The following is a 52356-nucleotide window of genomic DNA, read 5'->3' on the forward strand; positions in this document are numbered from 1 at the left end:
CGTGTAAGATATGTAAAGCCGGAGCGGCTAAGCACTCTGCATGCCGCTATAGCCGAGATCGCAGCGCCGCTTGTTGGTCGCAAGGATGATTTCATAGAATTGATAGGACCAGTGACCGCTTTGTTAAGCTTGGTAACGGCAACGAAGGACGATACTTGGGGACATGAGGATGAAGTCCGACTAATCTTCTCAAGCATGTCTCGCCCATCGTTGGATGGCAAAGTGAATATCCCCGTAGCTATGCTACGCGACGGCACCGAGATTTCCGCAAAAGATCCTTTGTTTCGTATTCGAAATGATATTCAAGTGCCATACTTTAATATGAAGTTTGGACGGTACCGATCTGAGCAATGGCATCCCAGCGGTGCGATTGCGAGTGTGCTTATCGGACCAACAACCCTCGATCAGTTGACGATGTTTCTGACGAATTGTGCTCAAAGGGATATCGGGATGTGACCGTCACGCGGTCTCGCTGCTCGTTTAGACCGTGACCCCAAGCATTCCGGTCAAGCTCTGACTCGCCCTCGGCGGGCTACCAAAAGTGCTAAAAAGCCGAACTAGATTGATAAGGCGAATGCGTGGGCCAAAATTAGGAATGATAGCCCACGGCAAGGGATACGCTAATGCAACGTTTACGCGGCCGAGCGAAATATTTGCTGCCACGGATGTGTTCTGGACCTTTGGTGAACTGATCAGGAAAACTGGTGCTGCTAGAGAGATTTGAACTCTCGGCCTCTCCCTTACCAAGGGAGTGCTCTACCCCTGAGCTATAGCAGCAAACCGTGGCGCGTTGGGTGCGCCGTATTGGGCGAGGCGGCTATTGCCATAGCTGAGAGGTAAGTGCAAGCCGCAAATTTCAAGTTCGGTGAAAGATCGCTGGAAAAATTAGGTCGGTCTTTTGAAGGCTGGGGATTTCGGCTATGGGAAGGGGATGTGTGCGGATAAGACGAAAACTGGTGATGAGCAGCGCTTGCAAGGCGGTTTGACGGCCGGCGAGGCGGGGGAAGGTGCGGGCGCGAAGGTGAATATCGAGGCGGAGCGGCGCCGCGAGCGGGCGGCTCAGAAGCTGCGGGAAAATCTTGCCCGCCGCAAACAGCAGGTTCGGGCGCGCCGCGCAGGCCAGGCGGACGAGACGGATGGGCTTCCCGCTGCAAATTCCACCGATGCGAAAGATACCGCCGCAAAAATGGACGAATCGTCATGATTTGATGTTGGCCATCATCAAACAGCATCAAACGAATTGAAGCCTTAAACTATTTCGTCTAAACAGCGCTTTCTCCCCATACGCGTAGAATTTCGCGCACGGAACTTCAGGAAAGGCGGGCCTCGCCCGTAGTCATATATGGATCGTATCAGGATTGTCGGCGGCAACGAGCTCAACGGTATCATTCCGATCTCCGGCGCCAAGAATGCAGCTCTGCCTCTGATGATCGCCTCGCTGCTCACCAGCGATACGCTGACGCTCGAAAACGTGCCGCATCTCGCCGATGTCGAGCTTCTGATGCGCATCCTCGGCAATCATGGCGTCGATGTCGCCGTCAACGGCCGGCGCGAGCGCCAGGAAGACGGCTATTCCCGCACCATCCATTTCACCTGCCGCACCATTGCCGACACCACCGCGCCCTATGAGCTGGTCGCCAAGATGCGCGCCAGCTTCTGGGTCATCGGGCCGCTGCTTGCCCGCGAAGGCCAGGCGCGCGTGTCGCTGCCGGGCGGCTGCGCGATCGGCACGCGTCCGGTCGATCTTTTCATCGATGGCCTGACGGCGCTCGGCGCCACCATGGAAATCGATGGCGGCTATATCAACGCGACCGCGCCGAAGGGCGGCTTGATCGGTGCGCGCTATGTCTTCCCGAAGGTTTCGGTCGGCGCGACGCATGTGATGATGATGGCGGCAACGCTCGCCCGCGGCACGACGGTCATCGGCAATGCGGCCCGCGAGCCGGAAGTCGTCGATCTTGCCAATTGCCTCATTGCCATGGGCGCCAAGATTTCCGGCGCCGGCACCAGCACGATCACAATCGAAGGCGTCACCTCGCTTTCCGGCGCGCGCCATCGCGTCCTGCCGGATCGTATCGAGACCGGCACCTATGCCATGGCCGTCGCCATGGCCGGCGGCGATGTCCGTCTGGAAAACACCGACATGGCGCTGCTCGACACGGCGCTGGAAAGCCTGCGCCGCGCCGGCGCCGATATTTCGGCGACCGACACCGGCATCCGCGTCCGGCGCAACGGCGTCGGCATCAAGCCGGTCGATATCGTCACCGATCCCTTCCCGGGTTTCCCGACCGATCTGCAGGCGCAGTTCATGGCGCTGATGACCCGCTCGACGGGCACCTCGCACATTACCGAGACGATCTTCGAAAACCGCTTCATGCATGTGCAGGAGCTCGCCCGCCTCGGCGCGAAGATCTCGCTCTCCGGCCAGACCGCCAAGATCGAAGGCGTCGAGCGGCTGAAGGGTGCGCCGGTCATGGCGACCGATCTGCGCGCCTCCGTCTCGCTGGTCATCGCCGGCCTTGCCGCCGAAGGCGAAACGCTGGTCTCGCGCATCTATCATCTCGATCGCGGCTTCGAGCGTCTCGAAGACAAGCTGACGCGCTGCGGCGCCGTCGTCGAGCGCATCAGCGACTAATTCCGGTCGTTCATGAGAAGACACGGGAGAAGCCCGCTTTCTCCGGTTGCGTCTTGCCCGCCCGCATCCTATTTCCATCACGGGGGAAATGCCGGTATCGGCATTTCCGTGGCGATCGGGGATATCAGCGAATGACCAATCTCAAGCTAATGGCACTCGACAACGAAGACCTAGGCGTGATCTCCGCGCATATGCAGGACAGTGTCTTCAAGATTGGCGACACGTCCTATGCGCCGCGGCTCGGGCAGTTTTCCATTGCCGCCAACCGTTTCGTCTGGGAATTGTCGGATCAAAAGGACAAACCGTTCGAGCGGCATCGCTCGGCGCTGGTGTTCAAGCGTGTGCTGGCGGTGCGCTCCAATGGCGTCGATCGGCGCCAGCGCGATGAGGTTCTGTCGCTGCTCGCCATCCGCTTCGATCCGAAGGGCGAAGGGCCGGACGGCACGATCGAGCTGACGCTCGCCGGCAAGGCGACGATCGCGCTCGATGTCGAATGTATCGAAGTTCAGCTTGCAGATATTGGCGGCGCGTGGGAAACGGCTAGCAAGCCCAGTCATCCGGACGAGGCCTAGCAGCCGGACGACGAATGAGTTTCGGTCGCTTGCGACCGCCCGAGTAAAAGGATTATCAGCGTTGGCTATCTGGCTGGATCAGGCGTCGAAAGGTTTCGAGCAGCAGTTTGCCGCTTTTCTGACGACCAAGCGGGAAGTGTCCGAGGATGTGAACGCCGTCGTCCGTGCGATCATCGATGATGTGCGGGCGCGCGGCGACGCGGCTCTCGCCGATTATTCCAGGAAATTCGAGGGCATCGATTTCGCCACGACGCCGATGCGCGTCAGCGAAGCGGAGATCGATGCGGCTGTTGCCGCCGTCCCTGCCGAAGTGCTGGGTGCGCTCAAGGTCGCCGCCACCCGCATCGAATTGCATCATCGCCGGCAATTGCCGAAGGACGATATCTATGAGGACGATCTCGGGGTCGGTCTCGGCTCGCGCTGGACGGCGATCGAAGCCGTCGGTCTCTATGTGCCCGGCGGCACGGCGAGCTATCCGAGCTCGGTGCTGATGAATGCCGTGCCGGCGAAGGTCGCCGGTGTCGATCGTGTCGTCATTGCCGTTCCGACCATGAAGGGTGCAGTCAATCCGGCAGTTCTGGCCGCGGCCCGCATGGCCGGCGTCGAGGAGATCTACCGTGTCGGCGGGGCGCAGGCGATCGCCGCGCTTGCCTACGGCACCGAGACGATTGCGCCGGTTGCCAAGATCACCGGTCCCGGCAACGCCTATGTCGCCGCCGCCAAGCGGCAGGTTTTCGGCACTGTCGGCATCGACATGATCGCGGGTCCTTCGGAAGTGCTCGTCATCGCCGACAAGCACAATGATCCGGACTGGCTCGCCGCCGATCTCCTGGCGCAAGCGGAGCATGACGAGGGCGCCCAGTCGATCCTGATTACGGACGATGCCGCATTCGGTAAGGCCGTGGAAGGCGCCGTCGAGCGTCAGCTCAAGCAACTCAGCCGATCACAGACGGCGACGGCAAGCTGGCGGGATTTCGGGGCCATCATCCTGGTTCCCGACCTGAAGCAGGCCATTCCGCTCGCCAATCGCATCGCCGCCGAACATGTCGAGCTCGCCGTCGACGATCCGGACGCGCTGCTTGCCGGCATTCGCAATGCCGGCGCGATCTTCGTCGGCCGTCATACGCCGGAAGTGATCGGCGATTATGTTGGCGGCTCCAACCATGTGCTGCCGACGGCCCGCTCCGCGCGCTTCTCGTCCGGGCTCTCGGTGCTGGATTTCGTCAAGCGCACCTCGATCCTGAGGCTCGGTCCCGAGCAGTTGCGCACGCTTGGACCGGCGGCAATCGCGCTCGCCAATTCCGAAGGGCTCGATGCCCATGCGCGGTCCGTTGCGATCCGCCTCAATCTCGAAGGGTAGGGCATGACTGACAGCGTCTTCCGGCTGAGCGACGTGGTCCTGGACGACACGATCGGCCGTTCGACGCCTGACGTCGAACACGAGCGCGCCGTCGCCATTTTCGATCTGATCGAGGAAAACAGCTTCGAGCCCGTCGGCCATGGCGGCGGCCCTTACAGGCTGAACCTGTCTCTGGTCGACCAGAAGCTGGTCTTCGATATTCGCATGGAAACGGGGGGCGTCGTCGCCACCCATATCCTGTCGCTGACGCCGTTCCGCCGGATCGTGAAGGACTATTTCATGATCTGCGAAAGCTATTATGAGGCCATCCGCTCGGCCACCCCCAGCCGCATCGAGGCGATCGACATGGGCCGCCGCGGCATTCACAATGAAGGCTCGCGGACGCTGATGGACCGGCTGAAGGGCAAGATCATCGTGGATTTCGACACGGCCCGGCGGCTTTTCACACTCGTCTGCGTGCTCTACTGGCGCGGGTAACGGCGATGGAACAGCCGAAGGCTATCGAACATAACGGAAAGCCGCCGGGCGCCATTCTCTTCATGTGCGGGCTCAACACCATCCGCTCCCCCATGGCCGAGGCGATCGCGCGCGGAATGCTGCCGCAGGGCACCTATGTCGCCTCGGCGGGTGTCCGCGCCGGTGAGCGCAATCCGTTTGTGGATGTCGTCCTCGACGAAATCGGCCTCTCGCTCGGGCGGCGGCAGCCGCAGACGCTGGAAGAGCTGGAGGATGATTTTTTTGATATCATCATCACGCTTTCTCCCGAAGCGCATCATGCGGCGCTGGAACTGACGCGCTCCAATGCCATCGACGTCATCTATTGGCCGACCATCGATCCCTCGGTCGCGGGCGGCACGCGCGAGCAGATTCTCAATGCCTATCGCGAGGTGAGAGACCATCTTCTCGGCCTGATCGAAAGCCGGCTGGTCGAGCACCGCGGCTCTCTTTAGAGTACCGCGTTAAACAAATGCAGAAAGCCTTATCAACGAGGTTCACAAAACCGCGGCGATTGTGTAGTTTCCGCGCAAATTTCCGGCGGCCTTACTTTTTGTCATGGGCGCCGGCATCAACCCTACAGGAAAAGAAGCTTTAATGCCGAAAGAAGAAGTCCTTGAATTTCCCGGTGTCGTCACCGAATTGCTGCCGAATGCGACCTTCCGCGTGAAGCTGGAAAACGAGCATGAGATCATTGCTCACACCGCCGGCCGCATGCGCAAGAACCGCATCCGCGTTCTCGCCGGCGATAAGGTGCTCGTGGAAATGACACCCTACGACCTGACCAAGGGCCGCATCACCTATCGTTTCAAGTAGTCCGCAGCTCGCATCCGAGCCGGCCCTCCGTTTGTCGCCTGTCACGGTCGAGGTTTTATGGCGCTGAAACACAAGCTGATACTGGCCTCCGGATCGCCGCGCCGCGTCGACCTCCTGCATCAGGCGGGAATTGAACCGGCGCGTCTGATGCCCATGGATATCGACGAGGCTCCGAAGAAGTCGGAGCACCCGCGCTCGCTGGCGCGCCGGTTGTCGGCGGAAAAAAGCGAGGCGGCCTTTGCTGCGGTGAAGGGTGACGTCGCCTGGCAGGGAAGCTATATCCTTGCCGCCGATACGGTCGTCGCCGTCGGCCGGCGGATTCTGCCGAAAGCGGAATTCGTCGACGAGGCGTCTTCGGCGCTGCATCTGCTCTCTGGCCGCAGCCATGTCGTCTATACTGGCATCTCCTTGATCACACCGGACCGCAAACTGCGTCAGAAGGTGGTCGAGACCAAAGTCCGCTTCAAGCGCCTGTCGAGCAAGGATATCGACATGTATCTCGCCTCCGGCCAGTGGCGCGGCAAGGCCGGTGCCTACGGGATACAGGGGCTTGCGGGCTCCTTCGTGCAGAAGCTGATCGGCTCCTATACGAATGTCGTTGGATTGCCACTTTATGAAACCATGCTGCTTCTCGCTGGCGAAGGATTCGACGTCTACGCAGAATGGCAGGAAGGGTGATCGTCATGGCGGACGATGGCAAAATCAGAGTGGGCGCAAAGATCGAGCCGCTGCGCAAGACACGAGCTTGCGCGGAATGCGGCCGGTCCTCGGTGCGCGAGCATTATCCCTTCTGCTCGGATCGCTGCCGCTCACTCGATCTGTCGCGCTGGCTGAACGGCTCCTATGCCATTCCCGTCGCCGACGACGAGACCAAGGCGTCCAACGAGGAATAGGCGCTCGCCATTTCGTCGAAGCCATTCATTTCATTCGCGAATTGTCAAAAATCCATTTCCTGTCAAAAAAGAGTCATTTGCGGCTGGACATGGGCGAACAAGATGCTATAACCCCGCTCGCTTCCGGGGCGAACCAACCGCCCGGGGTCTTCCAAGACCTTTCGATCAGCGTGAAGCAGAGATGCCCAGGTAGCTCAGTTGGTAGAGCAGCGGATTGAAAATCCGCGTGTCACTGGTTCGATTCCGGTCCTGGGCACCAGAATAAGCACTTGATTTCATTGTTATATCAGCGAAATTTCCAAAATAGCCCATAAAGTGTCTAGACACTTTGTTTTTCTTTTCTAGACACCTTCGTTCGCCGCCTGTTCACTTCGGCACTGAACGCGTCAACCGTTTCCGTCATGTTTTTGCTCATGTCGGCACGGCGTGAATAGTGTTTCGCCATGGCCTCAGTCTTCTGACCAAGCATGTTTGCGATAGTAGCAGGATCTTTGCCCATCTCACGAAGGATGGTTGCAACGGTATGGCGCAGACCCTTAAGGGTTAATCCTGGCTGGATGGTGCCGGCCTTCTCCATCTTTACCTTGAGGCGATGCCAGTTCGTGCTGAAGCCGTTATAGGTCCACGGCTTGCCGTAGCTGTTTGCGCACAGCGTCATAGCAATGTGTTTAGGTGATGCGGCAAGAACGGCCTTCACAGGCTCGGGCATTGGCATCCAGACGGGAACGCCAGTCTTGCCGCGCTTGGTATCGATCATGCCATCAGAAACGGCCGTACGGGGCAGCCTGAGCGCGTCTTGGGGATCTAAGCCGCAATACATCATCAGGGCGATGGGCAGGCGCATATGGTCCGGCAGGGACGCCTCTACGGCCTCGCGCTCCTCATCCGTCCAAGGGCGGTTAGCTTCATCGTCGCCCTTTCCTTTGCGTACTCGCTTTACCTTCGTCACCGGATTGACCGTTGCCATTTCCATCTCAATGGCGTGCTCGAAGAGAATGCTGAGGACGGTCAGGGTGTAATTCGCAAACTTCCGCTTCTTCTCAGCAAACACCTTGTCGCGAAGCCTCGAAAGCCAAGCGTGCCCGATGTCGGCAAGAGGAGCTCCCGCTAACTTCTGCAGATGATCCATGACCTTCTGATAGTCGGATCGTGTCCGACCGGCCAGCGACAGAAACCCTGCAGAGCGCCGGTAGGAGACGATGAGCGCGCCAAGCGTGCCTGGCTTTTCCTTTTTCTCCTCTGAAGCGGAGTTGAGCGCAGCCAGTTCAACGAAGAATTCTGGCGTGCCGAACTCTGCCTCAATGCGCTTCTTTGTTTTTCGGTGGTATGCGTACCACTTGCCGCTTTTCGGCTCGAAATATCGCTTAACGCCTTTAACTCGGACAATTGTCATAGTGCATCCAATAGTTCGTCCGCGAGCGATCGGCTCGCCGTTCCAGCCTTGAAGCTGTCTATCCATTTGTCAATGTCGCGCACGTCGTAACGCTGCATGCGCACTCCGACGCCTAGCGAGATCGGCCGAACCGGGCACGTCCCGCCGAACGTGGCAGCGCTCAGGCCGCAATATTGCGCGGCCTGGCTCTTGGTTAAGAGGCGGGGCGGGAAGTTATCATTTGCCGCTACGCGCATTTTGCCTCCGCCTCCTCGCCGCTGTGCTGCTGTATAGAAAAGCGCGCCAAGGTGACCGGACGCCACGCCATCGTTTCAAGGCGCTTGACCAAAGCCTTTTCCATACGGCTTTGGTGGTCATCGTTGCGAGATGACCACCAATTTTGAATACCTGACGTTGGCATCATTGAGTGCGGGGTTCTTGCCGTCATCACGCCGCCCTCCCATAACGATATCCCAACAATTCCAAACGATCGGCAATCATAAACAGATTGTCGGCCTGCCGCTCGCGGCGATAGCCGCAATTGGTATTCGCGGCGGCAACCTGCCTCAGGCTGGCGGGTTGGAGGCCATCGGCAATCGCGCGCTCGATCGTGAGCAGGGGGACGTTGCTGTTGGCGGCTGGCGGGCGCGTCGTGGCGGGCTGATGTCTTCTTGGTGTGGCCATGGTGGTCTCCTTCTTGTGGTGGTTAAAAGAAACGCGGCCCGCAACGGTAGTTGCAGCCAGCCATCAACGGGCCGCGTTCTATTGGGCTAGCGGCTAGTGCACTAGATAACTAGCCCAAACGGTGATTGCGCAGACGAACGCGCCAGCCGATAGGGCGGCGCAGATGTCTTGGATTAGGTCTCGGAATGTCATTCCGCACCGCCATGCTTCGCAAGGAGGTCTGCGGCGAGGAGCGTAATTTTTGCCTGCCTCTTGTGCTCAATTTCCAAATCGTGCTGACGCTCTGCGAGCCGCAGTGCTCGCTCTTGGATGTGCGGCACAAGCAAACCATAAAGACCTTCCGACACTTCCATGTCGCGCAGGCGCTCGCCCCGGCCTCCCCACACGCTGTCAAACATGCCGTAGACATGGAACGTTGCGCGCGTCGTCGAGTGAATGGTTACATCCACCTCAAACCAAAGACCGCGATTGTGCTGAAGGAACACCTTACGAAGGTTCGCGGGCATTCCGATTTTGAAGGGAAAGAATTCCTCCACCATCACTCACCCCCTTCCAGCGATGCCAGCAAGCGCCCCGGCTTGGCACGCCGCGCCAACGCAAAACGACCGCGGCAATCTACATTGCGCGGGCGGGGATGTTTCTTGGCTTTGTAATCAGCGCGGCGCATCGGCTCGTCGCTGCCGGCGGCGCAGGATGTAGGTCTGTAATCGTCTTCTACTAATTCTCTGAGCATTGTCGTCTCCTCGGTGGTGACCGCCATGGTTAGATGCGGCAGTTAGGAGACAATAGGACGGAAAGTAGCGACGAGTCAAGAGGAAAGTTGCAAAGAAAGTAGCGGCAAAATTTAGCTCTCGCCGCTACCTACGATTCGATGAACCCTAGCGACCATCTTTAGCGGGATCGAAACGGGTTGTGCTGGATTGAATTGGAATAGCTCCAAACTATCATCGTGCCAGGCGATAAATTGCTTTATATATGCGCCCTCAGGATTGTTCTCGTCCTCGCCGATCTGGACGACGCAAAAATCCTTTTCCTTCAGCGGCTTGTATGGATGAACATAAACAAGCTCGCCCGGGTAATACCTCGGAATCATCGATGTGCCGTGGACATAGACGGCGTAGCTTCCCTCAATTGATCCCAAGTCCGGATGGGCCGGCACCCAATCAGTTGTTTCGTTTACCATTATCAATCGATCAGGATCACCTGCTGCCGCCCACCCGTGCACAGGCACCATCCCCGCCCGTTCGGCATTTTTTTGACGCACCATAATATTAACTCCACTAGCTGCTTTCGACGCTGTGGAAGAAGATAGGGCGCGCATCTTGATGCGTCCCTTAATTTTGCTCGGTTTCTTCTCGTCGATGGCGTCCAGATCCATCATTGCGTCAGCTTCATTCAAGGGAATGCCAAATCCGTTGGCGTATACCTCCCAATCATTCGGACGAGTCGTTTCGCCGCGTTCGACCTTGCCGAATGCCGCCCTCTCGACGCCAATGTAATCAGCGGCCGCCTCTTGCGACATTTGACGCGCCTGACGCTCAACTTTCAACCGCTCACCAAATCGGGACATCTTCATTCAACCCTTAATGAAATCAATGCGCTACTATATACCATAAAAAAATAGTTGCGTGTTGCTACTTTTTTGGTTGACTAAAAAGTAGCGAAAGGCGTATACAAAAGTTGCAAGAGTGAACCGACGCACTACAAAAGGCGTAGGCGATTTAGAACCAAAGATTTTTCATTCACGCAATATTAGAACTGCGATTTTTTCAGCGACATTTTATCGAGGCAACCATTTGAGGAGTTCAAGCATGCGGCGAAATAAAAGGAAAAACCCTCCCAGAAGAGTTTATGCGCCGAAAGGCGCAGGACCGCCTAGAAGAAGAACAGGCCGCCATGAGGGCGGCCTTTCCTTTTAGTAGGAGCACCTCGCTTCTAAAACGCCCGTCAGCAGCGTCGGAATGGCTGACACACCACGCAAGAGGAGACTACGAAATGACGACTGCAACAAAGAGAGAAGTTGGCATCGAGCTTCCGCCGCTGAACATCAATCTTATGGAGGTTACGCTTATCGGCGACTCCCCGTTGATTGTTCATTCATGGTCGAGCAAGGCGAAGAAAGAAATGCTCGACAAGCAGATGAAAGTCGCGAAGGGCGCCAAAGAGGCCAAAGACCCGCGCGCCGACTACGAGGCCAGCATGTACAGAATGGCCGATGGCGGATACGGATTCCCATCAGTTGGCTTCAAGGCTGCTGCGGTAACCGCCGGCACGTCGGTAGCCGGACTTACGAAGATCGCTGCCAGACAGGCGTTCGCAGTCCTCGGCGAGGACGCTGACATCAAGGGCGCGTTCGCAGGCTCAGTCTCGCGCGTCAACCTGGCCCGCATCGAGGGCTGCCTGCCGCAAATGCGCGAAGATATGGTGCGCGTCGGCATGGGTACAGCAGACCTACGGTATCGCGCCGAATTCCCCAACTGGCGAACGAAAATCCTCCTGAAATACAACGCCAACGTCTTGAGCGAGTCTCAAATCCTTAACCTCCTCAACGTTGCAGGCTTCGCGGTCGGTGTCGGCGAATGGCGGCCTGAAAAAGACGGCCAGTATGGTTGCTTCCATGTCGCCACACAGGCGGAACTTGAGGCGATCGAAGCCGAAGCTGCGAAGGTAGCGGCATGAAAATCGCCGGTTTCGAATTCGCAGATGGCGCCAGATTCCAATCTGGCGCCAACACCAACGCCAAGGCGGTCGGGGAGCATCTCGACCTTCTTCGCCAAAAACTACACGGCGAGCTAACTCCAAAGGATGTTCTTGACGACGCTCGTCACGACAATTCCCCGCTCCATTCATTCTTTGAGTGGGATGACAGCGAGGCAGCCGAGCAATACAGGCTGCAGCAGGCGCGCGGACTAATCCGCAGTGTTGTGGCTATTTATACACAGCCAGACAAGCCCGCTATCCGCACGAAGATGTTTGTGCATATCCCAGAACCAGGCGCTCAGCATTACCGAGAAGCAAGCCACGCCATGTCGCAAACTGCGACACGCAAGGCAGTTCTGCAAACAGCGTGGCGCGAATTGCAGGCGTGGCGCAAGCGCTATTCTGACCTGAAGGAATTCAGCGATCTCTTCCAAGTTATCGACGACGCCGCGAAAGATATAAAGCGCGCCGCTTAGTTGCGCTAGGCATGGCAGGTAAGGTGAGTCAAGGTGAGGCCCGGTCCGGCCAGTCGGGTTGGGGCAGGCATGGCGGGGTTAGGCGCGTCACGTTGCGGTGAGTCGCGGAATGGCAGGCGAGGCGAGGTTTGTTGGGGACAGGCAAGGTGAGCTGCGGCAGGCGAGGTTAGGTCGGTTATGGCCAGGATAGGCACGGCGGGGCAGGCATGGTGAGGTGGGGTTAGGCGCGGCAAGGCTAGTTCTGGTTGGGCACGTCAAGGCAGGCAAGGCGAGTCGGGTTAAGGCTAGGAAAGTTTTTGTCTACGTCCGGCAGGCACGGCTAATTCATCGCGGTGGGGCGAGTTAAGCCCCGGCAGGTATAAAACAGTTGCGAGTGACTAGTTGTGTCACCCGCAATCCACCACCACAAGAAGGAGACCGAAATGAGATTCAATAAAATAGAACGCGAGAAATACGGCATCAGTATCGAACTGATGTCGAGAATGTGCGGCCTGAGCACGGCCCGCATCAAGACCATTGAGGACGGTTATCTCGATCTTATCGGTCGCGGCGTCCCTGCCGATCGTCTCAAAGCCACAGCTGACAGTGACCGCATGTTAGCGGTAGTAGACGAAATCAAAGCGGAACAGGATGGCCAGGTTGAGGCGCTGATGGGACGCCTCGTTGCGAGCGGAATTGATGTTTCCCTGAAGACGATGCACCAGCCTGGGCGCACCACAGTATACCAAGCGGAATTGTCGTGCAGCGACCATGTGGGCAAAAGCTTATCGTCAATCGGACGCGCGCGAGCGCCGCTTTCGGCGCTGATGTCTTCTATTGACGTAATGCGAGGAGTTGTCGGCATGGTTGCCCCGCTCTTCCCCGCCGTTGAGCCGAACATGGATCCGAAGACGGCAAAAGAGCGACCGATCGCCTAAATAAAGCACCACCCCTCCGAGCCGACCCTAAGGTCAGCACCACCTGCTTAGCGGCTCGGAGAGATGGACCCTACTATCTCGGGGGAGGAGACTGGCCAGAAGCGAGCCTTGGAACCCCGGATTTCGATACTGACACCACATCAGCGCCAAATGTATACCAAACATTTAGCAAATTTGTCAAGCCCTATGTGTGGGCCGCCTACGCCAACACTACAACGCAACTCTCTCGGCAAGGACGATCACATGCACTGCACGAACATCACGAATCGTCATCGTCTTGCCGCCGCGCTCGATCTCGGCATTGCTATCGGCAACGGCAACCAGCCGGCCGATCCACGCCATGCCGTTCTTTGCGTGAACCAAAACTTCGTTGCCAGGCTGCGGCCAGACGGTCGTATCAAGCCAAGCTTTGGTGCCAGCCAGCAAGGCAGGCTCCATGATTTTCGTGTCGATCAGGATGGCGTACCGCCCATGCGGAATGTTCTTTCCGGCGAACGTCGGAGGCGGGAACCGGTATTTGCCCTCTTTGCGGTCTGCGATCATGCCGTGCACGCTGGTAGCAGTGAGCGACTTTGGGGTTGTTTTGGTGTTGTCGCGCGCTTCGTCGACCGCATCGCGTACGGTATCGACTTCCACGCCAAGAAAGCTCGCAATGGACTCGTACATATGCGGGCGCGGCAAGCTCCCCATTTTCCACCGGCTGAATGTCTGTTGCAGCCAGCCGTATTGCTCCGCGACTTCGCGGTCGGTCATAGCGGCTTGCTTGTCGACAAGCATTTTGGCGAAACGTGAACGGGAGGGCGCCATAATCTTTTAATCCAGCCTTTGACAAATTTGTAAATTGATACCACTGTAGCCGATAGTTGGCAAGCGCACCGGTTTTGCCACTACTGCGTCGTAAGGCGCTACACCACAAGAGGAGATTGAGATGGGTGATCACAAGGGCGACCCGGCCAAGCAGCCTGATATCTGTCGCAACCCGGTCTTTACGCGGTACTCCGAAGACTTTCCGCGTCCACCTGGCGGGTGGGGAGACGGTGTTTGGTCGAAGTGCCCGAACATCAAAGAACAGACAGACTACATCGACTTCGACGGAGAGCAATACGATTGCGACGTATGCGGCAAGTCATATTACCTCGACTATGAGGACATGAAGTAACCACCACCACACCACCACCACAAGAGGAGACACAATGACCCAGATTACCAGTGGAATGCTGGCAGATATGCACGCCCGCAGATTGAGCGGCGAGACTGTCGCGTCAATCGCGGCCGACTACAAGATCAAGCCGATGACGGCATATCAGCGCATGAGACGCACCTACGGTCTCGAGAACTATTCGGCGCACCCGCTCGTAGCGGCGAACGACAATCACCCCGACCGCATTACTCGCATGATTCCCCACAACGGCGGCTGCTCGACGACCTCCGGCCTGATGCCTGTTTCGCTGGCGCGGTCTGCTGAAGCGGGCGACGCAGGTGAAGAAGAGCGGGTGGCGGCATGACCACAACACCGGAAACCACTTGCGACTGCACCTTCTTCGACGAGGGCGATTGGGTTGAATCCCGCCTCAACACCGACGTGTTCGGGATCGTGGTCGGCGAAGCAGACTTCGGACGATTCTACAACGTGCAGCTTGCCGGCTCCATGGAGATCAAACAGTTCTTCGCCGTCACGCTCCGCCACATGGACGTACAGGAAGATGAGCCGCCGATGCCTGCCAAGGCCAAGGAAGACGGCGAAAACGTAGTGCGTGTTGATTTCACCAAGGGCGCGCGCTTGCGTCCGGATAGCAAAACGGAAGGAGCAGCGTGATGGGGAAGTTTAAAGTGGGGGATCGGGTAAGACGCGTTAAGGCGAGCGATTGGCCAGACCAGTTTGGTAAGGTCGGCAAGGAATACACGGTTCTTGAAGTTCCATCAGACTATTTGGTTGTCGTGATTGCTGGTCAATCTGGCGCCAGCGCCAGCGCATTCGAACTCGTCGCGCCGGAGGCATGGCAGCCGAAGGTTGGCGATCGGGTTGTCGCGACTGAAGGCTGCAACGTCGATATCGAAAACCACTGGAATACGTATTTTCGCAAAGACAACGGTGACATCATTGATGGCGCTCTAGTCGTCGCAAGCGTGTATGAGCATAAAATTGGCCTGAGCAACAAGGTCGGTCGCAGCTTCTTCTATATGAAACACGAAAGCCTGAAGTTAGCGCTGGCACCCGCACCCCTCACCATCACTGCCGGCAAGTTCTACAAGACGCGCGACGGTCGCAAGGTCGGGCCAATGGAAGCTGGCGCTTTTGGCGGAATCTACGATATCAGCCGAGCCGTTACCGGACAGCCTTGGTATAGCGACGGCGCCTTTATCAAGGGCGAAACCAGCAAGCTAGACCTCATCGCCGAATGGGTCGACGAGCCGGCCGTTGTTGCCAACGACAACGCGTCGAAGTTCAAGGTTGGTGACAAGATCCGTCACAAGGGCCTCGGTTACGAAGGTTACATCAAGGAGATTCGCGACGGCGATATCGCGATTACGCACTGGCCGAAGACTGGCTGGGGCGGATGCGACCCCTTCGAAGATCTAGAACTCATCTCACCGTCCACCACTCCCCAGCCCACCGCCATCGTCGCCCTCATCGAGAACGGCCAGCCAAAGCCGGCCTTTGAGCCGAAGGTTCACGCCAGCGAAGCCGACGCAACCAAGGAAGCGGAACGGCTGGCCGGCCTGTATCGCGGGCAGCGTTTCGGCGTCTTCGTTCTTTCCGACACTCGCGAAACGGACAAGCCGGACTATGGGCACGAATGGAAGAACCTTGCGGCGGTAGGCCAGAAGATCCACGCAATCAAGGAACTGCGCAGCCTTACCGGCATGAAGCTGAAGCCTGCCAAGGATGTTGTCGAGAACTTCCTCGACGAGATCGCCGCCTAACTCTAACCACACCAGCCACCACAGCAACACCAACGCCGTGCGCCCACCGAGCGCACGGCAAGAGGAGACTATTGACCATGAGAACGAAGACTGAAATCATCATTCTGCACGAAACCGTGCTGCAGTCATACCTCGTAGACAGCAGCACATTCCTACTATTTGCCGCCCTGATCGGCCTTGGAATTTACCTCGACAGCGCTGCCATGCAGTGGATCGGCGGCATACTCGGTATGCTTACGGTCTGCGATCGGTCAATGCGACACAGCCGCATGACGGTCGAACAGGCCCGCAAGCGCCTCGACGAGATCGCGGCCGCGGCATGACCAACCGCACCCTCCCACCCATAACAGGCGCGCCACTCGACTTCGTGCCCATCGACGCGCCAGTCCTGCCGCACAACAAGACCGTGTTTACGGCACCAATCGTCAAGCGCGCCGCCCTAGCAGCCATAGTAGCGGCGGCCGCCATCGCGCTGATCGCATTCCCAACAATCGGCCTAGTCGCGCTCGCCTTGGGCGTGGTGACCGCATGTGTATGGGCGGGCGGGAAGCTGGCGGACAAGTACGAGGTTGGACATGACAACCATTAGCGCGCCGCGCGCCAGCCACATGTGGCCGCCCAATCCGCACAGCTGGTGGCCGGCAATCGTTGCGCTGCTGGTTATAGCCGCGGCGTTCTATTTCTAGGAAGGAGAAGAAATGTCTGTTTTCGACAGATTGAAATCTAGCAAGCGCGTCAACCCGCCTGCTATCGCCATCTACGGCACGCCAGGCGTCGGCAAGACTTCGCTGGCCGCAGAATTCCCTAATCCGGTCTACCTCTTCGTTGAGGGCGAAGAGCCGCCGGATGGCGTCGAATTGCCATCTGACCAGATCACTTCTTTCGCCGGCTTACTCGACACATTCGCCGACCTGCTTGAGCAGGAACACGAATTCCAAACCGTTATCATCGACAGCCTAGATAAGGTTGAGCCGATGGTGTGGGCGGCAACGTGCGCCCGCAACGGATGGGATGTCATCGACAGCAACGACAAGGGCTCTCCGACATCCTTCGGAAAGGGCTACCTTGGCGCCGATGTCGAATGGGGCGAATATTTCGAAGCCGTCGGCGCCCTGACGCGCGCCGGGATGTACGTCGTCCAAATTCTCCACAGCGAAACGAAGAACTTCAACGACCCGCTCGTCGACTCCTACGATCGCTACCGGCCCAAGCTACAAAAGCGAGCATTGGATCTGGTCATCGAAAACTGCAAGGCGCTTCTTTTCATCAATCGCCGCACGTCCGTAAAGCAGGTTGAGGCTGCTTTCGGCGGCAAGAAGACCAGCAAGCCGGAAGGCATGTCAGGCTCTGAGCGCATCATTCACACCGACGAGCGCGCCGGATTCTTGGCGAAGAACCGCTTCAAAGGCGCGCCGGCTCAAATCCCCTACAAGGCGGGCCAGGGGTTTGCTGAGCTTTCCAAGTACCTGATGACGACGGCTACAGCCGCAAGCGAAGCCGCATGACCGCCTTCACCTGCAACCCCGTCCAAGGCCGCAAGCACAAGGTCGCCCTATCCGGCGGCAAGTTCACCCTCGTCGCCGAGGTTGAGCGCGGCTTATGGGCAACCGTCACCAATGACAACAAACCGCTGGAGTTCGCCGACAAGCGGCTGGCCTTGGCGAAGGCGAAAGAATTGTCGCGGGAGGCAGCCTAATGTTCCACCAAGAGCAATGGTTCGCTTGGTATCCCGTCATCGTCAAAACGCGCAGCGGCAGTCGTTGGGCGTGGCTTGAATACGTGCTGCGCGAATGTGCGCACACCGCATACGGTAGCGGCGCTTGGCGCCACTACGCACTCACCAACTAACCAACCACCACGAAGGAGACTAAAAATGGCCGCATTGGGCAAAAGCTTTGACGCTACGCAGCATGACACCACGCAGAGAGAATTCGCCGGCGAACTGCCGAACGGAATCTTTCGCCTTGAGATCGAGACATCGGAGGTGAAGCCGACCAGCAAGGGAACCGGCACATACCTCTCCACCATAGTCAAGGTCGTCGAGCCGGAGGAATACAAAGGCCGCACCATCTTCAACAATAACTACAACTTGGAAAATGCAAATCCGGTTGCGCAAGAGATCGGCCAGAAGCAGTTTGCGAGCCTTTGCCGCGCCATCGGTATCTCCGAGGTCGAAGATTCGGAAGAGCTACATTTCCGCGCATTCGTCGCCAAGGTTGGACGCGGCAAGCCGTCGGTCGGCAAGGATGGCAAGGAATATCCAGGCCGCGCCGAGATCAAGCGATACTTCTTCCCAGACGAGGAACTGCCGGAACTCGGCATCGACGCAATCCAGCCTGACGACGAGAAGCCTGCCGCAGCAAACGACAATCGGGCACCGGCAGCAAACGACAACCGCCAGGCTGCACGTCCGGCTGCCGCAGCGGCAGCGCCGACTGGTCGCCGCCCTTGGGGCTCCAAGTAAAATAACCCGGCGGGTCGTCACCAGCGGCCCGCCACTTCACCACAACTGAGGAGCAAACATGACCGACTACAGAGCAGAAGCCCGCAAGATTACTGAAAAGTGCTACCCGATCCCCGGCGCTTTCGCAGCCGGCGGAGCGGTGACAAGCGTATTCACCGGCAAGGACATCAACGACGTTGACGTCTATTTCAAGAGCCGCGAGGCTTTCGAATATGCGGTTGCGCAGGCTTACGAGAATAGCTGGTGGTGCGTATCCACCACCAAGCGCGCAGTCACTTTCGTCGATGGCGACAACATCATTCAGTTCATGCACTTCGATTTCTTCCCGACGGCACAGGCCATCTTTGACGCGTTCGACTTCACGGTCGTCATGGGCGCTTACGACTTCGACACCAGCGAATTCGCATTCCATGATGACTTCCTGAAACACAACTCGCAACGCTTCCTGCGCTTCCATCCTGGCACTCGCTATCCGCTGGCCTCGGCGACGCGCGTTCTGAAATATCAAGATCGCGGCTATACCATCGGCAAGGGCGACATCCTCAAGATTGCCTTGGCAAGCCGCAAGGTCAAAATCGACACGTGGGAAGAACTGAAAGACCAGATCGGCGGCGCCTATGGCGAAAAGGTTGTTCTGGCTGGCGATGGGCAGGAGTTCTCGCTTGATGCAGCAATCGCCGCGCTGACCGTCGACGAGGCCGGCAAGGAAATATGGATGGCCAACGACAACGAGGCGCAACCGAGCTACGCAATCGGCATGCAGAAGAAATTGGCGGAACTCAAGGGCGAGGCGTTCGACGCAAGCCGCTTTGACGAAGGCGAGGATGGCTTAGGCTACCCCGTAGATTATGAGCCGCCGGCTCGCGATCGGTCTTCGCCGTTCTCGTTGCTCGGCCTCGCCGCCTAACCCCTACCGCCGCATGGCCACCAACCATGCGGCAACCCCACCACCAGCGTATCCACTACCAGAGGAGACCACCACCATGAAACTCACCATCCCCAAATCAGACCTCGCGCGCGTGCTGACCAACGTCGGCCGCGTCATCGAGTCAAGAAACACCATCCCGATCCTTGGCAACGTGCTTCTGCATGCCGACAACGGCACGCTGCGCGTCACGGGCACGGATCTCGATATCGTCGCGACCGACACCGCGCCTGCGGACGTAAGCGAGCCAGGCGCCGTCTGCGTCGACGCCAAGCTTTTGAGCGATATCGCCAAGAAGGCCGGAAACGATATCTCTCTCAGCCTTGAAGGTGATCGGCTGATTGTGAAATCAGGTCGTTCCGTCTTTAAGCTGGCGACCCTGCCGGCTGCCGATTTCCCGACGCTCGGCGCCGACAAATACGACGCCACCTTCGACATCGATCTCGCCGCGCTGTTTGGCCCGGTTGCCTTCGCCATTTCCGACGAGCAGACCAGATACTATCTCGGCGGCGTGTTCTTCCACATCAAGGACGGCACCGCAACCGCGGTAGCAACCGACGGCCACCGTCTATCTCGGAATAAAGGCCCGTCCATTCCGGAATTTGAAGGCGTCATCGTTCCCAAGAAGACGGTCGGCCTTCTACCGAAGGGCGTCGTTTCCGTACAGGTAAGCACCGCCAAGATCAAAATTACCGCCGGCGATTTTGTTCTCACCAGCAAGCTCATCGACGGCACGTTCCCGGATTATGAGCGCGTCATCCCGACCAGCAATGACAAGATGGTGACGGTCGACCGCGACACCTTCATGAAGGCTGCCGACCGCGTCGCAACAGTTTCTTCAGAGAAGGCCCGCGCCGTTAAACTATCAATCTTGCAAGGGTCTATTGCCCTTTCCGTCGCATCCGGCGACGCATCGGCAAGCGACGAAGTCGAAGCCGGTTACGAAGGTGAGCCAATGGAAATTGGCTTTAACAGTCGGTACGTCACGGACATCATGAGCGTGTTGCCTACCGGTTCTGTCCAGCTGGCGCTGGCTGACGGTGGCTCGCCTGCCGTCATTACGGGCGGTGCGGAGGGGCTGACGCTTATCTTGATGCCGACGAGGGTGCTGTGATGGCAAAGTTCATGGTCAACTACACCTTTCACGGCCGTTCGAGCCGTACAATCGAGGCCGAATCGATGGAGGCCGCAGAGGCATCTGTCGAAGCCGAAGTGAACCGAGATGACTTCGATATTGATGCCGACAGTATCGATGATGTGAACTTCGATATCCAAGAGATGCACCCCATCACGCGTGAGGGCCGCGAACTCTGGACCACATATGTGCGGAAAGGTGACATTCGCGGCCACCAGTCCGCGCTAGCGTCGTCGCCATTGTTTGCGGTTGTGCAGCAAGGGAGCGGTGCCTAATGGCTCCCATCCCACCCACCATCTCAGCAACCCAGCGCGCCGTTCAAGACGCGCTGGAACAACAAGGCGACGACTGGGAATCCATCGGCGTGCCGGCTGGAGAGATCGGCGTCGAGTGTGATCGAGCCATCTGGCTTGCCTTCCGGCGCGCGTCTGCGCCGGAAAAGATCAACTGGCAAAAGCGCCGGATTTTTGAACGCGGCGAGATCGAGGAAGTGCGCTTGCTTGATCTGCTCCGCCTTATCGGCTGTGAGGTGTGGGGCCAGCAGGACCGCGTTCGCGCGGCTGGCGGACACCTTCGCGGGAAGATTGACGGCCGCGCGCTTGGCATCATTGAGGCGCCTACCAAGGAGCATATCGTCGAGTGCAAGAGTGCAAAGGACGACATCTTTAAGAAGGTCAAGAAGCACGGCGTCAAAGTCGGTAAGCCCGAGCACTACGCAACTTTTCAATTCTATATGTTCGGGACAGGAGTCGATCGCGTCTACTACATGATGTCGAACAAGAATGACGAGGATCTACATTTCGAGCGCGTGCCTTACGACGCCGATTTTGCCATCCGCCAGGTCGCCAAAATCGAACGCATTATCAACATGCCAGAGCCGCCATCGCGTCTGTGCAGCAAGCGTGACGATTTCCGCGGCACATTCTGCCGACAGGCTGCGGTTTGCTGGGGCGAGACAATGCCAAGGGCGCATTGTCGTAGTTGTCTGCATTCGACTCCGCTGATGGACGGTAACGCTGGCTGGGATTGTTCACGTCATAGCAAACCGTTGTCCCTGAACGAACAAGACGAGGGCTGCCCTGCCCATTTGTATATCCCGGCGATGCTTGTTGGATATGAGCAGATAGATTGTTCAGAGGCCGACGAGACAATCAGTTATCGCCGTCCTGACGGCACACTTTGGATTGATGGCACCACCAACTAACCACGCATCCGGCCTCACCAGCCACCCACCACAAGAGGAGACAACATGACCACCACAGCAAGGCCACCTGAATTCGACAAGCGCGTCCTAGCCTACATGCCGAGACTGCGCCACGTAGCTGCCCGCCTCGCGCCTAACGGCCAGCAAGAAGACCTCGTGCAGTCTACAATCGAGCGCGGGCTGCGCTACTGGCGTTCCTACAACCCTGAAAAGAACCTCGGCGGCTGGCTTGTCTACCAGATGCGAAACGTTGCGTTCCAAGAGCGGCGCCGACCGGTGGCAACCGACGCCGACATGGATAACATCGCCATCCAGCCGTCACAGGAAGGCGACATCGCTGTATCTGCGTTACTGCGGGCCGTGGCCGGCAGCCCGCACGCCGATGTCATGCGGCTGGTAGCGTCGGGCCACACGAGCGAGGAAATCGCCACCATGCACGGCGTGAGCCGGCAGCGCGTGCACCAGAAGATTACGGCATTTCGTCGTGAGCACGTGAGGGCTGCGGCGTGAGCGGGCCGGCGATGATTAGCTTTTCACCAGCAACAACTGGGTCAGGTGACAGGCCGTCCCCTCCTCGCACTGGTGCCAAACCACGTCCAGCCAACGATAACCTCCACCCCCGCGACATCATCACACCAGAGCAGCTAGCCGCCTTGCGCGCCGCCGGCTGGATGGTGGTGCGCAGCGACGCGATTAGGTTAGCGCAACTTCACGCCGCTGATGAGGTGCGGGAGAAGTATGAGCGGGAGTGTGGGTGATGCTCCAACTCCGAGATTATCAACGAGCCGCTATCGACGAACTCTATAAATATTGGGCGGAGGGTGGCGGCAATGGTCTTATTGTGCTTCCGACAGGGGCGGGAAAGGCATTAGTTATTTCTAAAATAATAGAAGAGTTGATTGCCGATTATCCTGATATTCGCATCCTGAATATTACTCATTCGAAAACTCTGGTAGCTCAGAACTTCAAAGAATTCATTGGCTTGTCGCCATTTGCTCCTGCAGGAATTTACTCTGCCGGTCTCGGTCGTCGTGATGCTAGAGCGCAAGTCCTGTTTTGCGGCATTCAATCTGTCGCCAACAAGACGGACCAACTAGGCGACATTGACCTTGTAATCGTGGATGAAGCCCACGCGATTTCAAGGAATGCCGACACGCTCTATGGCAAGTTCTTTGCGGGCGTGAAGGCGCGCAATCCAGATAGCCGTGTCTGCGGCCTGACGGCCACGGATTATCGCACCGATTCTGGTCGCCTTACCGAGGGCGAGGGCAAGCTATTCGACGACGTGGTTTATGAGATCGGCATCGGCGAGCTAATCGAGCAAGGCTATCTGTCGCAGATCTCGACCAAGAGCGTCAATTCCGTCATCGATCTGAAGGGCATGCATACGCGCGCCGGCGAATACGTGCCGGGGGATGTGTCTAATGCCGCCGACAAGATCATTGTCGATGGCGTTGCTGAAGATATCGCCAAAGGCGGCAATCGTCGCGCCGCCATGTTCTTCTGCGTCAGCCAGGAAAATGCTGAGAAAGTGTGTCGCGAAGTGCGGCGCCACGGCAAGACTTGCGAACTGCTGACTAGCCAGAATCCCGGCGAGCACGACAGGATTATTGCCGACTTTCGTTCCGGTAAGGTGTGGGGCTTGGTTTCAGTGAATATGCTGACAACCGGCGCGAATTACCCGTTCGTTGATATGATCTCCATCTATCGAAGCACGAAAAGCGCCGGCCTTATCGTTCAGATCATCGGGAGAGTTACCCGCCTTTGCGAGGGCAAGGCGGACGGCCTGGTGCTTGATCACGGGAACAATTTAAGTCGATTCGGGCCGATCGATCTTATTCGGCCTAAGCCGCCTGGATCTGGTGACGGCACCCCGCCACAGAAGATTTGCCCGACCGACAAGAAGGACGCAAACGGCAATTTCGGTTGCGATGAAATCCTTTTGATCTCGGTGATGAAGTGCACATGCTGCGGCTATGAATTCCCACCGAATGAGGAGGAGAAGCTTACCGCGCGGGCGGCAGATGCTCCTGTGCTGTCGACCGAAAAGCCCTGGTATCCGGTTTCGCAGAGGACGTTTCGGCATCATCCCGGCAAGATTGGTGCGGACGGAAAACAAAAGCCTGATTCAATCAAGTGTACATATCTTGTGGGCTTGAAGAGCATAAACGAATGGCATTGTTGCGAACATGATGGCTTCCCGAAATCCAAGGCCCAAAGGTGGTGGTTACTGCACGGTGGCCAGCGGCCCATGCCGAAAACGGTATTAGAGTGGCTTAGCCGACAGCATGAGCTGTTGAGCACCGAAGAGGTGCAACTCGATTATTCGAGGAACCCGAAATTTCCTGATGTCATGGCCCACCGGGTTGGTGCCGCCAACGACAACACGCCCGAAGCGGCAAACGACAACAAGCACACCTTAGTGCAAGATTGGGAAATTGACGATTTTGTTCCTTTCTAGAGAAAATTCATTATACTGCGCTGGCGAAACTAATGAATTATCCTTATATAGGTGATGAATGGACAACGATGAATTTCGAGCCATCCGATCGCGCCTTGGTCTTACTCAGGCGCAGTTAGCCGACGTTCTGGGTTACTCGCATCCAATGCAGGTTTCAGAGATAGAACGCGAAACGAATCCTAAGCCGGTGCCTCGCGCAGTGGCATTATTGATGAGGGCATATGACGAAGGATATCGACCACGAGATTGGCCAAGGTAAAGTCTGCACGAAGTGTGGAGAGTGGAAGCTTCTGGATGAGTATTACGTTCGAAACAAGAAGGAACCAGAGAAAAGACACAACCAGTGCAAAGAATGCATCAAGGCAAAAGTTCGCGAATATGAAGTTCTGAATAAGGATAAACTTGAACCAAAGAAAAAGGTGTGGCGTTCTGCGAATAAGGAAAAGATAAATGCTGTGCAGAAAATTTGGAGGAGTAATAATCCAGACAAAGTTAGGGAGTATCAATATAAATGGAACAGAAAAAATCCAGACAAAATAAAAGCATCGGTAGCCAAGCATAATAAAAAAAGATCAGAAGATCCAAAGCACAGAGTAAACTCAAACATATCGCGTGCGATTAGACAGTGTATTGATAAGGGTAAAAAATCTGGATATAGAGCGTTTGAGTTGCTTGGATATACGGTAGACGATCTGATTGAGCACCTAGAAAGAAAATTTAAAGAAGGCATGAATTGGGATAACTACGGGAAGAATGGGTGGGAAATTGACCACGTTGTGCCCCTCGATGCCCACAATTTTTCTGATCCAAGCCACTACGATTTCAAGCGAGCTTGGGCGCTATCGAACCTTCAGCCGCTTTGGAGAGGCGAAAACAGGTCGAAGAAAAACAAACTTTCATCTCCATTCCAGCCAACCTTGGCGCTGCCAGTACCCGCCAATGACAATATCAAAAAGAAAGAGGCATCTTGACAAATTTGTAACTTTACAGCAACGTGACGATACCAATGCACCACTACATAGAGGAGACGATTATGGACGAGAGAAGACTTACCCCCGAGCATAAGGTGAAATACCTTGTGCTTGCCGAACACGCCGCGTTCAATGACGCAGACATTTTCGACTATTCCACCGTCAGCGGAGACGACATAGACGAAGCTTACGAACAACTGCTCGACAGCGGCGAACAGTGGGATGCTGAAAGCAATGTTCGCGGCGGCGAGGTTGAAACAAACCTTAGATGCCCGATTAGCCGCAATTACGAGGCAAAGGCCGTAGCGGCAAAATTGCCTGACGGTTCATGGGTCGGCTGGACCTATTGGTACGGCGGCGGGAAGCACGGCAACCCGGAAGAAATCGAGTGGATCGATGGCTCCTACGACGTCTCCTGCACCGAGGAAGAAAAGGTCGTTACAGTGAGAACGTTCGCTGTCGTCGAGGTGGCCGCATGAAGCCCGCCCGCGAAGCAGCAATTGGCGATAACGGCGGCCCGCCTCTCGACGCGCCGCCATCCGAATTCGACCTCATCAAAACTGAGATCGAAGACTTATTCATGGAGGCAACCAACTGGTGCGACGGTGAGCCAATCGGCGACCAAGCCACTCACGACGCCATCGAGCGCCTGTATGACGGTCTGCATGCCGCCGGTGCGAAAGCAGAAAAGCTACGCGTCAAAGAAAAAGAACCCTTCGACACCGCCATTGCCGAAATCCAGTCGCGCTTCGCTCCACTGATTGCCGACAACAAGTCCGTCAAGGGTAAGGTCACGCTCGGCAAGCAGGAACTGTCGAAGCTGTTGACCCCATGGCGCACGAAGATAGCCGCAGAAAAGGCCGCAGAGGCCGCCAGGATAGCCGAGGAAGCTGCCGAAGCTACCCGTGCCGCGACTGAGGCCATCCGCGCCAGCAGCGGCAATCTGGCGAGGCGCGAGTCTGCCGAAGAGTTGCTGGCCGATGCCAAGCGGTTGGAGAAGACGGCCAGCCAAAGCTGGAAGGCCGCGACGACGGGGACGGGCCTGCGCACGGTGTGGGTGGCTACGCTGGTGGACGCGGAGGCTGGGCTTGATTGGGCGTATGGGCGCGATCCGGCGCGGTTCACGGCGCTGGTGCAGCAGATGGCCGATGAGGCGTGCCGTGGTGGCGTGCGGGCTGTGCCTGGGTTTGTTGTGTTGGAAGAGAAAAGGGCTGCGTGATGGCAAAAATCGAAGCAGGCACAATCCTCGCCTTTGCCGGCGGCGAGTGGAGCGATAATTGGACGACTGGTCCATTCAACGTCCTTCGTGATTTTGACCAGCAGGAAGTCGTTGACGCCTTCCGTGCGCAGTTCAAGCCTAAGGACGAGTGGGACGAGCCAGATGAAACAGCCTTCATCGCATGGCTAACCGTCAACGGCTACATCGAAGACGCGCCGAAGTCGTACCGCTGGTATGTCGGAGCATATGGCGAGTTCACGCCGGTTATTGTTGATGAGAGGGCTGCGTGATGCAAGGAAAATGGGAACGACAGACAGGCAAACACCAGTCTGGCGAGAATTATCGCATCGGTAAGGTAGTCGTTGGAGCCGCGTTCTACAGCACCACGACACGCGACGACCCGCTCAAGTATGCCGTTCGGCTCGACCTACCGGGCATTAAGTCACCAGAAGATCGCTACGCCGACATCGAGCCGGCAAAAACGCGCCTTGAGCGTGCCGTTTCCACTTGGTTTAGGTGGCTAGAGGAGGAAAAGTGATGCCCTGTCAGAACGGCTGTGAGTACGCAGAGTCCGTAGGCATGCCGCAATACACTTGCGCCAATGTCTGCCAATATGACCGAGAACCAATCACCGACCGCCCGATTGTTGCCGAGCAACAAGGCGGCGGGGATACTGTATGGAAGACAATGGACAGCGCCCCGACAGAGCCGGGGATTGAAGTCATTGCGGCACGCTTCGGGATGTTTGGTGGCCTTACTGAAATATGCGAAAAGTCGCCGTTCATCTCCTTCTGGATGCAGACTCGCCGGAAGTTCTACGGCGAGCCGACGCACTGGCTTTGTAAGGTGCCATCCAGCTTTCCGCCCATCCGCACCTACCCCCACAGCGCCCTAGCGCGCAGTTGATACAGGATAGCGTATAATCAGCGCCGTCCCGTTCAGCATTCTATATCACCACGCCCGCGCGCCACCAACGCGCGGTCGGCAGGGAACACCATAAGAGGAGACAATATGAACCCGTTACCGGATGGGCGCTTCGGCGCCATCTTAGCCGACCCGCCATGGTCATTTACGACCTTCAGCAAGAAACACGTAGCCCCAGCCAGAGGCGCGCAACCCTACGCCACCATGAGCCTGAACGACATCAAGGCGCTGCCCGTCTCCGACGTTGCGGCGCGCGATTGCGTTCTGTTCATGTGGACCGTGTCGCACCTACAGCAACCCGCATTCGAAGTGGCTGCCGCATGGGGCTTCGCGCCCGTCTCCGTCGCCTTCGTCTGGGACAAGGGCCGCATGGGCATGGGTTACTGGACGCGCCAGGAGGTCGAGATCTGCCACTTATTCAAGCGTGGCTCTCCTAGAAGATTGGGCAAGGGCGTACGCCAACTTATCCGCGCGCCTCGTCGCGAACATTCAAGAAAGCCTGACGAGCAATACGGCCGGATCGAGTCTCTTTGTGGCGGGCCGTATCTCGAGCTATTCGCGCGGCAGGCGTGGGCGGGGTGGACGGCTTGGGGGAATCAAACTGATAGGTTTGTGGCTGCGAATGACAACTACCCTGCCGCTCCCGCGCAAGCAGGTGCAGCATGAGCCACCCCCAAACACAACTACTCAATCACCCCAACCCCAGCCTCCCGCGCCGCCTCAATCAACGCCGCCCGCACAACCTCACCGCCCACCCTATCGTGCATACCGTCCAAACAGGCCATCAACGCCTTTTCGAAAGCCACCCCCTCACTCACGGGCCAGCGATCCATAAGGCATTCGGACGCACCGAGCACGGTGTTGACGTGCCGGTATTTGCCGGTGCCGTGGAGTTGGAGGTGCAGGGGCTTGAACGTTCGTGCTGTGGTCATAGGGAAGAATGTAGGGCGGTGGCTCAAATGGCGAGGGTGGCGGCATGAGTAAAATACCGACAGGAAAGCCAATCATTCCCTTTCATCCCACGGTGGACGCCATCGGAGACCCAACCACCTGTTTCTGCTGCGGGATGAGGGCCGTTGCGCTCGGCGTTGCACCAAACCCGAAACCAGACCCGCAATATCTTTGCCGGAGGTGCATCGTGGCGATCGACGACTACAAGAAAATCCGCAGGCTCGACGACTATGAACTTGCCGCGCTGGAGGGCGGCGTTGATGCGGTAGGGGAATTCATCGCATCCAAAGGTAATCTGACCGACCTCTCACTCTACGACGAGCTCGACCAGCGCATGTTGGTCAAGGCGGCGTGGGAGGGGTGCGCGCGGGGATTGAGGGAGGCGCTGAAAAGCGCGCCATTTTGATGACGCGCGCAAAAGCAAAACCCAGAAAACGCGACCCGATATCCCAAGGCGTGCGTTTTGACGTGTTCCGACGCGACAACTTCACCTGCGTCTATTGCGGTCGAAGTTCACCGGAAGTCACGCTGCATTGCGACCATGTTGAGGCGCATTCGAAGGGTGGCAGTGATGACAAATCAAATCTCGTCACAGCATGCATCGACTGTAATTTAGGAAAGAGCACAAAGAGCGTGAACAAAATCCATGCAAATGCAGCGAGGTTGCCGGCGAATGTCGGAGGCCTCGTTGGCCTGTTTGGCCATAGGATCGACGATGGTGGTCACATCCACAATCAGTTCAGCGTCATCGGGATGGCAGACGGCGAAACCTGCATCATCCAACTGTATTCGTTTCTTGATGGTAGCGCGACAGTCGTTGAGATGGTGGATGTGAGCGAGATCCGCGGCAACGGCTATCGACTGTATGCAACCGAGCGCGCTTTCAAGATGGCGTATTGGGAGGAGAAAGAGAGGCGCGGTCTGCTGAGAAATAAGACGGCCGAAGAGGCTTACGAAATGAGTGAATGGGTAGAGGCACGTCTACGAGGAAAAGCAGCATGACCAAATCCCCCAAAGACCTGGCGCTCTCCTACATCGCCAACAACGTGCCGGTGTTTCCGTGCCGCGACGCTGACGAGGTGACGGACAGATACGACCCTGAAACCGGCGAGTTCGAGGTGCTGAAGGCCAAGACACCCCTCGTGAGCAATGGATTCAAAGGAGCCACGAAGCACGTACGCAACGTCAATATCCTTTGGGATCGCAACCCTACCGCAATGGTGGGCGCGCCGACTGGCGAACAAATGGGCGCATGGGTCTTGGATGTCGACGTCCACAAGGGCGAGGATGGCAACATCATCAATGGCTACGAGACCATAGCCGCGCTCGAGGCAAAATATGAGCCACTCCCACACACAGCCACAGCCAAGACTGCCGGCGGTGGCGAGCACCGGTATTTCAAATATATCCCCGGCGTGCGCAACCGTGGAAAGTTAGGTTTCGGCCTGGATATACGTGGAAGTGGCGGATACGTCATAATGCCCGGCAGCATCACGGCAGAAGGCAATGAGTATGTATGGGTAGACTATGACGGCGAAGGCATTCCGCCTGTTGCCGATGCGCCCGATTGGCTGCTTGAATTGGTACTGCCCCCGCCCGCAACCCACACCAACAGCAACTACGTCTACGAATCTGGCGCCAACGACGCATACGTCGATCGGGCAATTCAGCTTGAGCTTGAGGAAACGGCATCTGTGCCAATGGGTGCTGGCCGCAACAATCGGCTTTTCGCGGCGGCGGCGGCGCTTGGCGGATTTGTCGGGGCTGGAGCTCTAGCCGAATCGGAAGCGCGCGCAATGTTGCAGGACGTCGCTCGCGGATGGGGCAGGGACTGGGCCAAGTGCTGCAAGACGATCGATAACGGCCTTGAGGCAGGCATAAAGCAGCCGCGTGAAATACCGGAGCGTACCTTCAGGGATGACGGCACGCAGCCGATAGACACCACCCTAATGATGGCGACAACGAAAGCCAAGAAGGCAACCGCGCCGACAGTTGAGCACCCGGCACCACAGCACCCGGCCCACCCCGAAGAAGATGAACCGCCAGAATATAAACTCGAGGCCGTCGCAGATCTCGAAAGTTTGACTTACCCTGGCGGCTTGCTTGAAGACCTTATCGACTGGATCGTATCAAGTGCAGAGCAGCCGTCGCGCGCTCTCGCCATGGCTGCCGTACTGCCGTTGGTCGCCAGCCTATGTGGGCCGCGATATTCCACAGGATCTAGGGACACGCGCCCCAACATCTACACGGTCGCGCTGGCTGATTCTGGCTTCGGTAAGGAGCATGCGCGCAGTCAGATAAAGCGACTGCTGATGTCTGACCACGGCATTTTCGAAAACTACAGCGGGCCTGCTCGTATCATGTCGGCGTCGGCGCTGCGCGAAGTTCTTGAGGCAAACCAGTCGGTGAATTGCCAGATCGACGAATTCGGCGGCTTTGTGCGTGACATCACAGACCGCAAGGCAGGAAGCCACCAACGGGCTATATCGACCGACCTGCGAGACTACTATTCCGCGTCTTCGACGTTCTTCGAAGGCGCCGCATACCGCGGTAGCCCGCCTAAGCGCATCTATAATCCCAACCTCTGCGTTCACGGCACGTCAACGCCAGAGCAGTTCTGGTCGGCGCTGTCGTCGGCAAGCGCCGAGGACGGTCTATTGCCCCGCCTTATCCTGTTTCACGTCACCGGCAAAAAGCCGCCCGTCGTCGTGCCGGCGCAAGACGTCAGGCGTGTTCCACACACGCTGCTGATGCGAATGGCCGATGTCGCTGGTATCGACGTAGCCAAGAAGAGAGGCAACCTTAGAGGCTATAAGATCGAGACGACATCGGAGGAGATTAAGCCGACGGTCGTGCCGTGGAGCGAAGATGCAAAGGGCATTCTGCGCGCCGTCAAGGAGACGATCGAGGCCAAGGAATCTGCGGTGGCCGCCGAGTCGCAACCCTTTGTCAGGCGCATCATTGAGAATGCTATCAAGCTTGCCTTGATAGCGGCGGTCGGCACGGATCCGAAGCAGCCGGTCATAACTGAAGCCATTTTCGAATGGGCGGCCGCTGTAGCATGGACGTGCGCCGCGGCTATGCTTGCTGAAGTAGGCGAGCGCCTAGCCGATAACCAGCGCGAGGCGAACTATAAGAAGATTCAGGGGCTGATCAAAAAAGCCGGAGCGCTTGGCGTCACGGAAGGGCGCCTGCTGGATCGGTGCAAGGCAATCGAAGCCTGGCAGCGCGAGGATATCATCAAGGATCTGGTAAGCGGCGGGCGTGTCGTTGTGCCGGCGAACGACAATAAGAAGTCAGGGCCTAAGTCCAAGCGATACCTGTGGGTAGATTAGGCTGGCATGGGCGACGCGACAATCATCCATCCAAGCGTGAGAACTATCCATGGATAATTAAAAATTTCGGAGAATTATCCGGGATAATTCGAAAGCTTGGATGGATAATTAGGACGCCAAAAAATGTAATGAATACAAAGCCTTATATTCTATATATATACAATTATCCAATTATCCAACGCATTATATAGATACCTAAATATCTGTACTTATAGGGGGTCTATATAAGGGGCCTTTGAAAATTGGATAGTTCGCTTCACCACCCACCACACAGGAGACACCATGGCCCGCACCACACAGACCACCCGCCTTAACGGCAAGCGCGTCCGCATCGTAACGACGACCAGTGCGGCTGGAACGAGGGTAGCCGTGAAGGCGGCTCCGGTTCTCGAAATCGATCTGCAGATTGCCGCCGTCCGCGAGCTTAAGCGGATGGCCGAGTACGTCGCCAAGGCTGGAGACGTTCGCCACGGCACGTTCACGCTCGCCGCCGACCAGAATGGCTCCGGTTTCCGTGGCCGCAATGCTGCGGTGAGACTGAAGGCGGCAGGCATGGCAGCCGGCGAGCCAGACGTTCGCCTGTACTTCGCTGGTGGCGTCCTTCGCTGCATCGAGATGAAGGGCGCAGAAGGCAGCCTCACGGATAGCCAGGAGAAACGCTTTCCGTTGTTGCGCGCTTTGGGCTTTGAGATTGCTGTCGTCGAGTCTTCTACGCCTGAGGAAGCCGTGGAGCGTAGCGTCGCGCTGGTACGTGGTTGGCTCCATGCCACAGCCGTTCCTGCCAATGACAACCACGCTGCCACGACGTTGCCCGTCAGCGCGCGAGGATAGGGCGGGTGGCTCGTGATTGGGGTTTGGCAAATATTAGCCGCTGGTGGGCTTGTGTGGGGATTTGACAAATTTGTAGAAAGTCGCCAACAACGCTTGACAAATTTGTAGAATGCAGTAAAACCATAATTACCGAAACGCACCAAACTGAGGAGATGCAGTGATGATTAAGGCAACTTTCAAGACCGAAGAAGAAGCTAACAACGTCATGGTGCAGACAGGCCGCTGTTGGACCCTTAAGGGCGGCGAAGGCGAATTCTGGGCAAAGATGCACGTAGGCTACGGCTGGAAGGTTGTTGAAGAATCCGACATCGCTAAGCTCAGGTAATTTGCTTAAATCACCGGCACAAAATAGAAATCCTCTAAGACCCCACACCCCACCAAGGCCGCCACCGTGCGGCCTTTTCCCGTTCCGCCCTTGACAAATTTGTAACTTTACAGCAATATCTACGATACCAATCACCGCAGCCGAGGGGACGAAATGGCTAGACATGCCGACAACGACAATGAGATCCAGCAAAGATACGAGACAGGAGCCGGCAACGTCGAATGGGTTGTTCCGGCATTCGTTGATATGAGCAAGGCTGAAGTTGCCGCGCTCTCAAAGCCGCTTGTTGAGTTCTACGATATGGTCGTGGAGGCAACCGAAGTCGTGAACGTCTGCAAGACGCCAAAAGTCCAATGCGCCGTATATGTGATTTCCGACATCTACGGGCGAGAGGTGAAGATAGGCAAGGCAGCAAACCCGCCATATCGGCTAGCTCAGCTACAAACAGGGAACCCAAGAAAACTTTTCATCCACCGTGTTTTCTGGATGAGCCAAGCTGATGCGGACGAAGCCGAAAAGAATGCGCATACCGTAGCCGAGCGGCTGTACTCAAGGCTTGAAGGAGAATGGTTCCAGTGCTCGCCAAGCGATGCGCACACTGCCATTGAGGGCTCGCTTTTCTATAGCCACACCAGATACTGCGCCATGACGCCGCTGTCTGAGCTTTGGAGGGCAGCATAATGGCATTTAAGTGGGTCCAGTGCATGACGTGTTTCAACACCATGCACATTTCAAAATTCCCTCCAGAGATGAAGAAGAAGGCAGGACGGGTCGGTCACTGCATTTGCACAGAGTGCGTTGAAAAGGAAGGAAAGACCTTCAGTCGCCTACAAACACATGGCCACGAATTCGTGCAATTTATGGGGGACAGCATCAATGTCTAAGCCAGCCAAGACCGCAAACACCAAGCCCACCAGCAACAGCAGACGTACGATCGCCCTCTCTGGCGACGGCTCAAATCTTTCTTCCAGAATCTCCTATACGGCCCACGAGCGCGAAGGTGTGCACACCCAAAAAGTGCGACTTGCCAAGATGGCGAAGCGAGGCGCCGACTGGGACGGCACGGCAGCAAATGACAATATCGCTTGGCCGCTTGCAACAGCGCTTATCAAGGAAGGCAACGCTGATCTCCTGAAGTACGCGATGGTGTATCGGAAGATCTACGACGCTGCCAAGAGCGAGGCCATGCTTGGTGGAACTACTGTTGCGCTCGGCGAAGGTGTTTCGCTCGACCAGCGGCAATGGATCAAACCAAGTGGCGAAATCGCATACAAAGGCGTCCGTGTCGTTTCGAAGGAAACCAAGGAGACGCCGGCCAAGCGCAAGACGTCGACGGATAGCGAAAAGCCCGATAGCGGCTATTCGAACGTGCCGAAGATTTGGAACGGCGACCGGCCAGTAAATGACATGATCGACGCGCAACAGAAACTTCACAATCTGCAGCGACGACTAGGCCATCTGTGCGAGCCGTTTGAATTGGCATGCATCGACGGAAAGACGTTGGCGGAAGTTGGCAATGCATTCGGAGTCGCCAATCGAAGCGGCGCACAGGGAGCAGGTAGGGCGTTGGTTCACACGGCGCTTGTTACCCTGCGCGACTGCATCGGTGAAGTACGCCGACAAGACATCGCAGCCTAACGCATGCGCTGATTGGCGCACGGAGCGGTATTTATGAAGGGTTTGTTGAAAAGCAAACACACCGCTCTCGATGCGCCGATACCATTCAAGGCGATCGACCCGGCCTCGTGCCGGGTAACTATCCAAGAACACGAAGATGTTGCGGCCCAGTGATGGTATCCGCCTTTAGCCATGCCTCCAATAGATTGGCGGTAGTGCATGGACAGCATACCGTGAGTGTGTGCCAACCCACATTCACCATCTTCGTTACTCCATCGCCATGGCGCTGCCTCCTCCGGCGACTGGCGGTCGTGCGGCAGGTAGAGTGCACTATGCACTCCCTGCCGCTTTTGCATTTGCCGCCATGGCGTAACGGTAGCGTGTCTGGCTTGTATCCAGTTGGTTCGGGTTCAAATCCTGGTGGCGGCTCCATATGACAGATCATCGCAGCGAAGAAGCCGAACGCTATCGACGCCTTTATAAATCGGCACGTTGGCGCGCCATCAGGCATGCGCAGTTGTCCATTCAGCCATTGTGCGAGTGGTGCTTAGAGCGGGAAGAGATTACCGCAGCTAACGAAGTGCACCATCCGACACCACATAGAGGGTCGGAAGAGATCTTCTGGTCTGGTCCATTCGTCAGCACATGCACGCCATGCCACTCCTCGCGTGGCCAGTTAGAGGACAACGGCAAGACCGTGGTGCGCTATGGCGCGGATGGATGGCCGATCTAGTTCACAAATAACATGAAAATAAATCGATAAAGCGATGATTTTATTGAATTTGTTGTTGACATGATTCATCGGGGTGTGGTATGATGAAGGTTTTGGCCGGGGAGGGGCGGGTCGAATCTCTGCTACCGCGACGCCAAGGTACCGGCGGGGGCCATTCGTACACAATGCCACAATTCAAATCATGGGGGTAAAGTTGCATGCAGGGGAGAACTTGCACCCAGTGCGGTTGTTACAAAACGCGCGATGAATTCTACGCCAATAACAAAGGGCAGGGCGGAATATCCCCGTGGTGCAAAGAATGCACAAAAGCTGATGCCCGCGTTCGGCGGCAAAGAAATCTTAATAAGGCTCGCGAGTACGGGCGCGACTATTACGCGACCAACCGCAACAAGATTCTCGCGGCAGCAAACGACAACCTCTCCACCCCCCGCGGCAAGATCGACAATGCAATATCATGCGGCGTCGGCAGAGGAATTCGCAAGGGTTCAAAGAACGGTAGGCGCTCATTCGCGCTTGTCGGTTACACTCTTGAGCAACTTATGGCGCATCTTGAGGCTCAGTTTGAGCCGTGGATGACGTGGGATAATTACGGCTTCTATGGCTGGCATATCGACCACATCAAGCCTCTTGCTTCATTTAACTACGAGACGCCAGATGATCCTGAGTTCAAGAAGGCTTGGGCGTTGAGCAATTTGCGTCCTCTTGGCGCAGTGCAGAACTGGCGGAAAGGTTACACCGATATGCCGGAACTGTACGAGCAAGAGAATGCCGCGGCCTAGAACCCCAAGAGCGAAGGCTGCCGTCACCGGAGCCGACAAAAAGAACAAGGGTCGCTTCGATATACGCAACGAACCGACCGTCATCGAGACTGTCGGAGAGCCGTTTGAATGGCTAAGTGAACACGCGCAACAGGCATGGCGCGAAATTGCATCTGAGGTGCCTTGGCTCAATTGGAGCCACCGCGGGCACCTGGCGATCGCCGCTAATATTCGCGGCAGGATGATGAAGGGCGACGACGTTGGCGTGCAAGCCATGAACCTTCTACGTCAGTGCTACGGGCAAATGGGCGCGACGCCGGCTGATGCTTCGAAGGCGGGAGCGAAACCAGATGGCGAAAAGACGGATCCGGCCGACGAGTTCTTCGACTAGCGTTTCGGCTGGCGTTGAACTTCCGGCCCACTTCAATCCACCGTATCCGACTGGTCCTGTAGACGAATATGCAGAAGCAGTAATCAAGGGCGACATCGTCGCTGGCCCGCATGTGCGCAACGCCTGCCGTCGCCATCGTGACGATCGCAAGAATGGCCCGGCGCGAGGAGTGCATTGGGATCCAGAAGCTGCTGGCCGTGTTCTGCGCTTCTTCCCGGCTGTGCTTCGCCTAAACGGCGGCCAGTTCGAAAGTAGGCCTTTCAACCCGCATATTTCGCAGCAGTTCAAGATTGGCTCTATCTTCGGATGGAAGCGCGTTGAATCGGACGGCGCAATCCTGCGACGCTTTCGACGCGCGTATATCGAAGAGGGCAAAGGCAACGGCAAGTCGCCGCTGGCTGCAGGCATCGGGCATTACTGCTTAACGTCTGACGGCGAGGCGGCGGCTGAAATCTATGCGGCCGCAGCCAACAAGGATCAGGCTTTCGTTCTGTTCCGCGATGCCGTGGCTATGTACGAGCAGTCGCCGTCGCTCAAGTCGAAGCTGACGCCATCTGGCGGCAACCCGGTTTGGAATCTTTCGTACCTCAAGAAGCGATCTTTCTTCCGGCCGATCTCGCGTGAAGGTGCCCATAGCGGCCCGCGTCCGTATATCGCGCTCTGCGACGAAATCCACGAGCATCCAGATGGCAAAGTCATCGAGATGCTGGAGCGCGGTTTTAAGTTCCGTCGCCAGCCGCTCCTGTTCATGATCACGAACAGCGGCTCGGATAGGAATTCAATCTGCTGGGATGAGCACCAGCACGCAGTTAAGGTTGCCGCCGGCACGCAGACGCCAGACGATGATTTTACCTATGTTGGTGAAGTCGTCGACGACACGACGTTTTCGTATGTTTGCGCGCTCGACAAAGACGACGATCCTTTTACGGATCCGACTTGCTGGCAGAAGGCAAACCCGCTTTTCGGCGTGACGCTCAAGCACGATTATCTTGCTGGCGTCGTCAACCAGGCGAAGGACATTCCTTCGAAGCGCAACGGCATTCTGCGGTTGCACTTTTGCGTCTGGACTGAGGCCGACACGGCATGGATACCGCGGCCGATCCTTGAAAAAGTGATGGTCGACTTCGACCCGTATGTCGAGCACAAGGGCAAGAAGATCACCGCGGCCGGCCTCGATTTGTCCGGCGCGAAGGATTTGACGGCCGCTGCATTCGCGATTGAAACCGGCACCAAGCGCGTGGAGCGCGAGGACGGAACGGAAGCGGAGTTGCCCACCTACGATCTTTGGATTGAGGCTTGGACGCCGCGCGACACGATGGATGAGCGGTCTAAACAAGACAACGTGCCCTATCGGCTGTGGAACGAGACGTTCCACCCCGGAACGACGCAGCCATATATCCATGCTCCCGAAGGCCAGCGCATTCGATATGACCATGTGGCAGCATTGTTTGCTCGCCTGAATACCGAGCACGGCATCAACGTTCTGGCGTTCGACCGCTATGCATTCGACAAGTTCGAACAAGAGCTCGACGAATACGGTGTCGATATCAAGACCGTAGCGCACCCGCAGGGCGGCAAGAAACGTGCAAAGCCAGACGAAGAGAAGGTGCAGGCGGCGAAAGACGCCGGCCTTGAGCCTCCTCTAGGGCTTTGGATGCCTGGCAGCGTTGCTTCTTTGGAAACGCTTATCCTCGAAGAGCGGATTCGGTTGCGTAAGTCGCCAGTTCTGCTTGGCGCGCTAATGGGCGTATCGATCGAAACTGATCCTCTTATGGGCAACCAGTGGTTTTCGAAGAAGAAGTCAACGGTGAGGATAGATCCTGCTGTCGCGAGCGCGATGGCCGTTGGCGCCGCGGTTGATGGTTTCGTCGAGATCAAACCTGCGGCGAGCCCTTGGGAAGATCCGGAATTTCAGATTGCCGTCGTATGACGGCGGCAAGGTGTTTTAATGTGGCCTTTTGACAAGAAGACGGAAACGCGCGCCAGCTTGGAAAATCCAAGCGTGCCGCTATCCGACGTCGGCGCGTGGCGCTCGATGTTCGAGACGTGGAACGCGGCCAGCGGCGTACCTGTGACAGTCGAGACCGCTCTTGGCGTTCCTGCAGTCTGGTGCGCCGTCAACTTTCTCGCCGGCACGCTGGCGTCATTGCCGCTAGAGCTCTTCGTGAAGAACGAGGCCGGCAGGGAAGCTGCGGAAGCAAACCCGCTTTACGCCATTCTGCAGGACGCCCCCAACCCGGAATGGACGTCGTTTGCCTGGCGCAAATACTCCATGGTCAATATTCTGACCTTGGGGCGCGCATTCACTTTCATCGAGCGGAACAAAGCGGGCAGGGTGACTAACCTTTGGCCGCTGAATCCCTTGCTGGTGACGGTTGAGCGGCGCGGCGGCAGGAAGTTTTACATCTACGACGAAGGCGCGCGCAAAATAGAATACGCGGCGTCGGAAATCATCGATGTGCCGTTCATGCTTGAACCTGACGGCCTGTGTCATGTCGCACCAATACAGCGACTAGCCAAGGCGGTTGGTCTTGCGATAGCGCTTGAATCCTACGCTGAGAAGCTGTTTTTGAATGGCGGCGTGCCGCCTCTGGCGTTGTATGGGCCTGTGGGCTCGCCGGCAGCCGCATCGAGGGCCGCCTCTGACGTAACCAAGGCCATTCGAGACGCTAATGCGGAGCGCCGAAACGTCCTGATCATGCCAGCAGGGCACGAACTTAAGCCGGTTGGTATCGATCCTGACAAGTCTCAGATGATTGATGCGAGGCGTTACCAGATCGAGGAAGTGGCGCGGATTTTTAATCTTCCGCCAGCGTTTCTGCAAGATTTGACGCATGGAACTTTCAGCAATGTCGAGCAACAAGATCTAAACTTCACCAAGCATACACTAATGCAATGGCTCGTTGCTTGGGAGCAGGAACTAAATCTTAAGCTATTCACCGCCCGCAATACGAAGAACTTCGTGTCTTTCAACCAAGATTCATTGCTTCGCGGCGATTTTGTCGCCCGCATGACTGGTTATGCGACTGCCGTTCAGAACGCTATTTTGAAGCCTGATGAGATACGTGGGCTTGAAAATTGGCCAGCAGAGGGTGGTGAGGCAGACAAGTTATACATCCAAGGCGCCACGGTCCCTCTAGGGATGCAGAACATGTCTGCGACGAAGCCTGCCGACGCCAAGCCCGCCAACGACAACAACAAGACCGACGAGGCGAACGCCGCATGACAAGCGTTGAAAAACGAACTGCGCATAAGATCGAACTGCGCGCAAATGAGAGCGGCGGCACCACTTTAGAGGGTTACGCGGCCGTTTTCAATTCTCCGACTGGGATTGGTGACTATTTCGTTGAGCAGATCGCGCCTGGCGCATTTGCTGATACGATCAAGGGCGACGTCCGGTGCCTGTTCAATCATCAGAGCGGAAACGTGCTCGGACGCACTAAAAGCGGCACGCTGCGTCTGTCTGAAGATGCACATGGGCTGCGATTTGAGGTCGATATTCCTAACACAACTCTCGGCAATGACGTTAGAACGCTTGTCGAGCGCGGAGATATCAGCGGATGTTCGTTTGACTTCCTGGCTGTAAAGCAGACGTGGGATGACACTGGAGACATGCCAAGCCGCACGCTTCAGAAGGTGGAAATCAACGAAATTTCGATCGTAACGTTTCCAGCCTACACCGACACCACTGTAGCCGTTCGCTCGCTCGATGAATGGCGCTCCGCCAACGCGCCCACGCCAGAAATTACCGATCCGGCGGCAGCGCCGGTAATAAGAGCCGACGCCATTAAGGCGCGGCTCAAGATGGACCTTGACATAAAGGTCCGCAGCACGCGCTGACCAGGCGCTGTCACCCACCAAAACCACCACAAACAAAGCCTCGCCGCGCGGGGCTTTTTGCATTGGAGACTGCATTGTCTAAAATTACCGAACTGCGCGAAAAGCAGTTGAAGCTTGTTGCAGATGCCCGCGCCCTTCGCGACGAAATCAACGACAGCACCACGGAAGCCCGCGTTGCTGAAATTGACGCCGCTCATGATAAGGCCATGGCAGAATATGACCGCGTCGGCGCCACCATCGCCCGCGAAGAGGCCCTTGAGGCCCGCGAAGCTGAACTGAATTCCATCGAGGGTGACCGTCGCCCGCTCGGCGAAACCCGCCAGGCCAAGGTTGTGAAGGCTGACGAGCGCCCGCTCGACGAACGGCGTGCCGAAGCCTTCAACGGCTATCTGCGTCACGGTCTTGAGGGCCTTTCGCCTGAGCAGCGCCAGATTGTTCGCGAACTTCGCGCCGGCCCGCAGGCCACCGCTCCTGGCGCCGACGGCGGCTACCTCGTTCCGCAGGGCTTCATGGCAGAGCTCGTCAAGAGCCTGAAGGCTTGGGGTCCGATGCTTGATCCGGGTGTTACCCGCGTCCTGAATACGGCTACCGGCAATACCATTCCGTGGCCGACCATGGACGACACGTCGAATACCGGCGCGCTCATTGCGGAAAACACGCAGGTCGCCCTCGCTGAAATGGCTTTCGGCACCAAGACCCTTGAGGCGTACAAGTACACCTCTGGCGTCGTTCTGGTTTCGAGCGAACTTCTGCAAGACGCTGTTCTCGACGTAGAGGCGATCGTTCGCGATGCCATGGCTGAGCGTATCGGCCGCATCGCCAACACCCACCTGACCACGGGAGACGGCTCGTCCAAGCCGCACGGCATTATCGCCGCTGCCGGCGCCGGCTTTACTGCCGGCAGTGCGACTGCGATCAGTTTTGACGATTTGATTGAGACCTATCACAGCGTTGACCCTGCCTATCGCTCCGATCCGTCTTGCCGCTTCATGTTCAATGACTCCACGCTGAAGGCGTTGAGAAAATTGAAAAATGGTGAGGGCGAATATATCTGGCAGCCGGCCAACGTTACTACCGGCCAGCCTGACACCATTCTGAATATGCCGTACTCGGTCAACCAGGCAGTTGCTTCCATTGCAACCGGCGCCAAGACGATCGCATTCGGCGCGTTCAATCGCTACGTTGTCCGCAAGGTCAACGAATTCTCGATCAAGCGCCTCGTCGAGCGTTACGCCGACTTCGACCAGACCGGCTTCATCGGCTTCACCCGTTTTGACGGTGAACTTTTGGACCAGAACGCGGTTAAGGTTCTGTCCCATCCGTAAGTTGCATATAGGCGGGTAGCTGCCTATATGCCCATTGTTCGGCTAGGGTCTGCAGCCCGAAGAGCGTCTGTCCAGGCGCCTGCCGAACACCACAACTGGACGCAGGATTGGACACCTTGCATGCGTAATGTTGATAGCGGCCCGCCGGCTGCTGACAATGACAATGACTATTTACGTTTTTATGTTTACGCTTGGCTCTATCCAGATGGTAGGCCATTCTACGTTGGCAAAGGATGCGGAAGGCGCGATGTCTTTCCTAAGACCAACGTCATATTCAAGCGCATAGTCGCAAAAATACGCGAAGAAGGCAAAGAGCCGCGCATCGTGCGATGGCAAGAAGGCCTGCGCGAAAGTGACGCCTTTAGCCTAGAGATGGCATACATCAAGCTTTTTGGGCGGCGCGATAACGGCACTGGTGTGTTGGCAAACCTTACAGACGGCGGCGAAGGCATGAGCGGCCATTCTCCCAGTAAGGAAACCCGCAAAAAGATGGGCGCGTGGCAGATAGGCAAATCAGTCAGTGCCGTGTCGCGCGCTAAGATTAGCGCCGCCAACAGTGGGCGGAAACCAGGAGATGATACTCGCCTAAAAATGAGTTCTGCCAAATTAGGTAGGAAGCACAGCGTTGAATCTAGGGAAAAGATACGAGTCTCTCATCTAGGAAAGCGCTTTAGTGAAGATCACCGAGCCAATCTAAGCGAGGCCAAGAAAAATCCTAGCGCCGAAACGCGCGCAAAGATTGGCGCAGCCCACCGCGGCAAGAGTTTGAGCGCAGAGCACCTATCTGCGATTACGAACATGAAACTGATTGAGATGCCCAAGGGTGATTTCAAGGGCGTAAATCTTGACAAAGACCGCGGAAAATATCTTGCCAGGATAAAATTAGACGGAAAGCAAATAAACTTAGGTAGGTTCACCACCCCAGAGGCGGCCGCGCGCGTCTATGACAAAGCCGCTTTCGCGGCTTGGGGCGCCGAATGCTACCTCAACTTTCCCAATGAAATATCCACATAGGAGGTGCCTTTGCGTATTCGACTGCTTACGGCGCTTTCTGGCGTCATGAGGCATTACAAAGCCGGCAAGGTCGTGGAGTGGGATGATGCTGACGCATTGCGCTTGATTGAGCGCGGCTTGGCTGTTGCTGAAGACGTGATCGAAGAGACCGCTAAGCCGGCGCGGAGGGCCAAGAAATGACCGATTGGTCAAGGCTTACCCTTCTGGATGGTCCAGCAACCGCACCGATCGATCTGGATGCGGCCAAGCGACATCTCCGGATCTACCACGACGACGAAGACGAGCACATTCAGCTATTGCTTGATGCAGTGACGGCCTTTGTAGAGGGTCCGAACGGTATTGGGTTGGCGTTGACGCCGCAGAAGTGGCGCCTATCGCTGGACAGCTTTTATTCGCGCAATCTGATCAACGGTTTCAGCCCCGCTTACGGCTACGGCGCCGCGTATCTCGACGTTGGCGCCATCTATAGTGCGATTTCGATTCCGCTTGGACCTACGACATCGGTTGAGCAAGTTTCGTACACCGACGACACTGGCGCCATGCATATCGTTCCGGCAGACCAATACGTCGTTGACATCGAATCGACGCCAGCAAGAATTTCGCCGCTCTATGGCGGCATGTGGCCGATAACGATCAACTATCTAGGCGCCGTGAAGGTCGACTTTACCGCCGGCTTCGCATCCACGCCGGCCGATCTGAAGGCTGCGCTTCTGCTTCTTCTCGGCCATTGGTTTGAGAACCGCGAAAACGTTGTCGCTGGAGAGCGCGCCGTTGCTGTCGAGGTTCCGTTTACCGTGGAAACCATTCTCAACAAGTATCGCGTCGGCAGGTTCGCGTGACGCAAGGAGGCAAGTATGCCCGTAGGTGATTATTCGGCCAATGTCCATTTCAACGGCCCTGATGAACTCGTAGTTGATGCCGGCGGCAAGCTGACGGTTAAGGCTGGCTCGACTGTTACCGGCCTCGATGCCGCGGCACAGAATGCAATCAAGATTAAGTCGCAGATTGCCGCCCTGACTGCTGCTTCTACCGCGGCTGATATTGTCGCCGCACTGAAGGCTTAATAGATGACGGATATTGTTGTAGTACCAGCAAACGTCGTGGCCGGCACCAATGCCACGCGCGATATCGGCACGGCAGGCGAAACCATAGTCGCAGGCAAGGCCATCTTCCTGAACGCGGCCACCAATCGGTGGATGCTCTCTGACAACAACGGCACTGGCACGCGTCAGGTCAACGGCATTGCCCTCAACGGTGCATCGCTGAACCAGCCCGTTTCTATCCTGAAGTCTGGCGACATCACGATCGGCGGGACGCTCACCCCCGGCGCAGCTCTGTATTTGTCGGCAACGGCGGGCGGCATCTGCCCTGTTGCTGACCTTGCAACCGGCATGGACACAATCCTGATCGGTCTCGCCAAGAGCGCCACTGTGCTTGCCGTTGATATCCAAGACAGCGGTGTGACGCTCTAAAATGTGGGTACGGTTCGCGGCCCGCTTCAACTGGCACGCAACACCAGCCGTCACAATCGTTTTCAAACCGGACGGCGGCCCGCTCAAGGATGGCCGCTATCTGGTTACGCATGAATGTGTGAGGGCGGCCGGCTCCGTTGCTGTGCTGTGTGAGCGGCCGGAAGGTTTGGGGAGGCTGAAATGGCGCCGATAAGACCAGGCATCCCAAGACTCCGCGAGAAGCTACACTTTCAAGTGCGCGCGCTCGTCGACGATGGATTCGGAAACGAAGTCTCTGGCGATTTCGCCACCCAATTCACAGCCGCAGCAGAGCTCATTCCGTTGACTGGATCCGAGCCCGTGATTGCGGCCCGCCTTACTGGCGTGCAGCCGTACATCATTCGCGTTCGCAGCCACGTCGCCGCAAGGGCGGTCGCCACGGCGTGGCGGGCAGTTGATGCGCGCAATCCATCGCGACTCTTCAACATCACGTCAGCGGCCAATATCGACGAAAAGAATGCGTACATCGATATGATGGCCACGCAGGGAGTTGCGACGTAATGGCGTTGAAAGCCAAAATCCTTGGCCGTGAAGCGCTGACTGCGAAGCTTGATCAGTTGGCTCCAGCCGCCACCAAATATGCCAATGCCGCAAAGTTAGCGGTCGCCGAAGAGGCGGCTGAGAAGATGCGCGACGCCGCACCACGGGGCGCCACGCTGGAATATGCGGAAAGTATTGCGGGTGATCTGCTCAAGAATCACCCCGACGCCAAGCAGGTAGGCATCACGCCAACAAAAGACCCAGATGCAGCGGGGATTTTCGCTGAGTGGATCTGGAATTTCTTGGAATTTGGGACTGCGCCGCACAATACGGCGCCAGGTGGCGGAACTGCTTTAGGGCAGGCAACACACACGGCTGGCGGCGGGACGCAACACCCCGGCACGCAGGCTCAAGCACATATCTTTCCGACGTGGCGATCCTACAAAAAGACCGCCAAGCAGAAAATTCAGGCCGCCATCCGTAAGGGTGTGCGCGAGGCTATGAATAAGACCGGAGCGTAAGCATGGCCAGTCCAGATCTAGAGCTTCAGGCCGCCATGGTCGCGCGCCTTAAGGCTGATGCCACGCTAACTACGCTAGTTCAGGGCCGCGTATACGACCAGCCGCCCGATCCTGCGGCATTTCCATACGTTACACTCGGGGAGGCGCAGTTCATCCGCGACGATGCAACATGCATCTCGGCAGGCGCCGTTTATCTCACGCTCCATGCGTGGTCGCGCGCAGTCGGATTTCCCGAAGCGAAGCGCGTGGCTGATGCCGTGGCGGAGTCGCTTCATCTAGCGCCACTAACCTTGGCGACCAACAGATTGATTTCCATAAATCACCGCCAGAACCGCGCCTTTCGCGATCCGGACGGACTCACATCGCACGTGGTCATCGAGCTGGTGGCCTACGTCGAGAAGCCGACTGCTTAGCGCGGGCGGCAAGCCCCACCAAGGGCAAACAAGCGCAACCGCGCTAACCACCACCACATCTAGGAGACTAATATGGCACAAGTCGGCCAGGTTCTTGGCAGAACGCTGCTTATCAAAATTGGCGATGGCGCCGATCCGGAAACTTTTTCCAATCTGTGCGGTCTGAAGACCCGCAGTTTCGACATGTCGACCAACGAAATCGACACCACGATCCCGTCGTGCACGAATCCCGGCGACGTAGTCCAGAAGACTAGCCGACCGGGCATTGCAAGCCGCACCTTTACGGGTTCTGGCGCATACGTTGCAGGCGCCAACGCGTCGGCATTCATGACGCACGTGACCAACGCCACTGCCTTCAATGCGCAGGTTGTTGTACCCGGCCTCGGCACATTCTCTGGTCCATTCTTCGTTACGAGCTTTAACTTCTCGGGCGATGTCGAGCCGAACATGGATTTCAGCGCCACATTCACGGCCGCCGACGTCCTGACGTTCGTTGCTGAGGCGTAATCATGGCTAAAGAGGAGAAGAAAGTGGTCGCTTTCAAGCATACCGTCAACGAGGCGCGCGGCGAAGTGCGCCTCGTCATTGACGACGTAGAGCTCGTAATTGCGGCAACATTGGGCGGCCTGTCTGCTGTTTCCAGCCGCCTACAGTGCAAGTCGCTGAATGACCTGTTCACACGTCTTTCCGGCGTCGAAGTCTCCGCGACTGAGGCCGCCATAGCGCTGCTCACAGTCAAGGGCGACGCGATAGAGGCTTTGGCCAAGCTGAAGCTAAAACACTTCCTGGCGTGCGCCTCTGCGTTCACGGCGGCTCTTTCGCACCACTTCGACGGTGACGAGGGAAACGATCTGGCCGCTCCGGCGGCATAGAGCCTGAAGAAGCGTTCCCATGGCGTCAATGGATGAAAACAGGGATCGGCGGCTTAGGCTGGCGTCCCGTTGACTTTTGGGACGCCACGCTGACGGAATTCTTCATCGCAATCAAGGGCCATAACGAGGCGCAAGGCGGCGAGGAAGAGACGGCAGGCCCATCACAAGGCGAAATGGCCGCGATTATTGCGAAATATGGTTAGGCCGCCTACTGCGCGCAGTCCGACAAGTTCTGGTCCATCAGCAGATTATTGTACTCGGTGTTGAAGCCAAACGGCTTGAAACCAGTGTAGGCGCCGAACGAGTTTTTGAGGTTCACTTCGCCGCACACCAGTTCCGGTCGGCTTTTGGCGAACCTCAAATCAATAAATTGTGCTGAAAGCGGGTCTTTCGCTTCAGATGTCAGCGCCGAGAACATGGCCTTGGTCACCTTCTCGTCGATGGCCTTCCCAGACGCATCAACGATCTGTTGAGCGTGCGCGGTGCCGGCAATCAGCGCCGCAATCAAAATCATACCCGTTTTCATCAGACCCTCGGAGAGCCCGCCTAGCGCGGGCTTTTCTATTATAGGATGAGTTTATATGGCTGATCAAGACGACCTGATTATTTCGATCAGCACAGACTTAACGACCGTCAAGCGCGCCCTTACCAAGCTGGTCGGCGACGTCGGCACGGCGTCGGATCAAATATCGAAGAAATTCGATAGCGCCGGCAAGAACATGGATCGATCGATGACGACTGCGCTGCAGTCTCGCATCGACGCCATGGTCGGGATTGGCGCAAAGGCCACTAACGAATGGAACGGCGCGCTTGCCGATCAAGGCAAGCAGCTTGACGCGCTCCGCGCCAAGTACAATCCGCTGTTCTCGACTATCAATCAGTACAAATCGAACTTGGCAGACCTGAAGCGCGCTTACGCGATCGGCGCCATTAGTTCGGCAGAATTCACCGCGGCACAGTCGCGCGAACGGCAGGCAACCCTCGCAAGTATTGCCGCAATCAAGGGGCGCAATGCTGCCGTTGAGCAGGCGGGACGGCCTGGGCAAAATGAGCGGTCTGCCAGGCCGTGGCAAACGGCTAATATTACGGCGCAATTTCAGGATACATTTGTATCCGCATTGGGTGGCCAAAAACCATTAACGGTAGGCTTCCAGCAAGGTATGCAGCTTGCTGATTCACTGCAAACGTTCGGTGGCGGCAAGGATGCGATAAAGGGGATCGCCGCCGGGTTCGCCTCGCTGGTTAGCCCGGTTCAGTTAGTAACTGTCGGCTTGGTTGCCGGCGCCGCCGCGCTTATTCAATATTTCCAGTCGTCCACCAAAACGCTCAAGACGATGGACGACGCGCTAAAGGCGCACACTGACAGCGTTGATCTGCTGAAAGAAGCATATCACCAGCTCGGCGATGAAATTAAGGTTTCGCTGAGCCTTGGTGGCAATAGCGGCGTTGATGCGATTCTTCGTACCAACGAAGTCGTTATGCGCGCCGTTGCGCGCCAGCAGACTGATAAGTTTTCGTCTACGCTGACTGGCAACAACACTTGGGCGTCGACTCTTACCGGCAATACCGGCACGTCGATCAAGAGCCTGATGAAGTTGCCTGGCGATCAGGCGCAGTTCCAGCCTGCCGTTGATGCACTCTTGCAGAGCGCCCGCAATGGTGCGCCGGACCTCGACACGTTCAACAAGAGCGTCGACAAGACGCTGCAAATTCTATCTGGATCTTCGGACAACCCGCAAGCCCTTCAGGCAACCGCCGACGCTGTAAAGGCGCTTGGCGAAAATGCCCTAACCGTCAGCAGCACCATCAAGGTTCTTGGCGAGGACGGCAAGGAAACAAGCCAGTCTCTCGCGCCGTTCCAGGCTGCAATTGACCGGTTGAAAGTTGGCATCGCCGACGGCCACCCTGATCTATCTCAGTTCAATACTGACATCGAGCAGATTGGCAAAAGCAGCGGCCTTGGGAGAGTAGCAGACCAAGTTATTATCCTTGGCCGTGAACTGCTTAACCTGAATATTCAGTTGAAGGAACTGGACGCTCGCAAGGCGTTGTTGTTCAACAATGTTGGGCCAAACGGCCAACTGCTGTCGCAAGGCAAGACGAACACCGACGATATGGGCGACTATGCCGCGTTTCAGACGCAGCAGCGCATCGCCGCATCTAGGGCCAACCAAGCGCTCGCGGCGCAGCAAGCGGGCATCAACGCCCGATCGCCATTCGAACGCGCCAACGCGGCACGTCAGGCGGCTGCTGCGCAATATAACAACGATGAAACACCGGATGCGCGAAAGCAGAGAATTCAGCAAGCCGGTATGCTTGTTGAAATCCAAATTCAACATGACCTAACTGAGGCGCAGCGCGATCGAGCGGTAGCACTCAACAAGACGGTCGAAGACCAAAAGCTTGAAGTATCGCTGATCGGCAAGACGGCCGGCGAGACAGCCGCGCTTCGGAAAGAATACGAGCTCACAAGCCAGCTTCGGATTGATGCCGCGAAGAACGGCACGCAGGTCGACCAAAAAGAACTCGACCTGATCAAGCAGAAGTCGCAGGAGCTCGGCCAGCTTACAGACGCCTACAACAAGGCGAACCTGAAAAAGGATCTGTCTTTCGAGAGAGATCAGTTATTCAGGACTCCACAAGAGCAGCAAGTCGCGTCTCGCCTTCAGGGCGCAGGGCAGGCGGTAGACCTTAATTCGCCAGAAGCGAAGAGTATCAGGCAAAATCTGCAGATTGCAGAGATGCAGGATACGGTGAATGGCTTCTTCACGAGCATTCGCGATAACGTCGTCAACAATGGCGGCGATATCGGTAAGGCGCTCGGCGATGCTATCAAGACTTCGCTGCTTAACGCACTCACCAAGGCGAGCGACGCCGCTATCCAGCGGCTGACAAACTCGCTGGTGAATGCATTCCTGCCTAGCGGTAATGCCGCTGGCGGGGCGGGGGCGGGGATAGGCGTAGCTGGCGCTGCGGCTGTTGCTAAGGTGTTCGGTGGTTCGTCTAGTGCGGCACCCGTCGGCGCAGTGACGCGTGCACCGTTGCCAGATATTGCCGCAACAACCAACGTTGCGTCCTACATCGCTAAGGCAGCAGCAGCGCGGGGCATAGATCCAAATACCGCGCTTGCCGTAGCGAAGTCCGAGGGCGGCCTATCCTCTTGGAATATGCAGTCCGGCGTCTTCAAGAACGGCGTTCAGGAGCCAAGCTTTGGGCCGTTCCAGCTTTATAAGGGCGGCGGTCTCGGCAACGAGTTCCAGAAGCAGACCGGCCTAGACCCTGCGCTTGCGCAGAACGGGCCGGCGGGCGTTGATTTCGCGCTCGACCACGCCGCCAAGAACGGCTGGGGGGCTTGGTACGGCGCCAAAAATACCGGCATCAGCAATTGGCAGGGGATTGGCACGGGCGGCGCTAATAGTTCAGTTGATGCCGTCAATAACATGGCTAAGGCAGCCGACGCGGCAACAAAGAACCTTGATGGGTTCGGCGGTGGCCTGGGAAAACTTGGATCTAGCCTTAGCAGCATAAGCCTCTCACCCAATAGCGGTAGCGCGGTAGGCCAATACAGCGGTCTTTGGGGCGGCATCGGAAAACTGTTTGGCGGCATCTCTCCGACAAGCCCGCTTTGGGCGCCAAACAGCACTCTTGGCGATGTCATCGGTCTAGCCGACGGCGGCCACGTCTCTGGCCCCGGTTCAGGCACAAGCGATAGCGTTCCTGCATGGCTTTCCAACGGCGAGTTTGTCGTCAACGCCAACGCCACCAAGAAGCACCGCGCGCTGTTGGAGAACATCAACGGCGGCGGCAAGGGCGCTCACTTTGCCTCGGGCGGCCTCGTCACACCTGCATTGGTATCCGCGCCGCGTGCGCCTTCGTTGCGTTCAACCATGGCGGCTAGTGGCTCTGGTGGTGGCGAACCGGGCGTCCTGAACGTGCACATCAACGGCGCGAACGGCGATGACCATGTGCGGTCGCTGGTGAAGCAAGGCGTCTCTGAGGGCCTTGGCCAGTACAACGATTCGCAAGTCCGCGGCGGGTTCGGCAGCAACCAAAACAAGTGGAATGCGAGGAAGAGTTGAGGGGTGCGGCGATTCCACTTTGGGTTTCGCGCTCGCAACGGCCGCACCGCTCACCTTCTATCTAGCGTTTCCGCTGACGAAATACAACCGCCCGGAGCAATATTTTGGCCAATTATACAAGCCTTCCGACGCTGGCCGCAAACTTCTTGGGGCCAGCGAAGACCACGTTTGACGTCGCCGGCTCAAGTATTGACGGCGGGCGAAACGGTACCGGCGAAAGCCAGACTATCGAAATGAGTGGCGGCGGCCTTGTCACCGCCACTTACGAAGACTGCAAAATTGTCCAGCCTGAACAATACGAATACGTCAATTGGCTCGGTGCCCGCTTTAACGGCGGTTTCCGCTTTCTGAATGTCCCGATCATCACCGATTGGTTTGGACCGTTCCCGAAAGTGGCCAACATCCCGACGCCAATCATGCGGCCAATCCCGCACTCGGACGGATCGTTGTTTTCGGATGGCGCAGGATACAGCCAGGCAACCGTCTGGGGCGAGATCACCGAAGCGGCTAGCCTGAATGCCGGCATCGTCTCGATGCGCGTCTACGGGCTTGCTAGGCCGCTGCGCTGGTCTGATTGGTTTTCGATTTACCACCCGACGAAGGGCTGGCGAGCCTACCGCTATTGGGACGTTCTCGGCGTCACCGACGAAGAGAACCCAGTCTATACGCTCGCACTCGCGCCGCCCCTTCGTGAGGCGGTGACCGTCGGTACGCGCGTTGAATTCGCTCGCCCTCGCTTCGTCGCCAAGTTCCGCGGTGACTTCACCCTTCCATCGGTCGTCGAGGCGTTCTTCGTGACGCAGCAGACCATTCAGTTTTCGGAGGCGTTCTAGCCCCGGCGGAGAGCGCATGGACTGGATTCCACCCAACATTATCGAGGCGATGCGCGGCAGCCATCAACTCGGCATCTTCCTACGTGTCGACACCGACCCGGCATTGCATCTCTGGTTTGGCGTCAACGACATCCCGGCTGGCTTTGATAGCATCGATCCGGACGGCACGGTCTATCTCGGAGGCGGCAGGCTTATCGGCGTGCCAACGCTCGAGGTGCTGGTAAACGGCACGGCCGATAGCGTCGACTTCACCGTTTCAGGCGTCGACGCAACAACTGGCGCCAAGATGCTCGACAGCATTCCAGCCGTTCGCGGTGCGACCGTGCAAATGGGCCTGACGACACTCGACGACTATTTTCAGCCGATGGGCGCCGTTGTGCCGATCTGGGCAGGAACGGCGTCACACGTCAGCGAATCTGGCGAGGCAGCGCAAGGCGAGAATTCGCCAACGCTAACGCTTTCCCTATCCGTCGTAACCGGAGAGTCAACGCGCTCGCGACCCGCACGCGTGCTGTGGTCCGACGCCATGCAGAAGTCTTTGTCACCGACCGATGACTTCTGCAAGCAAGTCCAACGCCTCGCTCGAGGCGTGCAGCCGGTCTGGCCGAATTACTAATCATTTCCGCTGAGGGGCTTCATGACATTGCACGAATTCAAGGCGCTCCCGCACCGCTTTCGGTGGGGCGGGGTAGGCGGCGACGACTGCACGACATTCTGCGCCTCGTGGATTTCCGAGCAGGTTGGGATCGACCCGGCTGAACGGCTGCGGGGGACATACCGCACGGAAGAGGGCGCGCACGCGCTGCTAGATGCGGCGGGCGGCCTCGTTCCGTTCATGGCTGGCCATCTGGAGCCTCTGGGGTTCGTTCGCGCCGACACGCCAGCCGACGGCGACGTCGGCGCTATCCGCATACCGGACGGGCACGAGGTCGGCGCCATTCGATTTGGCCCGCTTTGGTTGGTGCTCACGCCCGCCGGCGTCGTCGGCAAGAAATCAGATTTTATCGCTTCTTGGAGGCTGTCTAGGTGAAAAATGACCGCTTCTACGACCATGCCTACAGCCTACCGTTTCAGCGTCAAGTCTGGGAAGCGACACTCAAGAATACCACGACGCATTATCCCATAGCGCGCCGCGACCCGATCTTCACGCCGATTTTTACCGCCGTTTTCACGCAGCTAGGCGTCACAGGCACGATTTTCGGTGTGTCAGCAGCCGCAACGCTCGGCAGCTTGACGACAGCGATTGTCACCACGGCAATCTCTATCGGCATTCAAATGGCGCTCGCGCCGAAGCCGCCGAAGCCCGAAGACGGCAAGGTGCCAAAATCACAAGGTGTGCCTTACCGCATTTGGACGGTCGGCCGCCTGCGGTTGGCCGG

At 57.3% G+C, this 52356-nt stretch carries 76 protein-coding genes and 3 tRNA genes (2 of these 79 cut by a window edge); 68 read left to right on the plus strand and 11 right to left on the minus strand.

Features of this window, described 5'->3' with window-relative positions; translation table 11 throughout:
• Positions 1-456, plus strand: partial view of a DUF2971 domain-containing protein gene (locus K290_RS0120795; protein WP_028753664.1) — the 3' portion only. It extends 384 nt beyond the left edge of the window; only the last 456 of its 840 coding nucleotides appear in the window; its start codon lies off the left edge, out of view; its stop codon occupies positions 454-456.
• A gap of 246 nt (positions 457-702) precedes the next feature.
• Here K290_RS0120795 and K290_RS0120800 read toward each other — a convergent pair.
• Positions 703-777: transfer RNA gene (locus K290_RS0120800), tRNA-Thr, on the minus strand.
• 154 nt (positions 778-931) lie between these two features.
• On the opposite strand from K290_RS0120800, the gene K290_RS0120805 reads away from it, so the two are divergent.
• The 10 genes from K290_RS0120805 (at position 932) to K290_RS0120850 (ending at position 7030) form a co-directional block, all read left to right on the plus strand.
• The gene (locus tag K290_RS0120805) at positions 932-1204 is read left to right on the plus strand and encodes a hypothetical protein (RefSeq protein WP_028753665.1); all 273 of its coding nucleotides are present in this window, start codon (positions 932-934) and stop codon (positions 1202-1204) included.
• A gap of 138 nt (positions 1205-1342) precedes the next feature.
• The gene (murA, locus tag K290_RS0120810; RefSeq protein WP_028753666.1) at positions 1343-2635 is read left to right on the plus strand and encodes a UDP-N-acetylglucosamine 1-carboxyvinyltransferase; all 1293 of its coding nucleotides are present in this window, start codon (positions 1343-1345) and stop codon (positions 2633-2635) included.
• A gap of 131 nt (positions 2636-2766) precedes the next feature.
• Positions 2767-3207 carry a DUF2948 family protein gene (locus tag K290_RS0120815; RefSeq protein ID WP_028753667.1) on the plus strand — a complete coding sequence of 147 codons (441 nt, stop codon included), beginning with the start codon at positions 2767-2769 and terminating at the stop codon, positions 3205-3207.
• Positions 3208-3268: 61 nt separating this feature from the next.
• Entirely contained in the window at positions 3269-4567 is a 1299-nt protein-coding gene (hisD, locus tag K290_RS0120820) for a histidinol dehydrogenase (RefSeq protein WP_028753668.1), read from the plus strand.
• Positions 4568-4570: 3 nt separating this feature from the next.
• On the plus strand, positions 4571-5044 hold the full coding sequence (locus K290_RS0120825) for a UPF0262 family protein (RefSeq protein WP_028753669.1): 474 nt from the start codon (positions 4571-4573) through the stop codon (positions 5042-5044).
• 5 nt (positions 5045-5049) lie between these two features.
• Entirely contained in the window at positions 5050-5517 is a 468-nt protein-coding gene (locus tag K290_RS0120830; RefSeq protein WP_028753670.1) for an arsenate-mycothiol transferase ArsC, read from the plus strand.
• A 142-nt stretch (positions 5518-5659) separates the two neighbouring features.
• Positions 5660-5878, plus strand: coding sequence for a translation initiation factor IF-1 (infA, locus tag K290_RS0120835; protein WP_004117876.1), 219 nt, complete (start codon positions 5660-5662; stop codon positions 5876-5878).
• A gap of 57 nt (positions 5879-5935) precedes the next feature.
• Positions 5936-6556, plus strand: coding sequence for a Maf-like protein (locus tag K290_RS0120840; RefSeq protein WP_028753671.1), 621 nt, complete (start codon positions 5936-5938; stop codon positions 6554-6556).
• Between the two features lie 5 nt (positions 6557-6561).
• The gene (yacG, locus tag K290_RS0120845; protein ID WP_028753672.1) at positions 6562-6771 is read left to right on the plus strand and encodes a DNA gyrase inhibitor YacG; all 210 of its coding nucleotides are present in this window, start codon (positions 6562-6564) and stop codon (positions 6769-6771) included.
• A 183-nt stretch (positions 6772-6954) separates the two neighbouring features.
• A tRNA-Phe gene (locus tag K290_RS0120850) sits at positions 6955-7030 on the plus strand.
• Between the two features lie 60 nt (positions 7031-7090).
• Here the strand turns inward: K290_RS0120850 and K290_RS0120855 are convergent.
• From K290_RS0120855 to K290_RS35900, 7 genes are all read right to left on the minus strand, one after another.
• Entirely contained in the window at positions 7091-8164 is a 1074-nt protein-coding gene (locus K290_RS0120855; protein WP_028753673.1) for a tyrosine-type recombinase/integrase, read from the minus strand.
• Positions 8161-8400 (minus strand): helix-turn-helix transcriptional regulator, encoded by a 240-nt coding sequence (locus K290_RS37405; RefSeq protein WP_028753674.1) that lies wholly within the window; start codon positions 8398-8400, stop codon positions 8161-8163. Before K290_RS37405 ends, K290_RS0120855 begins: the two co-directional genes overlap by 4 nt.
• The gene (locus K290_RS0120865) at positions 8391-8591 is read right to left on the minus strand and encodes a hypothetical protein (RefSeq protein WP_028753675.1); all 201 of its coding nucleotides are present in this window, start codon (positions 8589-8591) and stop codon (positions 8391-8393) included. Before K290_RS0120865 ends, K290_RS37405 begins: the two co-directional genes overlap by 10 nt.
• Positions 8591-8827: a hypothetical protein gene (locus tag K290_RS0120870; RefSeq protein WP_028753676.1), complete on the minus strand. Its 237-nt coding sequence runs from the start codon at positions 8825-8827 to the stop codon at positions 8591-8593. The genes K290_RS0120865 and K290_RS0120870 overlap by 1 nt, the downstream gene beginning before the upstream one ends.
• A 188-nt stretch (positions 8828-9015) precedes the next feature.
• On the minus strand, positions 9016-9366 hold the full coding sequence (locus K290_RS0120875; RefSeq protein WP_028753677.1) for a hypothetical protein: 351 nt from the start codon (positions 9364-9366) through the stop codon (positions 9016-9018).
• Entirely contained in the window at positions 9366-9587 is a 222-nt protein-coding gene (locus K290_RS37410; RefSeq protein WP_154668638.1) for a hypothetical protein, read from the minus strand. The genes K290_RS0120875 and K290_RS37410 overlap by 1 nt, the downstream gene beginning before the upstream one ends.
• Positions 9588-9671: 84 nt before the next feature.
• Complete coding sequence (locus tag K290_RS35900; RefSeq protein WP_081670376.1) at positions 9672-10403, minus strand: S24 family peptidase; 732 nt, start codon at positions 10401-10403, stop codon at positions 9672-9674.
• Positions 10404-10678: 275 nt separating this feature from the next.
• Here K290_RS35900 and K290_RS0120885 point away from each other — a divergent pair, with 275 nt between their 5' ends.
• The 3 genes from K290_RS0120885 (at position 10679) to K290_RS0120895 (ending at position 12920) form a co-directional block, all read left to right on the plus strand.
• Positions 10679-11506, plus strand: a complete 828-nt coding sequence (locus tag K290_RS0120885) for a hypothetical protein (protein WP_154668639.1) — start codon at positions 10679-10681, stop codon at positions 11504-11506.
• Positions 11503-12003 (plus strand): hypothetical protein, encoded by a 501-nt coding sequence (locus K290_RS0120890; RefSeq protein WP_028753679.1) that lies wholly within the window; start codon positions 11503-11505, stop codon positions 12001-12003. The genes K290_RS0120885 and K290_RS0120890 overlap by 4 nt, the downstream gene beginning before the upstream one ends.
• Before the next feature lie 422 nt (positions 12004-12425).
• Positions 12426-12920: a hypothetical protein gene (locus tag K290_RS0120895; protein ID WP_028753680.1), complete on the plus strand. Its 495-nt coding sequence runs from the start codon at positions 12426-12428 to the stop codon at positions 12918-12920.
• Between the two features lie 210 nt (positions 12921-13130).
• Here the strand turns inward: K290_RS0120895 and K290_RS0120900 are convergent, their stop codons facing one another.
• Positions 13131-13673, minus strand: coding sequence for a hypothetical protein (locus K290_RS0120900; protein ID WP_202595634.1), 543 nt, complete (start codon positions 13671-13673; stop codon positions 13131-13133).
• 175 nt (positions 13674-13848) lie between these two features.
• On the opposite strand from K290_RS0120900, the gene K290_RS0120905 reads away from it, so the two are divergent.
• From K290_RS0120905 to K290_RS0121020, 23 genes are all read left to right on the plus strand, one after another.
• Positions 13849-14079: a hypothetical protein gene (locus K290_RS0120905; protein ID WP_028753682.1), complete on the plus strand. Its 231-nt coding sequence runs from the start codon at positions 13849-13851 to the stop codon at positions 14077-14079.
• 34 nt (positions 14080-14113) lie between these two features.
• Entirely contained in the window at positions 14114-14425 is a 312-nt protein-coding gene (locus K290_RS38005) for a hypothetical protein (protein ID WP_154668640.1), read from the plus strand.
• Positions 14422-14736 (plus strand): hypothetical protein, encoded by a 315-nt coding sequence (locus tag K290_RS0120915; RefSeq protein WP_028753683.1) that lies wholly within the window; start codon positions 14422-14424, stop codon positions 14734-14736. The genes K290_RS38005 and K290_RS0120915 overlap by 4 nt, the downstream gene beginning before the upstream one ends.
• Positions 14736-15845: a hypothetical protein gene (locus K290_RS0120920; RefSeq protein ID WP_028753684.1), complete on the plus strand. Its 1110-nt coding sequence runs from the start codon at positions 14736-14738 to the stop codon at positions 15843-15845. The genes K290_RS0120915 and K290_RS0120920 overlap by 1 nt, the downstream gene beginning before the upstream one ends.
• Positions 15846-15922: 77 nt before the next feature.
• A complete protein-coding gene (locus K290_RS0120925; RefSeq protein WP_028753685.1) occupies positions 15923-16168 on the plus strand; it encodes a hypothetical protein in 246 nt (81 codons plus the stop codon).
• Positions 16165-16434, plus strand: a complete 270-nt coding sequence (locus K290_RS0120930) for a hypothetical protein (protein WP_028753686.1) — start codon at positions 16165-16167, stop codon at positions 16432-16434. The genes K290_RS0120925 and K290_RS0120930 overlap by 4 nt, the downstream gene beginning before the upstream one ends.
• A 109-nt stretch (positions 16435-16543) precedes the next feature.
• Positions 16544-17350, plus strand: a complete 807-nt coding sequence (locus tag K290_RS34670; RefSeq protein ID WP_051264163.1) for an ATP-binding protein — start codon at positions 16544-16546, stop codon at positions 17348-17350.
• A complete protein-coding gene (locus K290_RS0120940; RefSeq protein WP_028753687.1) occupies positions 17347-17541 on the plus strand; it encodes a hypothetical protein in 195 nt (64 codons plus the stop codon). Before K290_RS34670 ends, K290_RS0120940 begins: the two co-directional genes overlap by 4 nt.
• Positions 17542-17718: 177 nt before the next feature.
• Positions 17719-18309: a DUF669 domain-containing protein gene (locus K290_RS0120950; RefSeq protein WP_028753688.1), complete on the plus strand. Its 591-nt coding sequence runs from the start codon at positions 17719-17721 to the stop codon at positions 18307-18309.
• 58 nt (positions 18310-18367) lie between these two features.
• On the plus strand, positions 18368-19216 hold the full coding sequence (locus K290_RS35905; RefSeq protein ID WP_051264165.1) for a Gabija anti-defense Gad2 family protein: 849 nt from the start codon (positions 18368-18370) through the stop codon (positions 19214-19216).
• 76 nt (positions 19217-19292) lie between these two features.
• The gene (gene dnaN / locus K290_RS0120960; protein ID WP_028753689.1) at positions 19293-20348 is read left to right on the plus strand and encodes a DNA polymerase III subunit beta; all 1056 of its coding nucleotides are present in this window, start codon (positions 19293-19295) and stop codon (positions 20346-20348) included.
• On the plus strand, positions 20348-20644 hold the full coding sequence (locus tag K290_RS0120965) for a hypothetical protein (protein ID WP_028753690.1): 297 nt from the start codon (positions 20348-20350) through the stop codon (positions 20642-20644). Before dnaN ends, K290_RS0120965 begins: the two co-directional genes overlap by 1 nt.
• Positions 20644-21573 (plus strand): hypothetical protein, encoded by a 930-nt coding sequence (locus K290_RS0120970; RefSeq protein ID WP_028753691.1) that lies wholly within the window; start codon positions 20644-20646, stop codon positions 21571-21573. Before K290_RS0120965 ends, K290_RS0120970 begins: the two co-directional genes overlap by 1 nt.
• A 45-nt stretch (positions 21574-21618) precedes the next feature.
• A complete protein-coding gene (locus K290_RS0120975) occupies positions 21619-22083 on the plus strand; it encodes a sigma-70 family RNA polymerase sigma factor (protein WP_028753692.1) in 465 nt (154 codons plus the stop codon).
• 247 nt (positions 22084-22330) lie between these two features.
• Entirely contained in the window at positions 22331-24034 is a 1704-nt protein-coding gene (locus K290_RS0120980; protein WP_028753693.1) for a DEAD/DEAH box helicase, read from the plus strand.
• A gap of 58 nt (positions 24035-24092) precedes the next feature.
• Positions 24093-24293 (plus strand): helix-turn-helix domain-containing protein, encoded by a 201-nt coding sequence (locus K290_RS36410; protein ID WP_028753694.1) that lies wholly within the window; start codon positions 24093-24095, stop codon positions 24291-24293.
• Positions 24256-25005, plus strand: coding sequence for a hypothetical protein (locus K290_RS34680; protein ID WP_051264166.1), 750 nt, complete (start codon positions 24256-24258; stop codon positions 25003-25005). The genes K290_RS36410 and K290_RS34680 overlap by 38 nt, the downstream gene beginning before the upstream one ends.
• A gap of 62 nt (positions 25006-25067) precedes the next feature.
• Entirely contained in the window at positions 25068-25484 is a 417-nt protein-coding gene (locus tag K290_RS0120995) for a hypothetical protein (protein WP_037135887.1), read from the plus strand.
• A complete protein-coding gene (locus K290_RS0121000) occupies positions 25481-26224 on the plus strand; it encodes a hypothetical protein (protein WP_028753696.1) in 744 nt (247 codons plus the stop codon). Before K290_RS0120995 ends, K290_RS0121000 begins: the two co-directional genes overlap by 4 nt.
• Positions 26224-26514 carry a hypothetical protein gene (locus tag K290_RS0121005; RefSeq protein WP_028753697.1) on the plus strand — a complete coding sequence of 97 codons (291 nt, stop codon included), beginning with the start codon at positions 26224-26226 and terminating at the stop codon, positions 26512-26514. The genes K290_RS0121000 and K290_RS0121005 overlap by 1 nt, the downstream gene beginning before the upstream one ends.
• On the plus strand, positions 26511-26762 hold the full coding sequence (locus K290_RS0121010) for a hypothetical protein (protein WP_154668641.1): 252 nt from the start codon (positions 26511-26513) through the stop codon (positions 26760-26762). Before K290_RS0121005 ends, K290_RS0121010 begins: the two co-directional genes overlap by 4 nt.
• Positions 26763-26803: 41 nt before the next feature.
• Positions 26804-27130 carry a hypothetical protein gene (locus K290_RS0121015; RefSeq protein ID WP_154668642.1) on the plus strand — a complete coding sequence of 109 codons (327 nt, stop codon included), beginning with the start codon at positions 26804-26806 and terminating at the stop codon, positions 27128-27130.
• Between the two features lie 105 nt (positions 27131-27235).
• Complete coding sequence (locus K290_RS0121020) at positions 27236-27814, plus strand: MT-A70 family methyltransferase (RefSeq protein ID WP_028753700.1); 579 nt, start codon at positions 27236-27238, stop codon at positions 27812-27814.
• A 17-nt stretch (positions 27815-27831) separates the two neighbouring features.
• Here K290_RS0121020 and K290_RS38975 read toward each other — a convergent pair whose 3' ends face one another.
• The gene (locus K290_RS38975; protein WP_028753701.1) at positions 27832-28080 is read right to left on the minus strand and encodes a DUF982 domain-containing protein; all 249 of its coding nucleotides are present in this window, start codon (positions 28078-28080) and stop codon (positions 27832-27834) included.
• Positions 28081-28286: 206 nt separating this feature from the next.
• Here K290_RS38975 and K290_RS38425 point away from each other — a divergent pair, with 206 nt between their 5' ends.
• The 26 genes from K290_RS38425 (at position 28287) to K290_RS36425 (ending at position 46268) form a co-directional block, all read left to right on the plus strand.
• Positions 28287-28505, plus strand: coding sequence for a DUF6511 domain-containing protein (locus K290_RS38425; protein ID WP_245276602.1), 219 nt, complete (start codon positions 28287-28289; stop codon positions 28503-28505).
• A complete protein-coding gene (locus K290_RS36415) occupies positions 28505-29101 on the plus strand; it encodes an HNH endonuclease (protein WP_081670378.1) in 597 nt (198 codons plus the stop codon). Before K290_RS38425 ends, K290_RS36415 begins: the two co-directional genes overlap by 1 nt.
• Entirely contained in the window at positions 29098-31434 is a 2337-nt protein-coding gene (locus tag K290_RS35910) for a bifunctional DNA primase/polymerase (protein WP_051264167.1), read from the plus strand. Before K290_RS36415 ends, K290_RS35910 begins: the two co-directional genes overlap by 4 nt.
• 282 nt (positions 31435-31716) lie before the next feature.
• Positions 31717-32265: a VRR-NUC domain-containing protein gene (locus tag K290_RS34700; RefSeq protein ID WP_051264168.1), complete on the plus strand. Its 549-nt coding sequence runs from the start codon at positions 31717-31719 to the stop codon at positions 32263-32265.
• Positions 32266-32425: 160 nt separating this feature from the next.
• The gene (locus K290_RS37415) at positions 32426-32590 is read left to right on the plus strand and encodes a hypothetical protein (protein ID WP_154668643.1); all 165 of its coding nucleotides are present in this window, start codon (positions 32426-32428) and stop codon (positions 32588-32590) included.
• Between the two features lie 153 nt (positions 32591-32743).
• Entirely contained in the window at positions 32744-33271 is a 528-nt protein-coding gene (locus tag K290_RS0121055) for a GIY-YIG nuclease family protein (protein WP_028753703.1), read from the plus strand.
• 117 nt (positions 33272-33388) lie between these two features.
• Complete coding sequence (locus K290_RS0121065; RefSeq protein WP_202595636.1) at positions 33389-34228, plus strand: hypothetical protein; 840 nt, start codon at positions 33389-33391, stop codon at positions 34226-34228.
• 337 nt (positions 34229-34565) lie between these two features.
• Positions 34566-34639, plus strand: a tRNA-Thr gene (locus K290_RS0121075).
• A gap of 1 nt (position 34640) precedes the next feature.
• Positions 34641-34940, plus strand: coding sequence for a hypothetical protein (locus K290_RS38185; protein WP_028753706.1), 300 nt, complete (start codon positions 34641-34643; stop codon positions 34938-34940).
• 197 nt (positions 34941-35137) lie between these two features.
• Complete coding sequence (locus tag K290_RS35915; protein WP_028753707.1) at positions 35138-35719, plus strand: hypothetical protein; 582 nt, start codon at positions 35138-35140, stop codon at positions 35717-35719.
• Positions 35706-36089: a hypothetical protein gene (locus tag K290_RS0121090; protein ID WP_028753708.1), complete on the plus strand. Its 384-nt coding sequence runs from the start codon at positions 35706-35708 to the stop codon at positions 36087-36089. The genes K290_RS35915 and K290_RS0121090 overlap by 14 nt, the downstream gene beginning before the upstream one ends.
• Positions 36049-38019: a terminase large subunit gene (locus K290_RS0121095; protein WP_028753709.1), complete on the plus strand. Its 1971-nt coding sequence runs from the start codon at positions 36049-36051 to the stop codon at positions 38017-38019. Before K290_RS0121090 ends, K290_RS0121095 begins: the two co-directional genes overlap by 41 nt.
• 18 nt (positions 38020-38037) lie before the next feature.
• Positions 38038-39315 (plus strand): phage portal protein, encoded by a 1278-nt coding sequence (locus tag K290_RS34710; protein WP_037135891.1) that lies wholly within the window; start codon positions 38038-38040, stop codon positions 39313-39315.
• Positions 39312-39929 carry an HK97 family phage prohead protease gene (locus K290_RS34715; protein ID WP_037135893.1) on the plus strand — a complete coding sequence of 206 codons (618 nt, stop codon included), beginning with the start codon at positions 39312-39314 and terminating at the stop codon, positions 39927-39929. The genes K290_RS34710 and K290_RS34715 overlap by 4 nt, the downstream gene beginning before the upstream one ends.
• Before the next feature lie 74 nt (positions 39930-40003).
• Positions 40004-41254 (plus strand): phage major capsid protein, encoded by a 1251-nt coding sequence (locus K290_RS0121110; protein ID WP_028753710.1) that lies wholly within the window; start codon positions 40004-40006, stop codon positions 41252-41254.
• 120 nt (positions 41255-41374) lie between these two features.
• Positions 41375-42268: an NUMOD3 domain-containing DNA-binding protein gene (locus K290_RS34720; RefSeq protein ID WP_037135895.1), complete on the plus strand. Its 894-nt coding sequence runs from the start codon at positions 41375-41377 to the stop codon at positions 42266-42268.
• Positions 42269-42277: 9 nt separating this feature from the next.
• Positions 42278-42448 (plus strand): hypothetical protein, encoded by a 171-nt coding sequence (locus K290_RS37420; protein WP_154668644.1) that lies wholly within the window; start codon positions 42278-42280, stop codon positions 42446-42448.
• Positions 42445-43107: a head-tail connector protein gene (locus tag K290_RS0121125; RefSeq protein ID WP_028753711.1), complete on the plus strand. Its 663-nt coding sequence runs from the start codon at positions 42445-42447 to the stop codon at positions 43105-43107. The genes K290_RS37420 and K290_RS0121125 overlap by 4 nt, the downstream gene beginning before the upstream one ends.
• Positions 43108-43122: 15 nt before the next feature.
• Positions 43123-43332, plus strand: a complete 210-nt coding sequence (locus tag K290_RS0121130; protein ID WP_028753712.1) for a hypothetical protein — start codon at positions 43123-43125, stop codon at positions 43330-43332.
• A gap of 3 nt (positions 43333-43335) precedes the next feature.
• The gene (locus K290_RS0121135; protein ID WP_028753713.1) at positions 43336-43740 is read left to right on the plus strand and encodes an FHA domain-containing protein; all 405 of its coding nucleotides are present in this window, start codon (positions 43336-43338) and stop codon (positions 43738-43740) included.
• Between the two features lie 180 nt (positions 43741-43920).
• Positions 43921-44280 carry a head-tail adaptor protein gene (locus K290_RS0121140; RefSeq protein WP_028753714.1) on the plus strand — a complete coding sequence of 120 codons (360 nt, stop codon included), beginning with the start codon at positions 43921-43923 and terminating at the stop codon, positions 44278-44280.
• A complete protein-coding gene (locus tag K290_RS0121145) occupies positions 44280-44780 on the plus strand; it encodes an HK97 gp10 family phage protein (RefSeq protein ID WP_028753715.1) in 501 nt (166 codons plus the stop codon). Before K290_RS0121140 ends, K290_RS0121145 begins: the two co-directional genes overlap by 1 nt.
• A 2-nt stretch (positions 44781-44782) precedes the next feature.
• The gene (locus K290_RS0121150; protein ID WP_028753716.1) at positions 44783-45193 is read left to right on the plus strand and encodes a DUF3168 domain-containing protein; all 411 of its coding nucleotides are present in this window, start codon (positions 44783-44785) and stop codon (positions 45191-45193) included.
• Positions 45194-45265: 72 nt separating this feature from the next.
• Positions 45266-45700, plus strand: a complete 435-nt coding sequence (locus tag K290_RS0121155) for a phage tail tube protein (RefSeq protein ID WP_028753717.1) — start codon at positions 45266-45268, stop codon at positions 45698-45700.
• 2 nt (positions 45701-45702) lie between these two features.
• Positions 45703-46065 (plus strand): hypothetical protein, encoded by a 363-nt coding sequence (locus tag K290_RS0121160; protein ID WP_028753718.1) that lies wholly within the window; start codon positions 45703-45705, stop codon positions 46063-46065.
• A complete protein-coding gene (locus tag K290_RS36425; protein ID WP_280750067.1) occupies positions 46062-46268 on the plus strand; it encodes a phage tail assembly chaperone in 207 nt (68 codons plus the stop codon). The genes K290_RS0121160 and K290_RS36425 overlap by 4 nt, the downstream gene beginning before the upstream one ends.
• Before the next feature lie 5 nt (positions 46269-46273).
• On the opposite strand, the gene K290_RS0121170 is transcribed toward K290_RS36425, so the two are convergent.
• Positions 46274-46591 carry a hypothetical protein gene (locus tag K290_RS0121170; protein WP_154668645.1) on the minus strand — a complete coding sequence of 106 codons (318 nt, stop codon included), beginning with the start codon at positions 46589-46591 and terminating at the stop codon, positions 46274-46276.
• 55 nt (positions 46592-46646) lie between these two features.
• On the opposite strand from K290_RS0121170, the gene K290_RS35920 reads away from it, so the two are divergent.
• From K290_RS35920 to K290_RS0121195, 5 genes are all read left to right on the plus strand, one after another.
• Entirely contained in the window at positions 46647-50144 is a 3498-nt protein-coding gene (locus tag K290_RS35920) for a phage tail length tape measure family protein (RefSeq protein ID WP_028753720.1), read from the plus strand.
• Positions 50145-50248: 104 nt separating this feature from the next.
• The gene (locus K290_RS0121180; protein ID WP_028753721.1) at positions 50249-50977 is read left to right on the plus strand and encodes a hypothetical protein; all 729 of its coding nucleotides are present in this window, start codon (positions 50249-50251) and stop codon (positions 50975-50977) included.
• Between the two features lie 16 nt (positions 50978-50993).
• Entirely contained in the window at positions 50994-51593 is a 600-nt protein-coding gene (locus K290_RS0121185; RefSeq protein ID WP_028753722.1) for a hypothetical protein, read from the plus strand.
• A 21-nt stretch (positions 51594-51614) separates the two neighbouring features.
• Positions 51615-52007 (plus strand): DUF6950 family protein, encoded by a 393-nt coding sequence (locus K290_RS0121190; protein WP_028753723.1) that lies wholly within the window; start codon positions 51615-51617, stop codon positions 52005-52007.
• Positions 52004-52356 carry the start of a phage tail protein gene (locus K290_RS0121195; RefSeq protein WP_028753724.1) on the plus strand. Its footprint extends 1876 nt past the window's final position, so 353 of the gene's 2229 nt are visible here — the first part of the coding sequence; its start codon is at positions 52004-52006; its stop codon lies off the right edge, out of view. The genes K290_RS0121190 and K290_RS0121195 overlap by 4 nt, the downstream gene beginning before the upstream one ends.

This window comes from Rhizobium leucaenae USDA 9039 (assembly GCF_000426285.1).
In the GTDB taxonomy this organism is placed as follows: domain Bacteria; phylum Pseudomonadota; class Alphaproteobacteria; order Rhizobiales; family Rhizobiaceae; genus Rhizobium; species Rhizobium leucaenae.

What these genes read in the sequence shown, in the direction of transcription:
- K290_RS0121020 (WP_028753700.1), top strand. Translation starts at nt 27,236, where the DNA reads ATGAACCCGTTACCGGATGGGCGCTTCGGCGCCATCTTAGCCGACCCG.
- K290_RS0120865 (WP_028753675.1), bottom strand. Translation starts at nt 8,591, where the DNA reads ATGACGGCAAGAACCCCGCACTCAATGATGCCAACGTCAGGTATTCAA.
- K290_RS35905 (WP_051264165.1), top strand. Translation starts at nt 18,368, where the DNA reads ATGACCGACTACAGAGCAGAAGCCCGCAAGATTACTGAAAAGTGCTAC.
- K290_RS0121125 (WP_028753711.1), top strand. Translation starts at nt 42,445, where the DNA reads ATGACCGATTGGTCAAGGCTTACCCTTCTGGATGGTCCAGCAACCGCA.
- murA (WP_028753666.1), top strand. Translation starts at nt 1,343, where the DNA reads ATGGATCGTATCAGGATTGTCGGCGGCAACGAGCTCAACGGTATCATT.
- K290_RS0120930 (WP_028753686.1), top strand. Translation starts at nt 16,165, where the DNA reads ATGACCAACCGCACCCTCCCACCCATAACAGGCGCGCCACTCGACTTC.
- K290_RS0121155 (WP_028753717.1), top strand. Translation starts at nt 45,266, where the DNA reads ATGGCACAAGTCGGCCAGGTTCTTGGCAGAACGCTGCTTATCAAAATT.
- K290_RS0120830 (WP_028753670.1), top strand. Translation starts at nt 5,050, where the DNA reads ATGGAACAGCCGAAGGCTATCGAACATAACGGAAAGCCGCCGGGCGCC.
- K290_RS0120890 (WP_028753679.1), top strand. Translation starts at nt 11,503, where the DNA reads ATGAAAATCGCCGGTTTCGAATTCGCAGATGGCGCCAGATTCCAATCT.
- K290_RS0120920 (WP_028753684.1), top strand. Translation starts at nt 14,736, where the DNA reads ATGGGGAAGTTTAAAGTGGGGGATCGGGTAAGACGCGTTAAGGCGAGC.
- K290_RS0121005 (WP_028753697.1), top strand. Translation starts at nt 26,224, where the DNA reads ATGGCAAAAATCGAAGCAGGCACAATCCTCGCCTTTGCCGGCGGCGAG.
- K290_RS37415 (WP_154668643.1), top strand. Translation starts at nt 32,426, where the DNA reads ATGATTAAGGCAACTTTCAAGACCGAAGAAGAAGCTAACAACGTCATG.
- K290_RS0121090 (WP_028753708.1), top strand. Translation starts at nt 35,706, where the DNA reads ATGCCGCGGCCTAGAACCCCAAGAGCGAAGGCTGCCGTCACCGGAGCC.
- K290_RS35910 (WP_051264167.1), top strand. Translation starts at nt 29,098, where the DNA reads ATGACCAAATCCCCCAAAGACCTGGCGCTCTCCTACATCGCCAACAAC.
- K290_RS35920 (WP_028753720.1), top strand. Translation starts at nt 46,647, where the DNA reads ATGGCTGATCAAGACGACCTGATTATTTCGATCAGCACAGACTTAACG.
- K290_RS38185 (WP_028753706.1), top strand. Translation starts at nt 34,641, where the DNA reads ATGACAGATCATCGCAGCGAAGAAGCCGAACGCTATCGACGCCTTTAT.
- K290_RS0121150 (WP_028753716.1), top strand. Translation starts at nt 44,783, where the DNA reads ATGGCCAGTCCAGATCTAGAGCTTCAGGCCGCCATGGTCGCGCGCCTT.
- infA (WP_004117876.1), top strand. Translation starts at nt 5,660, where the DNA reads ATGCCGAAAGAAGAAGTCCTTGAATTTCCCGGTGTCGTCACCGAATTG.
- K290_RS0121140 (WP_028753714.1), top strand. Translation starts at nt 43,921, where the DNA reads ATGGCGCCGATAAGACCAGGCATCCCAAGACTCCGCGAGAAGCTACAC.
- K290_RS35915 (WP_028753707.1), top strand. Translation starts at nt 35,138, where the DNA reads ATGCAGGGGAGAACTTGCACCCAGTGCGGTTGTTACAAAACGCGCGAT.
- K290_RS0121160 (WP_028753718.1), top strand. Translation starts at nt 45,703, where the DNA reads ATGGCTAAAGAGGAGAAGAAAGTGGTCGCTTTCAAGCATACCGTCAAC.
- K290_RS34720 (WP_037135895.1), top strand. Translation starts at nt 41,375, where the DNA reads ATGCGTAATGTTGATAGCGGCCCGCCGGCTGCTGACAATGACAATGAC.
- K290_RS38005 (WP_154668640.1), top strand. Translation starts at nt 14,114, where the DNA reads ATGACCCAGATTACCAGTGGAATGCTGGCAGATATGCACGCCCGCAGA.
- K290_RS0120815 (WP_028753667.1), top strand. Translation starts at nt 2,767, where the DNA reads ATGACCAATCTCAAGCTAATGGCACTCGACAACGAAGACCTAGGCGTG.
- dnaN (WP_028753689.1), top strand. Translation starts at nt 19,293, where the DNA reads ATGAAACTCACCATCCCCAAATCAGACCTCGCGCGCGTGCTGACCAAC.
- K290_RS0121190 (WP_028753723.1), top strand. Translation starts at nt 51,615, where the DNA reads ATGACATTGCACGAATTCAAGGCGCTCCCGCACCGCTTTCGGTGGGGC.
- K290_RS0120940 (WP_028753687.1), top strand. Translation starts at nt 17,347, where the DNA reads ATGACCGCCTTCACCTGCAACCCCGTCCAAGGCCGCAAGCACAAGGTC.
- K290_RS0120825 (WP_028753669.1), top strand. Translation starts at nt 4,571, where the DNA reads ATGACTGACAGCGTCTTCCGGCTGAGCGACGTGGTCCTGGACGACACG.
- K290_RS0120895 (WP_028753680.1), top strand. Translation starts at nt 12,426, where the DNA reads ATGAGATTCAATAAAATAGAACGCGAGAAATACGGCATCAGTATCGAA.
- K290_RS34700 (WP_051264168.1), top strand. Translation starts at nt 31,717, where the DNA reads ATGGCCCGCACCACACAGACCACCCGCCTTAACGGCAAGCGCGTCCGC.
- K290_RS0120870 (WP_028753676.1), bottom strand. Translation starts at nt 8,827, where the DNA reads ATGGCCACACCAAGAAGACATCAGCCCGCCACGACGCGCCCGCCAGCC.
- K290_RS0121000 (WP_028753696.1), top strand. Translation starts at nt 25,481, where the DNA reads ATGAAGCCCGCCCGCGAAGCAGCAATTGGCGATAACGGCGGCCCGCCT.
- K290_RS0120905 (WP_028753682.1), top strand. Translation starts at nt 13,849, where the DNA reads ATGGGTGATCACAAGGGCGACCCGGCCAAGCAGCCTGATATCTGTCGC.
- K290_RS0120970 (WP_028753691.1), top strand. Translation starts at nt 20,644, where the DNA reads ATGGCTCCCATCCCACCCACCATCTCAGCAACCCAGCGCGCCGTTCAA.
- K290_RS36410 (WP_028753694.1), top strand. Translation starts at nt 24,093, where the DNA reads ATGGACAACGATGAATTTCGAGCCATCCGATCGCGCCTTGGTCTTACT.
- yacG (WP_028753672.1), top strand. Translation starts at nt 6,562, where the DNA reads ATGGCGGACGATGGCAAAATCAGAGTGGGCGCAAAGATCGAGCCGCTG.
- K290_RS34710 (WP_037135891.1), top strand. Translation starts at nt 38,038, where the DNA reads ATGTGGCCTTTTGACAAGAAGACGGAAACGCGCGCCAGCTTGGAAAAT.
- K290_RS0120840 (WP_028753671.1), top strand. Translation starts at nt 5,936, where the DNA reads ATGGCGCTGAAACACAAGCTGATACTGGCCTCCGGATCGCCGCGCCGC.
- K290_RS0121095 (WP_028753709.1), top strand. Translation starts at nt 36,049, where the DNA reads ATGGCGAAAAGACGGATCCGGCCGACGAGTTCTTCGACTAGCGTTTCG.
- K290_RS0120925 (WP_028753685.1), top strand. Translation starts at nt 15,923, where the DNA reads ATGAGAACGAAGACTGAAATCATCATTCTGCACGAAACCGTGCTGCAG.
- K290_RS34680 (WP_051264166.1), top strand. Translation starts at nt 24,256, where the DNA reads ATGACGAAGGATATCGACCACGAGATTGGCCAAGGTAAAGTCTGCACG.
- K290_RS0120980 (WP_028753693.1), top strand. Translation starts at nt 22,331, where the DNA reads ATGCTCCAACTCCGAGATTATCAACGAGCCGCTATCGACGAACTCTAT.
- K290_RS37405 (WP_028753674.1), bottom strand. Translation starts at nt 8,400, where the DNA reads ATGCGCGTAGCGGCAAATGATAACTTCCCGCCCCGCCTCTTAACCAAG.
- K290_RS0121135 (WP_028753713.1), top strand. Translation starts at nt 43,336, where the DNA reads ATGACGGATATTGTTGTAGTACCAGCAAACGTCGTGGCCGGCACCAAT.
- K290_RS0120915 (WP_028753683.1), top strand. Translation starts at nt 14,422, where the DNA reads ATGACCACAACACCGGAAACCACTTGCGACTGCACCTTCTTCGACGAG.
- K290_RS0121185 (WP_028753722.1), top strand. Translation starts at nt 50,994, where the DNA reads ATGGACTGGATTCCACCCAACATTATCGAGGCGATGCGCGGCAGCCAT.
- K290_RS0121055 (WP_028753703.1), top strand. Translation starts at nt 32,744, where the DNA reads ATGGCTAGACATGCCGACAACGACAATGAGATCCAGCAAAGATACGAG.
- K290_RS36415 (WP_081670378.1), top strand. Translation starts at nt 28,505, where the DNA reads ATGACGCGCGCAAAAGCAAAACCCAGAAAACGCGACCCGATATCCCAA.
- K290_RS0121170 (WP_154668645.1), bottom strand. Translation starts at nt 46,591, where the DNA reads ATGAAAACGGGTATGATTTTGATTGCGGCGCTGATTGCCGGCACCGCG.
- K290_RS0120805 (WP_028753665.1), top strand. Translation starts at nt 932, where the DNA reads ATGTGTGCGGATAAGACGAAAACTGGTGATGAGCAGCGCTTGCAAGGC.
- K290_RS0120965 (WP_028753690.1), top strand. Translation starts at nt 20,348, where the DNA reads ATGGCAAAGTTCATGGTCAACTACACCTTTCACGGCCGTTCGAGCCGT.
- K290_RS0120975 (WP_028753692.1), top strand. Translation starts at nt 21,619, where the DNA reads ATGACCACCACAGCAAGGCCACCTGAATTCGACAAGCGCGTCCTAGCC.
- K290_RS0120995 (WP_037135887.1), top strand. Translation starts at nt 25,068, where the DNA reads ATGGACGAGAGAAGACTTACCCCCGAGCATAAGGTGAAATACCTTGTG.
- K290_RS0120855 (WP_028753673.1), bottom strand. Translation starts at nt 8,164, where the DNA reads ATGACAATTGTCCGAGTTAAAGGCGTTAAGCGATATTTCGAGCCGAAA.
- K290_RS35900 (WP_081670376.1), bottom strand. Translation starts at nt 10,403, where the DNA reads ATGAAGATGTCCCGATTTGGTGAGCGGTTGAAAGTTGAGCGTCAGGCG.
- K290_RS0120950 (WP_028753688.1), top strand. Translation starts at nt 17,719, where the DNA reads ATGGCCGCATTGGGCAAAAGCTTTGACGCTACGCAGCATGACACCACG.
- K290_RS0120900 (WP_202595634.1), bottom strand. Translation starts at nt 13,673, where the DNA reads ATGACCGACCGCGAAGTCGCGGAGCAATACGGCTGGCTGCAACAGACA.
- K290_RS0121015 (WP_154668642.1), top strand. Translation starts at nt 26,804, where the DNA reads ATGCCGCAATACACTTGCGCCAATGTCTGCCAATATGACCGAGAACCA.
- K290_RS0120875 (WP_028753677.1), bottom strand. Translation starts at nt 9,366, where the DNA reads ATGGTGGAGGAATTCTTTCCCTTCAAAATCGGAATGCCCGCGAACCTT.
- K290_RS34715 (WP_037135893.1), top strand. Translation starts at nt 39,312, where the DNA reads ATGACAAGCGTTGAAAAACGAACTGCGCATAAGATCGAACTGCGCGCA.
- K290_RS0120885 (WP_154668639.1), top strand. Translation starts at nt 10,679, where the DNA reads ATGCGCCGAAAGGCGCAGGACCGCCTAGAAGAAGAACAGGCCGCCATG.
- K290_RS37410 (WP_154668638.1), bottom strand. Translation starts at nt 9,587, where the DNA reads ATGGCGGTCACCACCGAGGAGACGACAATGCTCAGAGAATTAGTAGAA.
- K290_RS34670 (WP_051264163.1), top strand. Translation starts at nt 16,544, where the DNA reads ATGTCTGTTTTCGACAGATTGAAATCTAGCAAGCGCGTCAACCCGCCT.
- K290_RS0121145 (WP_028753715.1), top strand. Translation starts at nt 44,280, where the DNA reads ATGGCGTTGAAAGCCAAAATCCTTGGCCGTGAAGCGCTGACTGCGAAG.
- K290_RS0121130 (WP_028753712.1), top strand. Translation starts at nt 43,123, where the DNA reads ATGCCCGTAGGTGATTATTCGGCCAATGTCCATTTCAACGGCCCTGAT.
- K290_RS38975 (WP_028753701.1), bottom strand. Translation starts at nt 28,080, where the DNA reads ATGACCACAGCACGAACGTTCAAGCCCCTGCACCTCCAACTCCACGGC.